General features: G+C 71.1%; 61 protein-coding genes (2 of these 61 cut by a window edge). 33 read left to right on the forward strand and 28 right to left on the reverse strand.

Annotated features, from left to right (window positions below):
* Positions 1-68 carry the beginning of a helix-turn-helix transcriptional regulator gene (locus BM290_RS16735; RefSeq protein ID WP_093614980.1) on the reverse strand. It extends 2,776 nt beyond the left edge of the window, so only the first 68 of its 2,844 coding nucleotides appear in the window; its start codon is at positions 66-68; its stop codon lies off the left edge, out of view.
* Positions 69-188: 120 nt separating this feature from the next.
* On the opposite strand from BM290_RS16735, the gene BM290_RS16740 reads away from it, so the two are divergent.
* The 5 genes from BM290_RS16740 to BM290_RS16760 all read left to right on the forward strand — a co-directional run bounded on the left by BM290_RS16740 (position 189) and on the right by BM290_RS16760 (position 4,331).
* On the forward strand, positions 189-437 hold the full coding sequence (locus tag BM290_RS16740) for an SCO4226 family nickel-binding protein (RefSeq protein WP_093614982.1): 249 nt from the start codon (positions 189-191) through the stop codon (positions 435-437).
* 163 nt (positions 438-600) lie between these two features.
* Positions 601-2,313 carry a phosphatidylglycerol lysyltransferase domain-containing protein gene (locus BM290_RS16745; RefSeq protein WP_093614984.1) on the forward strand — a complete coding sequence of 571 codons (1,713 nt, stop codon included), beginning with the start codon at positions 601-603 and terminating at the stop codon, positions 2,311-2,313.
* Positions 2,310-2,999, forward strand: coding sequence for an SGNH/GDSL hydrolase family protein (locus tag BM290_RS16750; protein ID WP_239143438.1), 690 nt, complete (start codon positions 2,310-2,312; stop codon positions 2,997-2,999). Before BM290_RS16745 ends, BM290_RS16750 begins: the two co-directional genes overlap by 4 nt.
* 94 nt (positions 3,000-3,093) lie before the next feature.
* Positions 3,094-3,720: a ClpP family protease gene (locus BM290_RS16755; protein WP_093614986.1), complete on the forward strand. Its 627-nt coding sequence runs from the start codon at positions 3,094-3,096 to the stop codon at positions 3,718-3,720.
* Positions 3,717-4,331, forward strand: a complete 615-nt coding sequence (locus BM290_RS16760) for a ClpP family protease (RefSeq protein ID WP_093614988.1) — start codon at positions 3,717-3,719, stop codon at positions 4,329-4,331. The genes BM290_RS16755 and BM290_RS16760 overlap by 4 nt, the downstream gene beginning before the upstream one ends.
* A gap of 11 nt (positions 4,332-4,342) precedes the next feature.
* On the opposite strand, the gene BM290_RS16765 is transcribed toward BM290_RS16760, so the two are convergent.
* On the reverse strand, positions 4,343-4,696 hold the full coding sequence (locus BM290_RS16765) for a helix-turn-helix domain-containing protein (RefSeq protein ID WP_093614990.1): 354 nt from the start codon (positions 4,694-4,696) through the stop codon (positions 4,343-4,345).
* A 160-nt stretch (positions 4,697-4,856) separates the two neighbouring features.
* Between BM290_RS16765 and BM290_RS16770 the strand changes: the two genes are divergently transcribed.
* The 3 genes from BM290_RS16770 to BM290_RS16780 all read left to right on the forward strand — a co-directional run bounded on the left by BM290_RS16770 (position 4,857) and on the right by BM290_RS16780 (position 7,336).
* Positions 4,857-5,330 (forward strand): hypothetical protein, encoded by a 474-nt coding sequence (locus tag BM290_RS16770; protein ID WP_143133778.1) that lies wholly within the window; start codon positions 4,857-4,859, stop codon positions 5,328-5,330.
* 66 nt (positions 5,331-5,396) lie between these two features.
* Complete coding sequence (locus BM290_RS16775) at positions 5,397-6,635, forward strand: sensor histidine kinase (protein ID WP_143133779.1); 1,239 nt, start codon at positions 5,397-5,399, stop codon at positions 6,633-6,635.
* The gene (locus BM290_RS16780) at positions 6,632-7,336 is read left to right on the forward strand and encodes a response regulator (protein ID WP_093614996.1); all 705 of its coding nucleotides are present in this window, start codon (positions 6,632-6,634) and stop codon (positions 7,334-7,336) included. Before BM290_RS16775 ends, BM290_RS16780 begins: the two co-directional genes overlap by 4 nt.
* On the opposite strand, the gene BM290_RS16785 is transcribed toward BM290_RS16780, so the two are convergent.
* From BM290_RS16785 to BM290_RS16795, 3 genes are all read right to left on the reverse strand, one after another.
* The gene (locus tag BM290_RS16785) at positions 7,284-8,093 is read right to left on the reverse strand and encodes a CPBP family intramembrane glutamic endopeptidase (RefSeq protein ID WP_177319751.1); all 810 of its coding nucleotides are present in this window, start codon (positions 8,091-8,093) and stop codon (positions 7,284-7,286) included. The two genes, BM290_RS16780 and BM290_RS16785, sit on opposite strands and share 53 nt — an antisense overlap.
* A gap of 173 nt (positions 8,094-8,266) precedes the next feature.
* Complete coding sequence (locus BM290_RS16790) at positions 8,267-8,791, reverse strand: HEAT repeat domain-containing protein (protein ID WP_177319752.1); 525 nt, start codon at positions 8,789-8,791, stop codon at positions 8,267-8,269.
* A gap of 295 nt (positions 8,792-9,086) precedes the next feature.
* Positions 9,087-9,512: a hypothetical protein gene (locus BM290_RS16795; RefSeq protein ID WP_093615002.1), complete on the reverse strand. Its 426-nt coding sequence runs from the start codon at positions 9,510-9,512 to the stop codon at positions 9,087-9,089.
* Between the two features lie 224 nt (positions 9,513-9,736).
* Between BM290_RS16795 and BM290_RS16800 the strand changes: the two genes are divergently transcribed.
* The 3 genes from BM290_RS16800 to BM290_RS16810 all read left to right on the forward strand — a co-directional run bounded on the left by BM290_RS16800 (position 9,737) and on the right by BM290_RS16810 (position 13,332).
* Positions 9,737-10,771, forward strand: a complete 1,035-nt coding sequence (locus tag BM290_RS16800) for a hypothetical protein (RefSeq protein WP_093615004.1) — start codon at positions 9,737-9,739, stop codon at positions 10,769-10,771.
* A 123-nt stretch (positions 10,772-10,894) separates the two neighbouring features.
* Positions 10,895-12,904 (forward strand): hypothetical protein, encoded by a 2,010-nt coding sequence (locus tag BM290_RS16805; protein WP_093615006.1) that lies wholly within the window; start codon positions 10,895-10,897, stop codon positions 12,902-12,904.
* A 32-nt stretch (positions 12,905-12,936) separates the two neighbouring features.
* Positions 12,937-13,332: a hypothetical protein gene (locus tag BM290_RS16810; RefSeq protein WP_093615720.1), complete on the forward strand. Its 396-nt coding sequence runs from the start codon at positions 12,937-12,939 to the stop codon at positions 13,330-13,332.
* A gap of 67 nt (positions 13,333-13,399) precedes the next feature.
* On the opposite strand, the gene BM290_RS16815 is transcribed toward BM290_RS16810, so the two are convergent.
* Both BM290_RS16815 and BM290_RS16820 read right to left on the reverse strand, forming a co-directional pair.
* Positions 13,400-14,113 carry an RICIN domain-containing protein gene (locus BM290_RS16815; RefSeq protein ID WP_093615008.1) on the reverse strand — a complete coding sequence of 238 codons (714 nt, stop codon included), beginning with the start codon at positions 14,111-14,113 and terminating at the stop codon, positions 13,400-13,402.
* 2 nt (positions 14,114-14,115) lie between these two features.
* A complete protein-coding gene (locus BM290_RS16820; RefSeq protein WP_093615010.1) occupies positions 14,116-14,844 on the reverse strand; it encodes an alpha/beta fold hydrolase in 729 nt (242 codons plus the stop codon).
* A gap of 181 nt (positions 14,845-15,025) precedes the next feature.
* Here BM290_RS16820 and BM290_RS16825 point away from each other — a divergent pair, with 181 nt between their 5' ends.
* Positions 15,026-15,466 (forward strand): cupin domain-containing protein, encoded by a 441-nt coding sequence (locus BM290_RS16825; protein WP_239143439.1) that lies wholly within the window; start codon positions 15,026-15,028, stop codon positions 15,464-15,466.
* A 147-nt stretch (positions 15,467-15,613) separates the two neighbouring features.
* Positions 15,614-16,039: a peptidase inhibitor family I36 protein gene (locus BM290_RS16830; protein ID WP_093615014.1), complete on the forward strand. Its 426-nt coding sequence runs from the start codon at positions 15,614-15,616 to the stop codon at positions 16,037-16,039.
* A gap of 167 nt (positions 16,040-16,206) precedes the next feature.
* Here BM290_RS16830 and BM290_RS16835 read toward each other — a convergent pair whose 3' ends face one another.
* Complete coding sequence (locus tag BM290_RS16835) at positions 16,207-16,584, reverse strand: DUF2795 domain-containing protein (RefSeq protein WP_093615016.1); 378 nt, start codon at positions 16,582-16,584, stop codon at positions 16,207-16,209.
* Positions 16,585-16,643: 59 nt separating this feature from the next.
* Complete coding sequence (locus BM290_RS16840) at positions 16,644-17,207, reverse strand: TetR/AcrR family transcriptional regulator (RefSeq protein ID WP_093615018.1); 564 nt, start codon at positions 17,205-17,207, stop codon at positions 16,644-16,646.
* A 122-nt stretch (positions 17,208-17,329) separates the two neighbouring features.
* Here BM290_RS16840 and BM290_RS16845 point away from each other — a divergent pair, with 122 nt between their 5' ends.
* Positions 17,330-18,220 (forward strand): SDR family oxidoreductase, encoded by an 891-nt coding sequence (locus BM290_RS16845; RefSeq protein WP_093615020.1) that lies wholly within the window; start codon positions 17,330-17,332, stop codon positions 18,218-18,220.
* A 51-nt stretch (positions 18,221-18,271) separates the two neighbouring features.
* Positions 18,272-19,642: a diguanylate cyclase domain-containing protein gene (locus BM290_RS16850; RefSeq protein WP_093615022.1), complete on the forward strand. Its 1,371-nt coding sequence runs from the start codon at positions 18,272-18,274 to the stop codon at positions 19,640-19,642.
* 21 nt (positions 19,643-19,663) lie between these two features.
* Here BM290_RS16850 and BM290_RS16855 read toward each other — a convergent pair whose 3' ends face one another.
* On the reverse strand, positions 19,664-20,050 hold the full coding sequence (locus BM290_RS16855; protein WP_143133780.1) for a hypothetical protein: 387 nt from the start codon (positions 20,048-20,050) through the stop codon (positions 19,664-19,666).
* 37 nt (positions 20,051-20,087) lie between these two features.
* Between BM290_RS16855 and BM290_RS16860 the strand changes: the two genes are divergently transcribed.
* A complete protein-coding gene (locus tag BM290_RS16860) occupies positions 20,088-20,369 on the forward strand; it encodes a hypothetical protein (protein ID WP_093615026.1) in 282 nt (93 codons plus the stop codon).
* 178 nt (positions 20,370-20,547) lie between these two features.
* A complete protein-coding gene (locus BM290_RS16865) occupies positions 20,548-21,306 on the forward strand; it encodes a class I SAM-dependent methyltransferase (protein WP_177319753.1) in 759 nt (252 codons plus the stop codon).
* On the opposite strand, the gene BM290_RS16870 is transcribed toward BM290_RS16865, so the two are convergent.
* Positions 21,290-21,838 carry a DUF4262 domain-containing protein gene (locus tag BM290_RS16870; protein ID WP_177319754.1) on the reverse strand — a complete coding sequence of 183 codons (549 nt, stop codon included), beginning with the start codon at positions 21,836-21,838 and terminating at the stop codon, positions 21,290-21,292. The genes BM290_RS16865 and BM290_RS16870 overlap by 17 nt on opposite strands.
* A 173-nt stretch (positions 21,839-22,011) precedes the next feature.
* Here BM290_RS16870 and BM290_RS16875 point away from each other — a divergent pair, with 173 nt between their 5' ends.
* The gene (locus BM290_RS16875) at positions 22,012-22,449 is read left to right on the forward strand and encodes a chemotaxis protein CheW (RefSeq protein ID WP_093615030.1); all 438 of its coding nucleotides are present in this window, start codon (positions 22,012-22,014) and stop codon (positions 22,447-22,449) included.
* 30 nt (positions 22,450-22,479) lie between these two features.
* On the opposite strand, the gene BM290_RS16880 is transcribed toward BM290_RS16875, so the two are convergent.
* Positions 22,480-23,253 carry an SDR family NAD(P)-dependent oxidoreductase gene (locus tag BM290_RS16880; RefSeq protein ID WP_093615032.1) on the reverse strand — a complete coding sequence of 258 codons (774 nt, stop codon included), beginning with the start codon at positions 23,251-23,253 and terminating at the stop codon, positions 22,480-22,482.
* Positions 23,254-23,496: 243 nt separating this feature from the next.
* Between BM290_RS16880 and BM290_RS16885 the strand changes: the two genes are divergently transcribed.
* Together BM290_RS16885 and BM290_RS16890 are read left to right on the forward strand one after the other, a co-directional pair.
* A complete protein-coding gene (locus BM290_RS16885) occupies positions 23,497-23,865 on the forward strand; it encodes a hypothetical protein (protein ID WP_093615034.1) in 369 nt (122 codons plus the stop codon).
* Between the two features lie 24 nt (positions 23,866-23,889).
* Positions 23,890-24,354, forward strand: a complete 465-nt coding sequence (locus BM290_RS16890) for a cupin domain-containing protein (protein WP_093615036.1) — start codon at positions 23,890-23,892, stop codon at positions 24,352-24,354.
* On the opposite strand, the gene BM290_RS16895 is transcribed toward BM290_RS16890, so the two are convergent.
* Both BM290_RS16895 and BM290_RS16900 read right to left on the reverse strand, forming a co-directional pair.
* Positions 24,351-25,136: a hypothetical protein gene (locus tag BM290_RS16895; protein WP_143133781.1), complete on the reverse strand. Its 786-nt coding sequence runs from the start codon at positions 25,134-25,136 to the stop codon at positions 24,351-24,353. The two genes, BM290_RS16890 and BM290_RS16895, sit on opposite strands and share 4 nt — an antisense overlap.
* Before the next feature lie 127 nt (positions 25,137-25,263).
* Positions 25,264-26,364 carry a GNAT family N-acetyltransferase gene (locus tag BM290_RS16900; protein WP_177319755.1) on the reverse strand — a complete coding sequence of 367 codons (1,101 nt, stop codon included), beginning with the start codon at positions 26,362-26,364 and terminating at the stop codon, positions 25,264-25,266.
* Positions 26,365-26,383: 19 nt separating this feature from the next.
* Between BM290_RS16900 and BM290_RS47305 the strand changes: the two genes are divergently transcribed.
* On the forward strand, positions 26,384-26,986 hold the full coding sequence (locus BM290_RS47305) for a hypothetical protein (protein ID WP_177319756.1): 603 nt from the start codon (positions 26,384-26,386) through the stop codon (positions 26,984-26,986).
* Entirely contained in the window at positions 26,971-27,600 is a 630-nt protein-coding gene (locus BM290_RS16905; RefSeq protein ID WP_239143440.1) for a GNAT family N-acetyltransferase, read from the forward strand. Before BM290_RS47305 ends, BM290_RS16905 begins: the two co-directional genes overlap by 16 nt.
* Here BM290_RS16905 and BM290_RS16910 read toward each other — a convergent pair.
* Together BM290_RS16910 and BM290_RS16915 are read right to left on the reverse strand one after the other, a co-directional pair.
* A complete protein-coding gene (locus tag BM290_RS16910) occupies positions 27,591-28,781 on the reverse strand; it encodes a GNAT family N-acetyltransferase (protein WP_177319757.1) in 1,191 nt (396 codons plus the stop codon). The genes BM290_RS16905 and BM290_RS16910 overlap by 10 nt on opposite strands.
* Positions 28,782-28,904: 123 nt before the next feature.
* Complete coding sequence (locus BM290_RS16915; RefSeq protein WP_093615046.1) at positions 28,905-32,441, reverse strand: M4 family metallopeptidase; 3,537 nt, start codon at positions 32,439-32,441, stop codon at positions 28,905-28,907.
* 124 nt (positions 32,442-32,565) lie between these two features.
* On the opposite strand from BM290_RS16915, the gene BM290_RS16920 reads away from it, so the two are divergent.
* The 3 genes from BM290_RS16920 (at position 32,566) to BM290_RS16930 (ending at position 34,523) form a co-directional block, all read left to right on the forward strand.
* Positions 32,566-33,417: a S1 RNA-binding domain-containing protein gene (locus tag BM290_RS16920; protein WP_093615048.1), complete on the forward strand. Its 852-nt coding sequence runs from the start codon at positions 32,566-32,568 to the stop codon at positions 33,415-33,417.
* A 91-nt stretch (positions 33,418-33,508) separates the two neighbouring features.
* Positions 33,509-33,991 (forward strand): ribonuclease E activity regulator RraA, encoded by a 483-nt coding sequence (rraA, locus tag BM290_RS16925; protein WP_093615050.1) that lies wholly within the window; start codon positions 33,509-33,511, stop codon positions 33,989-33,991.
* Positions 33,992-34,127: 136 nt separating this feature from the next.
* Complete coding sequence (locus tag BM290_RS16930) at positions 34,128-34,523, forward strand: ATP-binding protein (protein ID WP_093615052.1); 396 nt, start codon at positions 34,128-34,130, stop codon at positions 34,521-34,523.
* Here BM290_RS16930 and BM290_RS16935 read toward each other — a convergent pair.
* Positions 34,508-35,782 (reverse strand): PP2C family protein-serine/threonine phosphatase, encoded by a 1,275-nt coding sequence (locus BM290_RS16935; RefSeq protein WP_239143441.1) that lies wholly within the window; start codon positions 35,780-35,782, stop codon positions 34,508-34,510. The genes BM290_RS16930 and BM290_RS16935 overlap by 16 nt on opposite strands.
* 213 nt (positions 35,783-35,995) lie before the next feature.
* Between BM290_RS16935 and BM290_RS16940 the strand changes: the two genes are divergently transcribed.
* Complete coding sequence (locus BM290_RS16940) at positions 35,996-36,553, forward strand: GtrA family protein (protein ID WP_093615054.1); 558 nt, start codon at positions 35,996-35,998, stop codon at positions 36,551-36,553.
* A gap of 34 nt (positions 36,554-36,587) precedes the next feature.
* On the opposite strand, the gene BM290_RS16945 is transcribed toward BM290_RS16940, so the two are convergent.
* A complete protein-coding gene (locus BM290_RS16945) occupies positions 36,588-37,151 on the reverse strand; it encodes a uridine kinase family protein (RefSeq protein ID WP_093615056.1) in 564 nt (187 codons plus the stop codon).
* A gap of 59 nt (positions 37,152-37,210) precedes the next feature.
* Positions 37,211-37,732, reverse strand: a complete 522-nt coding sequence (locus BM290_RS16950) for a 2'-5' RNA ligase family protein (RefSeq protein WP_093615058.1) — start codon at positions 37,730-37,732, stop codon at positions 37,211-37,213.
* A 206-nt stretch (positions 37,733-37,938) separates the two neighbouring features.
* Here BM290_RS16950 and BM290_RS16955 point away from each other — a divergent pair, with 206 nt between their 5' ends.
* The 3 genes from BM290_RS16955 (at position 37,939) to BM290_RS16965 (ending at position 39,588) form a co-directional block, all read left to right on the forward strand.
* Positions 37,939-38,481, forward strand: coding sequence for a hypothetical protein (locus BM290_RS16955; RefSeq protein ID WP_093615060.1), 543 nt, complete (start codon positions 37,939-37,941; stop codon positions 38,479-38,481).
* 124 nt (positions 38,482-38,605) lie between these two features.
* Entirely contained in the window at positions 38,606-38,941 is a 336-nt protein-coding gene (locus BM290_RS16960) for a hypothetical protein (protein WP_239143442.1), read from the forward strand.
* The gene (locus tag BM290_RS16965) at positions 38,938-39,588 is read left to right on the forward strand and encodes a nucleotidyl transferase AbiEii/AbiGii toxin family protein (protein ID WP_093615064.1); all 651 of its coding nucleotides are present in this window, start codon (positions 38,938-38,940) and stop codon (positions 39,586-39,588) included. The genes BM290_RS16960 and BM290_RS16965 overlap by 4 nt, the downstream gene beginning before the upstream one ends.
* A gap of 15 nt (positions 39,589-39,603) precedes the next feature.
* Here the strand turns inward: BM290_RS16965 and BM290_RS16970 are convergent, their stop codons facing one another.
* Complete coding sequence (locus BM290_RS16970) at positions 39,604-40,413, reverse strand: metal-dependent hydrolase (RefSeq protein ID WP_093615066.1); 810 nt, start codon at positions 40,411-40,413, stop codon at positions 39,604-39,606.
* Between the two features lie 42 nt (positions 40,414-40,455).
* Positions 40,456-40,641, reverse strand: coding sequence for a hypothetical protein (locus tag BM290_RS16975; RefSeq protein WP_093615068.1), 186 nt, complete (start codon positions 40,639-40,641; stop codon positions 40,456-40,458).
* 158 nt (positions 40,642-40,799) lie between these two features.
* Here BM290_RS16975 and BM290_RS16980 point away from each other — a divergent pair, with 158 nt between their 5' ends.
* A complete protein-coding gene (locus tag BM290_RS16980) occupies positions 40,800-42,260 on the forward strand; it encodes a peptide MFS transporter (RefSeq protein WP_093615070.1) in 1,461 nt (486 codons plus the stop codon).
* A gap of 93 nt (positions 42,261-42,353) precedes the next feature.
* On the opposite strand, the gene BM290_RS16985 is transcribed toward BM290_RS16980, so the two are convergent.
* Positions 42,354-43,403, reverse strand: a complete 1,050-nt coding sequence (locus BM290_RS16985; RefSeq protein WP_093615072.1) for a hypothetical protein — start codon at positions 43,401-43,403, stop codon at positions 42,354-42,356.
* A 423-nt stretch (positions 43,404-43,826) separates the two neighbouring features.
* Between BM290_RS16985 and BM290_RS16995 the strand changes: the two genes are divergently transcribed.
* Complete coding sequence (locus BM290_RS16995) at positions 43,827-44,444, forward strand: TetR/AcrR family transcriptional regulator C-terminal domain-containing protein (protein WP_093615076.1); 618 nt, start codon at positions 43,827-43,829, stop codon at positions 44,442-44,444.
* A gap of 5 nt (positions 44,445-44,449) precedes the next feature.
* Here BM290_RS16995 and BM290_RS17000 read toward each other — a convergent pair whose 3' ends face one another.
* From BM290_RS17000 to BM290_RS17015, 4 genes are all read right to left on the reverse strand, one after another.
* Positions 44,450-45,103, reverse strand: a complete 654-nt coding sequence (locus tag BM290_RS17000; RefSeq protein ID WP_239143443.1) for a nucleoside/nucleotide kinase family protein — start codon at positions 45,101-45,103, stop codon at positions 44,450-44,452.
* 24 nt (positions 45,104-45,127) lie between these two features.
* Positions 45,128-46,165, reverse strand: coding sequence for a hypothetical protein (locus BM290_RS17005; protein WP_093615078.1), 1,038 nt, complete (start codon positions 46,163-46,165; stop codon positions 45,128-45,130).
* 107 nt (positions 46,166-46,272) lie between these two features.
* On the reverse strand, positions 46,273-46,968 hold the full coding sequence (locus BM290_RS17010; RefSeq protein WP_093615080.1) for an SGNH/GDSL hydrolase family protein: 696 nt from the start codon (positions 46,966-46,968) through the stop codon (positions 46,273-46,275).
* 11 nt (positions 46,969-46,979) lie between these two features.
* The gene (locus BM290_RS17015; RefSeq protein ID WP_143133785.1) at positions 46,980-48,554 is read right to left on the reverse strand and encodes an MFS transporter; all 1,575 of its coding nucleotides are present in this window, start codon (positions 48,552-48,554) and stop codon (positions 46,980-46,982) included.
* Between the two features lie 60 nt (positions 48,555-48,614).
* On the opposite strand from BM290_RS17015, the gene BM290_RS17020 reads away from it, so the two are divergent.
* On the forward strand, positions 48,615-51,431 hold the full coding sequence (locus BM290_RS17020) for an AfsR/SARP family transcriptional regulator (protein ID WP_093615084.1): 2,817 nt from the start codon (positions 48,615-48,617) through the stop codon (positions 51,429-51,431).
* 88 nt (positions 51,432-51,519) lie between these two features.
* The gene (locus tag BM290_RS17025; RefSeq protein ID WP_143133786.1) at positions 51,520-51,825 is read left to right on the forward strand and encodes a hypothetical protein; all 306 of its coding nucleotides are present in this window, start codon (positions 51,520-51,522) and stop codon (positions 51,823-51,825) included.
* A 45-nt stretch (positions 51,826-51,870) separates the two neighbouring features.
* Here the strand turns inward: BM290_RS17025 and BM290_RS17030 are convergent, their stop codons facing one another.
* Together BM290_RS17030 and BM290_RS17035 are read right to left on the reverse strand one after the other, a co-directional pair.
* Complete coding sequence (locus BM290_RS17030; RefSeq protein WP_143133787.1) at positions 51,871-52,302, reverse strand: hypothetical protein; 432 nt, start codon at positions 52,300-52,302, stop codon at positions 51,871-51,873.
* Between the two features lie 95 nt (positions 52,303-52,397).
* Positions 52,398-55,173 carry the 3' portion of an ALF repeat-containing protein gene (locus BM290_RS17035; protein ID WP_177319759.1) on the reverse strand. The gene runs 794 nt beyond the window's last position, so only the last 2,776 of its 3,570 coding nucleotides appear in the window; its start codon lies beyond the right edge, outside the window; it ends in the stop codon at positions 52,398-52,400.

Below are 55,173 nucleotides of genomic sequence, written 5' to 3' on the forward strand. Positions count from 1 at the left end.
CGCCGCCCGGCGAGCGCCGTCAGATCGGCCCGTCCGATCAGCACCGGACTGCTCAGTGCGCTGTCCACGCCGGTGACTTTAGGTCACCGGGGAGGCGCTTCCTAGGTGCGATGACCGATGTCCGACTGCGCGGGCTCGGACATTGTTTCCCTGTCAGCAACACCCCACCGCAAGGAGCGAAGTCCCCGATGGCCAAGTTCATGGACGTGCACAGTGGATTCGTCGGTGTCACCCCGGAGCAGCTCGCCGAGGCTCACGACGCCGACCTGAAGATCGAGGCCGAGGAGGGGGTGCACTTCGAGCGCGCCTGGCTGGACCCCGAGTCGGGGAAGGTCTTCTGCCTCAGCACCGGGCCCAGCAAGGAGGCGGTCATGCGGATCCACGAGCGGGCCGGCCACCCGACGACGGAGATCTACGAGTTGACCACCGAGGTCTGAGGCGGGTCACGCAGCCGGCGGCGGCCACGGTGGCCGAGGGGGTCCACCGGGGCCGCCGCCGTGAGGCGTCGCACGCCGCTGAGTCTCATCGTTCTCTCATCACGGCGCTTCTAGGTTCGGGCCGGAACGACGCGGTCCGGCCGCGACGGCGAAGGAGCAAGTGATGTCTGCACGCGTGTGGCGGCCCCGGCCGCCGCTGTCCCGGGCCGCTGTCGCCCGGCTGGTCCAGCTCAACGGCGTGTTCAATGTGATCACCGCGGTGGTGCCGGCGCACCACGGGCGGATGGCCGCGCTGGCGCCCTTCGTGCCGGCCGCCGGGATCCTCTCCGCCCGGGCCGCCACCGCCGCGGCCGGGGCGCTGCTCATCCATCTCGGCGCGGGGCTGCGGCGGGGCCGGCTGCGGGCGTGGCAGCTGGCGGTCGTCGTGGCCGGGGCCGCGATCGGACTGCATCTGGTCAAGGGGCTGGACGTCGCGGCGGCGGTCGTGTCGGCGGCGCTGTTGACGATGCTGGTGGCCGTACGCCAGGAATTCAAAGCCCTTCCCGGGCCGCGCAGCCGGTGGCGCGCGCCGGCCGCGCTGATCGGATTCGCCGGCGCGGGGTTTCTTCTCGGGCTGTTCGAGATCGCCGTCCGGGCCGACCATCTGATCGGCACACCCGGGGTGCGCGCCTGGGCCGAACACGCCGCGCTCGGGCTGATCGGCGTCACCGGGCCGGTGGAGTTCGCCCGGCCGTGGGCCGCCGACACGGTCAGCTACACCACCGGGACGTTCGGGCTGCTCGCGGTGCTCGCGGCGGTCGTGCTGCACCTGCGTCCGGGTGAGCCGCGCACGGTGCGCAGCGACGACGAGGAGCAGCGGCTGCGGCGGCTGCTCGCGCGGTACGGCGGCGGCGACTCGCTCGGCTACTTCGCGTTGCGCTCCGACAAGGCCCTGATCTGGACGCCGTCGGGCAACGCCGCGGTGGCGTACCGCGTGGTCCGCGGTGTCAGTCTCGCGGCCGGTGACCCGATCGGCGCCGAGTCGGCGTGGCCGGAAGCGATCGCCGCGTGGCTGGCCGACGGGGAACGCCACGGCTGGACGCCGGCGGTCCTCGGCTGCGGGCGGGCGGGCGCGGCGGCGTACGCCCGAGCCGGTCTCGATGTCATCGAACTGGGCGACGAGGCGGTCCTCGACGTCGGCACGTTCAGCCTGGACGGCCGGGCCATGCGGTCGGTACGGCAGGCGGTCAACCGCATCCGGCGGGCCGGATACACGTGCACCGCGGTACGCCAGCGGGACCTGTCCGCGACTGATCTCGCCGCCGTGGTGCACGCCGCCGACCGGTTCCGCGACGGCACCGTGGAGCGGGGCTTCTCGATGGCGCTGTCCCGGCTCGGCGACCCCGCCGACGGGGACTGCCTGATGGTGCTCGCCCACGACGAGAGCGGGGAGCTTCGCGGGGTTCTCCAGTTCGTGCCGTGGGGCGCCGACGGGATCTCGCTCGATCTGATGCGCGGCGACCGTACCGCGCCGAACGGTCTGACCGAACTGATGGTCGTCACCGCCGTCGAGGCCGGACCGGCTCTCGGCATCCGCCGCGTGTCGCTGAACTTCGCGGTGCTCCGGTCGGTCTTCGCCCGCGCCGAGCAACTGGGCGCCGGCCCGGTGCTGCGACTGTGGCACCGCTTGTTGCGGCTGTTCTCCCGGGTGTGGCAGATCGAGTCGCTGTACCGGGCGAACGCGAAGTACCTGCCGATGTGGCAACCTCGCTATCTGTGTTTCCCCACCGCCCGCGACCTGCCGCGGATCGCCGTCGCGGCGCTGACCGCGGAGGCGTTCCTGCCCGTCCGCCGGTCCGCCGCCCCGGTCGCCGAGCTCGCTCTCAGCAGCTGTTGAGCCGCTGGCCGCTCGCGGTGGTGGCCCTGCTGACGCTGAACGCGTGCGCCACGCCGGAACCGGAACCCCGGCCGGAGGAGCCGGTGGTGGTCACCCTGGGCGACTCGGTTCCGGCCGGCACCGGTTGCGATTGCCGGCCCTTTCCCGATCTGTACGCACGGCTGCTCTCGTCGCATGCCGCGTCGATCAACCTGGCCCAGCCGGGATTCACCACCGCCGACGTGCGGGAACAGGTCGGCACGAGCGACATCCGCGACGACATCAGATCGGCGAGCCTGGTGGTCGTGATGGCCGGGGCGAACGACATGGCCGAGGCGTTCGAAAACGGCGACGACTATCCGGGGACGGCGCGGGCCGTACAGGACGCGGTGTCGTCGATCGTCGACACGGTGCGCAGCGAACACGGCAGCCCGGTCACCGTCCTGGTGCTGGGCTACTGGAACGTGGTCCGCGACGGCGAGGTGGGTCTGAGCGCGTACGGCGCGGACGGCCTCGAGGAGGCGAGACGCGCCACCCGATACTGCAACGACGCGCTGCGGCAGGCCGCCGAACACAGCGGGGCCGCGTACCTCGACACGTCGGCGGCCTTCACCGGCGACCCGACCGCCTTCCTGACACCGGACGGCGACCACCCGAACGCGGCCGGCCACGAGGCGATCGCCGCCCTGCTCCGCGGCCGTCACTGACGGCTCATCTGCTGACCGCAGATCCGCTTGGCCGGCGGGCGTCGTCGCGTCGAAGGTGGAGACGGCACGCAGGGCCGAGCCGGAGGAGAGAACCATGCATCCATTCACTGCCGCGACACCGGGCGGGACCGGGTCCGTCGACGACCAGTTGTCCGTCCAGTTGCTGCACCAGCGCATCATCGTGCTCGGCGCCGAGGTCGACGACCCGATCGCCAACCGGATCTGCGGGCAGCTGCTGCTGTTGTCCGCGGAGGACCCGCTGAGCACCATCAACCTGTACATCAACTCGCCGGGCGGGTCGGTCACCGCGGGCCTGGCGATCTACGACACCATGCGGCTGATCCCCAACGACGTCAGCACGCTGGCGCTCGGGCTGGCCGGGAGCATGGGGCAGTTCCTGCTCACCGCCGGCACCCCCGGCAAGCGGTACGCGCTGCCGCACGCCCAGATCCTGATGCACCAGGGCTCGGCCGGGTTCGGCGGCACCGCCGCGGACGTGGAGATCTACGCCAACCAGTTGGAGCGGCTCGGGCGTACCCTGCTGCGCCTGACCGCCGAGCACACCGGGCAGCCGATCGACACCGTCGAACGCGACAGCCGCCGCGACCGCTGGTTCACCGCCGACGAAGCCGTCGAGTACGGCCTCATCGACCGTGTCCTCGACAGCGTCGACGACGTACGCCCCGACATGGCCCGCCACCCGATGGGACTGACCGCATGAGCCACTACACCATCCCGACCGTCGTGGAGAAGACGCCGAGCGGGGAACGTGCCTTCGACATCTACTCCCGGCTGCTGTCGGACCGCATCATCTTCCTCGGCACCGAGATCGACGACGGGGTCGCCAACGTCGTGATCGCCCAGCTGATCCACCTGGAATCGGCGGGGGAACAGGAGATCGGGATGTACATCAACTCCCCCGGCGGCTCGTTCAGCGCGCTGACCGCGATCTACGACACCATGAACTTCATCAGGTGCGACATCGCCACCACCTGTGTCGGCCAGGCCTCGCAGGCGGCCGCGGCGCTGCTGGCGGCCGGCACCCCGGGCAAGCGGGCGGTGCTGCGGCACGCGAAGGTCACCCTGCACCAGCCGTCCGGCCAGGCCCGCGGCACCCTGCCGGACCTGGCCGTGGAGGCCAAGGAGGTGGCCAAGGTCCGCGCCGAGATGGATCAGATCCTGGCCGAGCACACCGGTCACTCGGTCGCCAGGATCCGGGAGGACACCGACCGGCGGATGACCCTGACGGCTCCCGAGGCGGTCGCCTACGGGCTCGCCGACCGGGTCATCACCCGCCGCGAGCGGCCCGGTTACCGGCTCAACGCCGCCTGATCGCCGCCTGATCAGGCGGCCAGCAGCACCACATCGCCGGACCGGAAGCCGCGCGGCGCCTGTTCCGCGCGGCGCAGCCGGGCCGTCTCCAGCCGCAGGACCGGGGCGCGACGCACGGTGAGGTCGCGCCCCACCTCGGCGAGCAGGTCGGCCAGCCCGATGCCCAGCGAGTCGCAGACGGCGGCCACGATCTCCGAGCTCGCCTCCTTGCGGCCGCGTTCGACCTCGGACAGGTACTGCACCGAGACGCACGCGTCCCGGGCGACCTCGGCCAGGGTCCGTTCCTGCTCCAGCCGGCGGCGCCGCAGCACCTCACCGAGCAGGGTGCGCAACAGAGGCCGGTGGTGATACGTCACGTCTGCCATGCGCCGACGGTAGTGAGCCGCCGCTGCCGCCGACACCCGATCCGGCCGTGTTCTGCCAGCAGCAGAGCGGCCGTCCGGCCCGAACCGTCACCTGAAGAGTTGTCCGGCCCGGGCCGATTGCCGATGGGCACGTGACCGGCCGGGCGTTACGGTCGGCGCCGTGCCGATCACGACCTCCCCACCAGTCGACCGCGGACTCGTCGCCGCCGCTGTGCGGTTCCAGGCCAGAAGGGTGTTCTGGCTGCTCCGGGGCCTGGGGATCCTGCTGCTGGTGGTCGTCCTGATCGACTCGGTCGCTTCCCGGTCGATCGATGCGGCCGGCTTCGCCGGTGGTTTTCTGGCCGTCTTCGGTGTCCCGTGGCTGCTGGCCAAGCGGGCCAGCGACCGCTGCTGGCGGCTGCTGGGAACGCCCGGCACGTACACCGTCAGCGACTGGGGGATCCAGCGTTCCAGCGCCCTCGCTCAGCACGGCTACGCCTGGTCGGCTCTCCGCCACATCCACGAGATCCCCGGTCAGATGATCTTCACGAGCAGAAGTGCCGGCTTCCTGCCGATGCCCACTGCCGCGTTGCTGCCCGGGGAGCGGGAACACATCCTCGCCACGGCGGCCCGCAACGGCGTGGGTCTCAGGTGACGACCGCGACGACACCGCTGGATCCAGGTGATCGTGCGGCCGTGGACGCTGTCTAGGCTGAGGCCGGTGAGTCCGACACACGGTGGCAGGGCGGTGGAACCGGGTACGGTCCTCGCCGCCCGCGTCGACCGGTGGTCACGCGCGCGTCCCCTGCTGGTGGACGGTCTTCTGGCCGGGGTGATGTGGCTGGTGTTCGGGGTGTCCAGCCTGCTCGGCGGGCTGCCCGGGCTGGTCGTGGGCACTCTGACCGTTCTGCCGCTGGCGCTGCGGCGCCGATGGCCGGCCGCCCTGCTGGTGTGGTCGGCGGCCATCTTCGTGGTCCAGCTCGTCGTGCTGCCCATTCCGCTGCCGGCCAACATCGGCCAGGCCTTCGTGATCTACACGGTCGCCGCGCACGTGCCGTCGCTGCTGGTCCGGTGGAGTGCGCTCGGAGCCGGGCTGGCCGGGAGCCTGGTGGCCGGCTTCCGGTGGAGCACCGAGCCCGACCGCACCCGCAACGCACTGGTCATCGCCGCGTTCCTCGCGCTGTCCGCCGGGCTGATCTGGCTGATCGGGAACATCGTCCGGGGTCGCGAGACCAACCTGAGAGCGCTGAGCGAGGCCTACGCGCGTCTGGACGAGAACACACGGCAACGCGAGCGGTTCCTGGCCCAGCAGGAGCGGGTCGCCGCCGCCCGGGAGATCCACGACATCGTCGCGCACTCGCTCACCGTCGTCATCGTGCAGGCCGACGGGGCCGAGTATGCGGCCGGGCATGCGCAGCCCTGGGACCGTGCGCAGGCCCGGACGGTCCTCGCCACGATCGCCCGGACGGCCCGGACCGCGCTCACCGAGGTGCGTGGCGTGATCGACGTGCTCCGCGACCCCGAGTCGGCCGACGACCCGGACGGGCCGCCGGTGGGCCTCACCGACCTGGGTCAACTCGTCGCCGCGGTCCGGTCCGCCGGTCTGCCGGTCGAGGTTCACGTCGATCCCGCCGCGTTCGACCGTACGCCCGCGGCGGTGGGCTTCGTCGTGCTCCGGGTGGTCCGCGAATCGCTGACCAATGTCCTGAAACACGCCGGAGCGCACGCCGTGGCGCGGGTGGCCGTCGAGCGGACACCGCGGGCCGTGGAGGTGAGCGTCGAGGACGACGGCGTCGGACACCCCGTCTGCGGCCCGGCCGGCACGGCGGGTCACGGGCTCGACGGGATGCGGGAACGACTGCGCGCCGTCGACGGCACCTTGACCGCCGGCCCACGCCCGGACGGCGGATTCGGTGTACGGGCCACCATCCCGCTCGCGGTCCGGGGCGGCCGCCGATGAGCCGGCCCCAGCCGATCCGGGTGTTCCTGGTCGACGATCAGGAACTGGTCCGCGCCGGCTTCGAGATGCTGCTGAGCGCGACCCCGGACCTGCTCGTGGTGGGGTCGGCCGGCGACGGGCAGGCGGCGCTCGACGCCCTCCGCCGACCGGAGCACCGCGCCGACGTCGTGCTGATGGACATCCGGCTCCCCGGCATCGACGGGGTCGAGACGACCAGACAACTGCTCGCCACCGCGGATCCGCCGCGTGTCGTGATGCTGACGACGTTCGACTCCGACGATCTGCTCGTCGCCGCCCTGCGTGCCGGCGCGTGCGGATATCTGGTCAAGGACGCCGGACCGACCGAGTTGCTGGCGGCGATCCGGGCCGCGGCGGCCGGTGAGTCACCCGTCTCGCCGCGGCTCGTCCGTCGCCTGATCGACTCGTTCGTCCTCGTGACACCGGCGATGCCCAGCGAGGACCGGCCGGCCGTCGCACCGTCCACTCTGGCGAGGCTCACCGCCCGTGAGCGCGAGATCCTCGCGGCGATCGGGCTCGGCCTGACCAACGCCGAGATCGCCGTGCGGCTGCACGTGGCCGAGTCCACCGTCAAGACCCACGTCGGCTCGGTGTTGCGCAAACTGGAGCTTCGTGACCGGGTTCAGGCGGTCATACTCGCGCAGACGCTGGAATCGGCCGACGGTTCGCCCGCGCCCGGCTGACACCGATCGCGGCAGCGCACGCGGCGGTGCCGAGCAGCACGAGAAATCCGGTGTCACCACTGAGGTACTCGTTGACCGCCACGGGGTGCTCGGTCACGATCGGAATGGTCAGCGCGGCGAACGTGGCGTTGTGCGCGAAATGGGCCACCACAGCCGGCCAGACGCTGGCGGAAATGATCCGCAGATAGCCGAACAGGAACGAGAATGCGATCACGGAACCACCGAACAGCGTGAGCACCAGGACCCGGTTCCCGTCGTTGTGGTAAAAGGGCGTGAAAAGGATGTACGGCAGATGCCATCCGATCCAGACGAGCCCGATGACCAGCATCGCCGCCCGTTCACCCAGAAAGGCCAGTCTCGGCTGCAGATAGCCGCGCCAGCCGATCTCCTCGGCGAACGCCAGAACCGGGCCGGCGATGCACAACGCCAGCACATCGGGCAGCCACGGCCGTTCCGGGGCGGCGAACCGGGCGAGCCCGAACGCGACCACTCCCACCGTCGCGAGCACGGAAACACCGGCGGTGGTGACGATCGCCAGAGGCCAGTGCCGCAACCCGAGCCGGCCCGTGCCCAGCCGCGCCCATCCGTCCCGCGTGTATCCGGCACGGGTGACGACCAGGAGCATCACCAGCACCACCAGCAGCGGGGACAGGGCAAGGATCAGCCCGCCCGCGACGTCGGCGGTGCCCAGCGAACACCCCAGAACCAGCAGAACGAAGACGATCGACGCGGTGCGATCGGACAGCGTGGCGAACACGGACGGACCCGCTTTCAGTAGGTTGCGCCCAGTGTCGGCCGATGTCCGTGCGCCGCCATCCACCCACGATCGGAACATCGACGGCCCCCATCGGCGGCCTCCACCCACGGTGCTAGCACCACGGTCGTACGGACGACAGCCCTCGCACCGCCGCCGGGTGCTCGCCGTCCCCGCTATGCGGGTTCCTCGGCATCGTTCTCGAAGAATTCCGACAGGAATGCGATGATCTCGCGGCGGCCGGGATCCTCGACCACCTCGAGGGCCGCCCGTAGCCGCTCCTCGAGCGGCAACCAGGTGTCGGTGGACACCACCTCGATCTCGGTGATCAGGTAACCCGCTTCGCGTGCCGCCTCCCACGAGTCGCCGATGACCAGGTCCACCAGCAGCGGCAGGATCGGCGTGCAGTCGAACGGCCGCAAGGCGTACAGGAGGGTCCCGCGGAAGCCGCGGGTACGCTCCTGCCGCAGCAGCTCCACGACGACCTCGAACATCTCCGGAACGCGCATCGCCGACAACGCATACGCGATGCCGTTGCGAACCCTCGCATCGGACGTGGCGCCGAGGATCTCCAGCATCAGCGGGGCGGCACCGTACTCGCGGCGGTCGCCGAGTTCCAGGGCGGCCTCACGCGCCGCCTCCGGGTCCTCTCCGGCGAGCCGCGCCAGCAGGTCCGTCACCGGGTGCCCGATCTCCGTCACCCACCTTCCGATCGCACCGGCTACACGAATGAGCCGCCGGGCGCGCGAACGGAACACACCGCGTCGGGCGCGCCCGGCTCGCCGTGCTCGATCTCGTAACCGCACTCACCGCAGCCGCGGTCAGGATGGTGCTCGCGCCAGTCGTGGCGGCACCGGTCGCACACGCCGTAGAAGGCGGGGGTTGCCGGGTGCCGCACAAGCTCCCGGCAACGCTCCGCCACCCGGTTCATCCACGTCATTCGACCACGTTAACGGGCACTCCGAAGCCGATCGGCGCCATCACACCGAACGCGGCTCAGAGCGGCGGGTCATAGGCGAAACAGCTGAGCCCTGGCGCGGGCTTGTACGGCAGGACCCGGTAGTTGTAATTGCGTGAGGTCCACTGCGTGCCCGTGGTGTAGACCACCACCGGTTCGCCCCAGCTGTCGTTCTCGGCCCAGCGCTTCCACTCCCAGGCGCAATAGCCGGCACCGATGTAGTAGCCCTCCGAGTACTTCCACGTCGGAAAGTAGCTGTTGGTCTTCTGATACTGCGGCAGCAACTGGTCGTAGTTGCCGTGGGTGTACACACCGTCGAGCAGGTGCATGACGCCGAGGTCACCCGCGCCGATGTTCCAGATGTAGTTGTTGCCGTCGGTGGCGTGCGCGGGAGTCGCCGCGAGCGCCACAGCGGTCATCGCGGCGGCCGCGACCGCCGCGACGCGCCTGAGGACTGAAGCCATGCCGTTCTCCTTGATCCAGTGAGAGGAGCTGGACTGTGCCGATCGGTGAGTGACCGCCCGGAACGGCGCTGCCGCGGACGTGCCTGAGCGAACTCGCCGGATCAGCGATGACGAGGACGGTAGGCCGACGAGACTCGCTCCGACCAGGGCGAACTGTCCCCCGCTCGACACCAACTGTCCCCTCGGGACAGATGACTCGACGCTGATTGGCATAATCCGTGTCGATGGATACCGCATCGACGGAGCCTCTGCCGCCGTGGTGGCAAGAGGTCCACGACGCCGCCCGGCTGCTGGCCTCCACGCTCAACGCGGCCGTGGTGCGGGCCGCGCGGGACGGTGTCTACACCCCGCCACCGGGTGCACTGCCGCCGAAGCGACGCCGGCAGCCCGCCTCGCTGCGCCACCTGGCCGAGGTGATCCGAAGCCAACGCCTCGCCCCCGGGCTCTCGGTCGACAAGGACGACGTCGCGGCGGTCCTCGCCGGCGAGCCGCGCCGGATCGCCAATCCCGTCCTGGTGGCCGCCGTCGCCCGCGCCGCGCATCAGATCGCCGGCGTGCCGTTCACCGACGACGACGCCGACCGGCTCACGGCCGGCAGCGCCCACATCGCCGCGCTCCACGAAGCGGCGCGGCAAGCGGACGAGAAGGCGCCGAGTACCGTGCCGGTCCGCGACGAGCCCGCCGAGGCCCCGGTCGTCGACGCGCCCGTCACCGCCCGCCGCCCCCGGAAGCGCTGGCCGCTGGCCGTCGGCGTCGTCGGCTCGGTGGTGCTGGCCGGCGTCGGCGCCTTCTTCGTCGTGGACGGCCGGAAGGACGAGGTCGCCGACGGCCGGAAGGGTGCGCAACTGATCGCCGCCGATGCCGAGTGCGGCCTGGGGGCCACCGGCGACGACGTCATCACCGACACCCCGGCGCTCTTCGACGACGACCAGGCCACCCGGCTCAGCCCCACCCTCGACTTCGACCAGATGAACGGCTCCGCCCGCTACGCGCGACACGACGGCCGCACCTACTACTGGGGACGGGCCGGGTCCGACGACCACGACCCGCACGCCGGCGGTGCCCGCATCCGGTGGAGCACCCCTGACGGCCGCTGGCGCAGCTGCGCCACAGCGCTGGCCAGGACCGAGCGAGGGTACGTGCACACGCCCGCGGTCGCCACCACCATCGGCGGACAGCCGATCACCGTGCAGATCTGCCTCTGGCGCGACGAGCCGCGCCGGGAGAACTGCACCCAGGAGATCTCCAACGGCCGCTGAGCCACGCACACCACCGGCCGAGGGCTTGCGTGTGGGCGACGGCGAACGGGCGTACAACCGGAAATGCGTTTCTCTGATCGTGCCCGCTCCATAGAATCTCCGGGGACCAAGGGGGATGGCACAGTGGCCGATTTTCAGCAGTTCGTGGCAGACGTGGGGACGCGTCTGTCCGCAATGTCAAAGGGTGAGTTGTTCGTTGTCGGCGACGGGCTCGATCGGGACTCGCTCTGGCTCACCTTTCTCGAATCCTTCCCCGCCGGCACCAATCTGCGGTTTCGGGAGCGGTCCGAGTACGACTGCTCGACCTGTCGCGGATTCGTCAAGAACTTCGGCAATGTCGTCGAGATCCAGGACGGACACGTCCGTACCCTCTGGTCGGGGGTTTCCGCCTTTGATCCTGTCTTTTCCGTGGTCGCCGCGGCAATGGACGAATTCGTCGGCACGCTGCCGTTGTCCGGCATTTTCCGGTCCACCGAGGCGCAGTACGGCACGAAGACGACCCGCACGCTGCGTGACGGCCAGGTCGAGGTGTGGCACCACCTGCACGGCCGGGTGGCGGACCGGCACCGGACCACCGACGTCGGCCCGGCACGGGGCGCCTTCGACGCCGCGGTGCAGGTGTTCCAGCGTGGCCTGGCCGAGCTGACCCCGCACGCCCTGGACACCGTGGTCGACCTCATCGACGACAACGCCCTCTACCGCGGGGAGGAGCACCGGCGGGCGGTGACCGAGTTCCGGTCGCTGCGCAACCAGTGGGCGCAGGCGGCCGACGGGCGGGTCTTCGTGTTCGCCAACGCGATGAACCCGGCGGCGCGGTTCCGCAACACGGTGATCGGCACCCTCGTGCAGGACCTGTCCGAGGGCGTCGACCTGGAGCAGGCGGTCCGGTCGTTCGAGACGAAGGTGGCGCCGCAGAACTATCAGCGTCCCACGGCGCTGATCACGCCGGCGATGGTGAAGGCCGCCATGAAGACCATCGGCGAGCTGGGTCTCGAGGAGTCGCTGCAGCGACGGTTCGCGCGGCTGTCCGACGTGTCGGTCAACAACGTGCTGTGGGTCGACAACGACACCCGGTCGCGGATGAAGGACGGCATCGAAGGGCTGCTCATGCAGGCGGCCACCACGCGGCCGTCCGGTGCGGGCGGGCGGGACGCGAAGCCGGAGGAGGTCCCCGTCGTCGCCTTCATGAAGGACATCCTTCCCGGCGCCGCGAGCATCGACCTGTGGGTCGGCAACAGTCACGAGCCGCACTTCGTCAGCCTCACCACCGGCCGGAACCCGGCCGCGCCGCCGTTGTTCACCTGGGACAACGACTTCGCCTGGTCGTACGGCGGCAACGTCACCGACTCGATCAGGGAGAAGGTCAAGCGGGCCGGCGGCAACGTCACCGGCAAGCTGCGGGTGAGCCTGTCCTGGTTCAACCACGACGATCTCGACCTGCACGTGTACGAACCCGACGGCACCCACATCTGGTATCAGGACAAGCGCCACAAGCTGGACGTCGACATGAACGCGAGCAGCCCGCTCTCGGACGAGCCGGTGGAGAACGTCACCTGGGCCGGCAAGATCGCCGACGGTGAGTACCGGATCGAGGTGAACCAGTTCCGCAAGCGGGACAGCAGCCGGGGCGGCTTCGTGATCGAGACGGAGAGCGCGGGGAAGGTCGAGCACTACAGCTACGAGCGGGCGGTCGCCCAGAAGGAGACGGTCGAGGTGGGCCGGATGACGGTCGCCGGCGAGGTGATCACCGCATTCCGGCCGGGGAAGGACATGCGGTCGGGCAGCGCCGGAAAGGACCTGTGGGGCATCACCACCGAACAGTTCGTGCCGGTGTCCACGATCATGTATTCGCCGAACTACTTCGACGACAACGAGGTCGGCAACCGCCACTACTTCTTCATGCTGAAGGACTGCGTGAACGACCAGCCGACCCGCGGCATCTACAACGAGTTCCTCCGCCGCGACCTGCAGCCGCACCGCAAGGTGTTCGAGGTCCTCGGGGACCGTACGAAGTGTGAACCGACCTCCGACCAGTTGTCCGGGCTCGGTTTCAGCTCGACGGTCCGCAACTCGGTGGTCGCCAAGGTGACCATGAACGGCGGCCGGCGCCGCCTCATCAGCATCCAGTTCTGATTTTCCTGTCCCTCATGTACGAGAGAGGCATCGTGACCATTTTCGAGAAGGCCACGCGGGAGAAGTTCCGCTACCCGTCGGCCAAGGGCCTGCTCACCACCGAACAGCTGTGGGAGCTTCCGCTGACCGCCAAGTCCGGCTTCAGCCTCGACGACGTGGCCAAGGCGGTCAACGCCGAGCTCAAGGCTGTCGACACCGAGTCGTTCGTGGCCACCGAGGCGAACCCGGCCAAGGCGACGCTGGAGACCAAGCTGGAGGTCGTCAAGCACGTCATCGCCGTACGCATCGCCGAGGAGCAGGCGGCGAAGGCGGCGGCGGCCAAGAAGCTGGAGAAGGAGAAGCTGATCGCAGTCCTGGGCCGCAAGCAGGACGCGGTCCTGGAGAACCTGACCGAGGCGGAGCTGCTGGCCCGGATCAACAACCTGTGACCCGCCGGGCCGACCACCTACAGCGCCCGGCCGGGATCACCGGCCGGGCGCCACGTCTGGAGGTTCGTCAGCCCACCGGAGGTGGCAGTGTCGCCTTTCCCTTGTCGGGGATGACGAACGGGGTGTCGATGTCGGGGGTGCCCTCCCCGATGCTCACCGCGGCCACCCCGGTTCCGGTCCCGGCGATGTCACCGTTCGGATCCTGGATGATGTACGTGCCGGAGCCGGTCCGGATCGTGTAGGTGGGTTTGCCGTTCGACTCGCCCGTACGCCGGAACCGGAACAGCTGATCCCCGGCCGCCGCGTCGCAGCCGGTCGTCACGACGGCGCCCGGCTTGCCACCGGCCCCGAGTTTCGCCGACACGCACAGCGCCTCACCACCGGCCCGCAGTTTCGCGGTCCGGATCCGGTACCGGTCGCCGCCGGCCGGGGTGAGCACGAACAGCGCGTTGTCGTCGAACGCCTCGGACAGCCCGATCCTGCCGCCGCCCACCACGCCGAGGGTGGCCTCGCTGTTCTCGGGCAGCAGGTAGACCTGCCGGGTGCCGCTGAACACGTCCCCGCCGCCGGAGCCGGAGCCGGTGTCCGGCTGGGACGTCGCGGCCGGCGGGCTCGAGGCCGGACCGGCAGCGGTGGTGGTCGCCGCGGCCGGCGGGGACGCGGCGCTCGGGGACGTGCCCGGCGTCCCGGCCGGTGACGGCTGTGCCTCGCCGCCGCCGGAGCAGGCCGTGTTCAGCAGCAGCCCGGCGACGACCAGCCCGGCGGCGGGCAGACGCGGCATCCTCACTCGCCGACGTGCGTGGCGGCGGCCAGGATCGCCTCGACGGTGACCGACGGCTGCGACACCAGCGACACGTGTGAGGCGGCCACGTCAAGGATCTTGGAGCCGGCCCGCTCCGCCATCGACCGCTGGGTGGCCGCCGGGATCACCAGGTCGTCGGTGCCGACGACGGCCCAGCTCGGCAGGGTCCGCCAGGCCGCGGTGACGGTCGCGCCCGCGTTGGCGCCGAGGGTGATCGGCCGCTGACCGGCGACGATGAGCCAGCCGTCGTCCTCGGACAGGTCCTGGGCGAAGTAGCGGTGCACGGTGCCGGGCTTGAGGAAGGCCTCCGCGTCACCCTCCGGGGCGCCCGGGTAGCCGGCGATGTCGAGCACCGTCGTCGGGTCCGGCACGTCCAGCGCCGACCCGGAGCCGCCGAGGATCTGGAAGATGCTCTCCCCCTCGGCCGGGATGAACGCGTTCACGTACACCAGTGCCCGCACGTCACCACCGTTGCCGGCGGCGTTGCTGATCACCACACCGCCGTACGAGTGGCCGACGAGCACCACCGGCCCGCTGGTGCGCTGCGCGACGAACGACGACAGGTACGCGGCGTCCGACTCCACCCCACGCAGCGGGTTCGGCGGCGCCAGCACGGTGAAGCCCTGGCCGCGCAGCTGCGTCGCGACGGCGTTCCAGCTGGACGCGTCGGCCCAGGCGCCGTGGACGAGGACGATCGTGGGCTTGGTCATTGTCGAAACTCCGATCACCGATGGGAAACGTTCGGTGCTCACCCTGACAGGCCCCACTGGATAGTTTGTGAACGCGCTCCGGAGTCGAGCGTACGGTCAACAAATCGTCCACTGATAGACAAGTGGGCGTCTCTACCGTGATCGTGGACGACACCGGAGAAGACCGAAAAGGGAGAAATCCGTGACACGGAGACTGATGCTCGCCGGTGGGCTGGCGGCCACCGCCACCGCGGCGGCGCTCACCGTCGGGGCGCCGGCGCAGGCGACCCCGCCCGGCCCGGGCGTGAGCGGCACCATCATCTCGCAGAAGACAGTCGGCGACACCGACTACATCCTGCGTGAGATCACCATCCCGGCCGGTCAGGCGACCGGCTGGCACTGGCACAAGGGCGAGCTGTACGGCTGGGTCAAGCAGGGCACACTCAGCCACTTCGCCTCGACGTGCGAGTCCGACGGCGTGTACCGGCGCGGCAGCTTCATCCAGGAGCCCAGCGGCGACGGCAACGTGCACATCGGCGTCAACCGCGGCACGGTGCCGGTGATCCTCGAGGTCCTGTACGTCCTGCCGACAGGTTCACCGCTGTCGGTCGACGCCCCCAACCCGGGCTGCGACTTCCAGTAGGACGTGCCGACGCGGCGCCCGGCAACGACGCCGGGCGCCGTGATCACCCGCCGGATCGTTGCGTCAAGTGACGATGAACAGTTTCTCAAGTGCGTCCTCCTAGGCTTTTCGCGGCACACCACAGTGCTTCAAGGAGGATCAGTGAAAATGTTCAACAGGCGTATCGCGGCTGCCGGGGCGGGAATCGCCATGGCCGTGCCGGGCTCGATTCTGGCGATTTCCTCGCCCGCTTCCGCCGACTACGCCTGCCCGGCCCGGCAGGTGTGCTTCTACCAGGACCTCAACCTGGCGGGCAGCCCGGCGACGCTGGCCGGCCTGGCCCAGGGCGGCGCCGGCGTCAAGGTGTTCTCGCAGCACAAGTTCCACAACGGAGTGAACCTCAACGACCAGGCGTCGTCGGTGCACAACAACACCGACCAGTATCTGATCGTCTTCGAGAACACCAATTACGGCGGCCGTCACCAGGTCATCGAGCCATGGGCCAAGGTCAATTTCGGTGGCCAGGTCCGCAACGACAAGGCCTCCTCGGCCTACCTCGACTCCTGCGACCCGGGCGAGCCCTGGTGCGTCTGAGTGTGAAATAGGCGCGGGGGTCGCGTCGCCGCGGCCCCCGCAGTTCCACGGGCTTCTTCCGGATCCACCGGCCGCCGACGCTGACTCTGTAGGGCCGGAACGACTACATTCGTCACGCCGTGCCGATCGCCGCGGACGCCGTACCGCGGGAAGGTCTTTGAATCTGATCAGTCCGGACGCCGGTCGGCTGAACCGCGGCCCAGCGCCGCCCAGATCTCGGTGACGGTGTGGAACTGCACGCCGTCGGGCAGGCGGTCCAGGTCGCCGAGGACGTCGTCCGGCGCGCCCAGTGTCTCGGCGCCGCGCCGCAGGGCCTCGCGGTCGCCCGGCATGCTGGACAGTCCGATGTAACGGCCGAAGCGGCTGAGGTCGGCGCCGGCGTCCGCGTTCGGCACCCGGCTGACCTCCGGCTCGTCCTCCCCGGCCGGTTCGGGAACCCGCCACTCCTCGGCCCGGCCGCCGGCGATGCCCTGCTCGTGACCGCGCACCTCGTGCTTCAACTCCTCGTCGAGACGCCGGCCGTGTTTGCTGCTCACTCGCTCCATGCCGGCCGCATACCCTCGCGCGGGCGGACCAATCGGCCCGTCCGGGACACTCCGGTGGCTCAGACGGCGCAGTCGCGGAGGAAGTCGTGGGCCAGGGCCCGGGTGTCGAGCTGCGCCGGGTCGCGGCCGGTCATGATCCAGAAGAAGGTGGGGCCGATCAAGCGGGCCGTGGCGTGGTCCAGGCCGGTCACGCCGGGGGTGATCCGGGTCAGGACGGTTCTCGCGCTGGCACCCAGCACGTCGCGCGAGGTGATCAGCTGGTGGACCGCGGTGTCGTGCTGCGCGGCGGCCAGCAACGCCCGGTAGGCGGCGCCCGCCGGTGAGCGGGTCAGGAAGGCGACGAGGGCGTCCAGGTAGTTGGTGATCTCAGCCGTCGGGGTGTCCGCCGGTGCGATCGTGAGCTCCTCCTCGGCGTCGGTCACGCACGCCTCGAACAGGATCTCCGCCTTCGTGGACCACCAGCGGTAGACGGTCTGCCGGCCGACGCCGGCGCGTTCGGCGATGCCCTTCATGGTCAGGGCCGCGTAGCCGACCTCGAGCAGCAGATCGTCCACGGCGTGCAGGACGGCGTCGCGTGCCTGTTCGCTGCGGGGGCGGCCGCCGCGACCCTTCGGTTCGATCATGCGGACATCGTACGAGACAGCGTGCCTCGTTTCTTCGGCACAAATAACGAGGCACCATGCCTCGTTATCGTCTACAGTTTCGGTACACCGTGAACCGGAACTCTCCGAGGAGGAGAAACCGCATGAATGTCTTCGTCACCGGAGCCACCGGCTGGATCGGCTCGGCCACCACCGACGAGCTGCTCGCCGCCGGTCACCGCGTCGTCGGCCTGGCCCGCTCCGACGAGTCCGCCGCGAAACTGGCGGCCAAGGGCGCCACCGCCCTGCGCGGTGATCTCGACGACCTCGACGCGCTGCGACGCGGCGCCACCGAGGCCGACGCCGTGGTGCACCTGGCCAACAAGCACGACTGGAGTGACCCGGAGGAGAGCGACCGTGCCGAGCGGGCCGCCGTCCACGCGATGGCCGAGGCGCTCACCGGCACCGGCCGCCCGTTCGTCGTCGCCAACGGGCTGTCCGGCGTGGTCGAGGGCCGGGCGGCGCTGGAGACCGACCGCGGGCCGGCGGACTCCCGTGGTGACAGCGAGAACCTCGCCCTGAGCTACGCCGGGCGCGGCGTCCGTACCGTCATCGTGCGTTTCGCCCCGTCGGTGCACGGCGCCGGTGACTGGGGTTTCGTCACGTTCCTGGTCGAGGCCGCCCGCCGCAGCGGTGTCTCCGCCTATCTCGGCGACGGGTCCACCGCCTGGTCGGCCGTCCACCGTTCCGACGCGGCGCGCCTCATCCGGCTCGGCATCGAGCGGGCCCCGGCCGGCGTACGCCTGCATGCCGTCGCCGAGGAGTCGATCAGCACCCGGGCCATCGCCGAGGCGCTCGGCAAGGCGCTGCAACTGCCGGTGACCTCGGTCGACCCCGCCCGCGCCGAGGAGCACTTCGGGGTCGTGGGCTTCTTCTTCGGCCTGGGCATGGCGGCGTCGAGTGCCCGGACGCGCGCGTTGCTGGGCTGGCATCCGACCGGCCCGGCCCTGGAGGAGGAGATCCTGGCCGGCGTCTACGGGCAACCGCTCCGGTAAGGCAACCCGCGCCTGCCTCAACGGCGGCCCCGTGGCACCGAAGAAGGCCGTATGCCCCAGCTGCTCCGCCGGTTCCGCCTGATCGAGGCACTCTTCGGTGTCGCCTCGCTGACGGCGCTGCACGCGTTCGGCCTCGCCGTGCCGGGCAACATCTGGCACTTCAACGCGTTCCTGATCATCGGTACGGTCGTGGTGACGGCTCTGGCGACGGCCCGGCCCGGGCTGGCGACCACGGCACTGCAACTGGCGCTGACCGCGGCGGTGCTGTATCTGACCGGCTGGGGCCCGGTGATGACGTTCGACTTCGTGATCGTCGGCTGGCTGGTCTGCGACGACTTCGCCCGGCGCTGGCGTGCGGTGGTGGCCCTGGTGATCGTGGCGATCGCGGCCGGGCAGGCGGCCGTGTGGGCCGGGCTCGCGCCGTCGTATCTGGACAACCGGTCGGCGCAGCTTGCCGGGCTGGTCGGCGGTGCCGCGGTGCTGACCGCGATGGTGCTGATCGGGCGGGAGTCGCAGGCGCGCGCCGCCGCCGAACAGGACCGGACCAGCAGCGAGGAGCGGTTCCGCGCGGTGCTGCAGGACTCGCACGACGTCACGGTCATCACCGACGCGAAGGGCACGCCGGTCTTCGTGAGCTCGGCCGTCGAACGGGTCATGGGCACCACCGTCGAGGAGCACCTGGCCCGGCAGGCGGAGCTGATCCACCCCGACGACGCCGAGGTCACCGAGACGATGTTCAAGAAGCTGCTCGGCGGCGACGGGGAGCACGTGGTCGAGGCGCGGCTGCGGCACGCCGACGGCACCTGGCGCTGGCACGAGATCTCCGCCCGCAACCTGCTGGACAACCCGGCCGTCCGCGGTCTGGTCTTCAACCACCGCGACATCACCGCCCGCAAGACCTACCAGGAGAAGCTCGCCTACGAGGCGACCCACGACGCGCTCACCGGACTGGCCAACCCGGCCGCGCTGCGTACCGGGCTGACCTCGTGGTGTTCCGGCGAGAGCCGCTCGGCGCTGGGCGCGGTGCTCTACTTCGACCTGGACGGTTTCAAACAGGTCAACGACGAGCTGGGCCACGCGGCCGGCGACGAGCTGCTGGTGTTCACCGCCCGCACGTTGCGCGCCAGCGTGCTGGGCCGGGACCTGGTGGCCCGGCTCGGCGGTGACGAGTTCGCGGTGCTGCTCACCGAGATCGGCGACCCGCACGACGCGATCACCGTGGCCGAGCGGATCATCGCCCGCCTCGCCGAGCCGGAGCCGCTGGCCGGGCACATGCTGCGGATCCGGGCGAGCGTGGGCATCGCGGTCGCCCGGCCCGGCGAGCACGGCGCGGCCGAGCTGCTGCGCCGCGCCGACACCGCCATGTACGAGGCCAAGCGGGCCGGCTCGCACGGCTGGCGCCTGCACTCCGCGGTCAGCTGATCTGCCGCCGGGTCTGCTGGATCACGTCGTCACCTCGCCCTCCGACATACGAAGCGTGACGGTCCGGCCGCCGAAGCCGAGGTCGAGACCGACCACCTCGCCGACCTCGTCACGCACCGGCTCCAGGGCGGCGAGTCTCTCGGCGATCACCGCCGCGAACGGCGCCTCGCCGGACGCGTCCCGTAACACCCACCGGGACCCGTGCCAGTCGTAGTCGTAGGCGGTCAGCCACGCCGAATCCCCCGGCGCGGTCTCGACCACCTCGAGCGACCAGTCACTTCGCCCGCTGACAAAGAGGCCACGGCCCCCGTCGAACACGAGATGCACCGGCCCGACGGCGCGCTCGGCCAACGCGCCGCTCTCGCACCAGCCCAGCCGTTCCACCTTCACCAGCCCGCGCCCGATCAACGCGCTCCCCCACTCCCGGTTGGCTAGCCTCTGACGCGTGGAGGATAACGACCTGGCCGGCGTACGCACCGTGGTCAGCGCCCTGGGGGAGGCGTTCGGCCGCTGCGCCGACTCCATGAGCCGCCCCACCACGACCGACCTCGACCGCTGCCGTGCGCTCTGCGAGAAGCTGCGCGCGATGCCGATCGCCGATGACCGTGTCGTTTCCCTGGTGGGACAACTGGAGACCTGCCTCCACGGCCAGGACCCGGCCTGGAGCACCGTGAGCGCGATCGCCCTGCTGCTCGGCGACCTCGACGCCACCCTCCGGCCCACCTGACGACCGGCTGCCCTTGAGCCGAAACCCGCCGACGACAGCCTGCGTAATGATCAGCGGCGCAAGATCCTGCCGGCGGCATCTGCGTGGGGCGAGACCGTCTGTGCTGTCCGCGTCCATGTCGGCACCGTACATCTATATCGGTGGACATCATTGTCTTGTCGGGTCGATGATCCGGCTCATGACGGATGCCTGGATCGAAGTGTTCGATCGTGTCGCGGAGTCCTACGACACCGTCGTCCCGTTCTTCAGCTCCTTCGGCCGGCTCATGATCGCCGCATTGCCGCCACCGGCGGAGGGCGCACGGCTGCTCGACGTGGGAGCGGGAGCCGGGGCGGTGGCTCTGGCCGCCCGGCAGCACGGGTACGAGGTGTCGGCCGTCGACGGATCCACCGCGATGGTGGCCCGTCTCGCCGCCACGCTCCCGGCCGTCCAGGTGGCCGACGCGGCGGCCCTGCCGTTCGACGACGCCACGTTCGACGTGGTCACCGCCGGGTTCGTGGTCCATCTACTGACCGACTCGCACGCCGCGCTGCGTGAGATCAAGCGGGTCCTCACCCCGGGAGGTCTCCTGGCGTTCACCGTGCCGGGGCCGCTGTCCGAGGGCTCGGAGCCCGGCGATCGCAGCCAAGAGCTCTTCAACGAGTTCTTTCGCCACCTGCCCGCCGAGAACACCGTCGTCCCGCCGTTCGATGCGGACGCCGCCCTCGCCGGCGTGGGCTTCCGCGACGTGACCCGGAGACATCTGGAGGTGGAACTCGAACTGGAGGATCCCGAGGCGTTGTGGCGGTGGTACGCCACGCACGGCGCCCGGCGGTTCTTCGACGCGCTCGACGAACAGCGCCGCAAGGAGTTCCACGACCGTCTGGTCGCCGGCCTCGCCGACCGGCCCGGGGTGGTGCTGCGCCGGGCGGCGTGGCTGTTCACGGCTCGCGCGTGATCAGCTCCCCGGGCACATCCTGGGTCCAGACGCCCGGCGCGTGCTCGGCGGGCGGGAGCCAGAGGTGTGGCTGGGTCAGGCTGCCGGTCTCCCACGGAAAGGCCCCGTCCCGATCCGGCCAGACGACCTCCAGGAAGGGAATGGGCGGCTGCCGGTAGAACCAGATCGCCTGACCGAAGAAGGCCTTGAACCACCCCGGCTCGACGGTCCGCAGTTGCAGCGGGTAGCCCTTGACGACATCATCCTGGGACTGCCCGTCGGCGAGGCCCTCCCGTTGGCCGAGAGTGTTCAGGCACGACTGCATGACACGCAGATCGAGGCCGAACATGGCCAGCTCCGGCTCGCCCCGGCTGTGCCAACGGCCGATGGTGTACGACCAGCCGGGCCCCTGCTCGTCCGCGGCGACGCCGGTGACGCTCCACCCGAACTCGTTGACGTTGCCGATCACGCCCTGGTCGGCAGCGTCGTAGTCGTCGCGATCGCCGTGGTCGTGACAGATGACGCAGCGGCAGATCCGCGAAGCCTCGTACACACCGCAGAGCCTAAGCGATCACCCCTGCCGGCTGCGGCGACGCCCTCCGCCGAGTGATGTCGGACTCGGTCGGCGCATCTTCGGCGGATTGACCCGCCGGACTCCTTGTCTGGGGTGCCCGACCTACCGACATTCCTGGTGAACCGACGCGCACGTCACCCCGGGAGCAGCACATGTCGAGTCGCCAGTTCGTCACCTTCGAGGTCGCCGGCCAGTTCTTCGGCGTGGACGTGGACGCCGTCCAGGAGGTGTTGTCGTACAGCGAGTACACCCCGGTGCCGATGGCGCCGAACGCGGTCGGTGGCCTGTTCAACCTGCGCGGGCAGGTGATCGCCGCGGTCGACCTGCGCGTCCAGTTCGGGCTGCCCCGCCGCGACATGTCCGGTCTGGTGATGAACGTGATCGTCCGGTACGCCGGTGAGCCGGTGAGCCTCCTGGTGGACCGGATCGGCCAGGTCGCGTACCTCGATGCGCAGATGTTCGAGGAGCCGCCGGCGACCCTGACCGGCCCGTCCCGTGCGCTGGTCACCGGCGCGTACAAGACCGAAGGCCGGCTCCTGCTGGTGCTGGACGTCGCCGAGTGCGTGAACACCTCCCGCGTGCCGGCCTGACCACCCGTTCGGCGGGCCGTCGCTCAGCGACTAGGCCGGAAGCTTGACACCCGTGAGATCCGCACAGAGGGCCAGCAGCTGCTCCTGCAGGCTCTCGTCGTACGCCTGCGGGTTGGCCCGCAGCGACGCGCGTCGCTTGAAGTAGTGGCCGGTCACCACGGCCGCCGGCTCATCCGAGGTGGCGAGCCACACCTGGGTGTCGGCGCCCTCCGGCAGGTCGTCGGTGGCGTCCGGCCCGCCCAGCCGGGTGCGGATCCAGCCCGGGTCGACCGCGTTGCTCAGGGTTCCGGGCCGAAGCCGCGCCACCGCGAAAGCGAGCATCACGTCGTACAGCTTGGAGTCGCTGTAGGCCTGCATCCCGTCCCACGGCCGGCCCCGCCACTGCGGATCGTCGAGGCGTGCCCGGCCGTCCGCCTCCAGCCCCGAGGTCAGATAGATCAGCCGGCCCGGCGACGGCATCAGAGCGGTCAACAGGTACGGCGCGAGCGTGTTGACCTGGAAAATGCGCTCCAGCCCGTCCTCGGTGACCGCCGGGGCGGCTTGCCCACCACCGACGCCGGCGTTGTGGATCACCACGTCGAACGGCCCGGCCCCGACCGCCTGGGCGGCCAGCTCCCGCGTCTGCGCCAGGGACGCCAGGTCACCGACGATCACACCGCGCGCCTGCGGCACGGCCCGCCGGGCGTCCTCGGCACGGCGCTCACTGCGAGCGTGCAACGTCACCTGATGCCCGTCCGCCGCCAGGACCTCCGCCGTGTGCCGCCCGATGCCGTCGCTGGAGCCGGTAACCAGAATCGTCGCCATGCCACCATCCTGCCGGACGGCGATCCGGCTGCCGGATCAGACCACCTCCTCCCGGACCGATCGGGCAGGAGCAGCAGTCACTACTGTGCGGTGGTGCGCATATCACTCCTCGGAATCACCGCCGTCACCGTCGCCCTCGCTGCCGGCTGCTCAAACGGCACTGCCCCAGCCGGCGCCCCACCGGCGCCGGCAACCTCCGCGGCTGTCGCTGCCACAGCGCCGTCACCGACCCCGGCGGAGGCGGTGGATGCGGCTGCCACCATCGACAGGCTGAAGGCGGCGGATCTCGGCCTCACCAGGTTCGCCGTGCAGGACGAGGACACCGACCCGAACAAACTGTTCGGCCGGCCCAACGGCTACACCAGCCGCGCATCCGCGGACCTGCCCGGAGGCGACACCGGCGCCGAGCCGTACACCATCGCCCGCGGCCTCGTCGTCGAGGGATTCCCGGACGCCGACAGCCTGCAGCGCCGCTCGAAATACATTCTCGGCCTGCTCAAGGACAGCCCGGCGCTGGGCACCGAATGGCACTACACGACCGGAACCACCCTGGTCCGGGTCTCCGGCAACGTGAAGCCGTCCCTGGCGAAGAAGATCGAGGCCGCACTGTAGAAACCACTTTGGCAGACTCGCGGCATGACTGATGAACCGTCGGTGCCGGCCGTGGTGGTGCGGGCCGCGGATGGTGAGCCGATTTCGGCGGCCGGGGTCCGGCACCTTTTCAAGCTCACCGGTGAGCACACCGGCGGCCGTTTCGGCCTGGAGGAGTTCACCGTGCCGCCGGCCACGCTGGGGGCGCGGCCGCATGTCCACCGCGCCCACGACGAGTATTTCTACGTCCTGTCGGGTGAACTCACGGTGGCGACCGAGAACGGTGAGATCGTCCTCGGCCCCTCCGATCTGGTGGCGGCATGCCGTGGCTCGGTGCACGGCTTCCGCAACGCCAGTGACGACACGCCGGTCCGGGCGCTCTGCATGTACACCCCGCCGGGCTACGAACAATACTTCCGTGACGTTCACGCCGCGGTCGCCGCCGGCACCGAACTCACCGTCGATCTGCTTTCGGAGCTGCGCGGCCGATATGAGACCGACAGTCTCTAGAAACGGGGACGGAGCCGGGCCACGGAAACCGTTCTCGTCACGGTGAAGCCGCTGGCGCCGATCAGCAGATAGACCGCCGCGACCAGCCAGAAGGCGGCGAACAGGAAGCCCTGCTCGACCACTGCCGCGACCATGACCGCCGCGCCGGCGAATGCGGTCAGGGCGTAGCCCACCCGCATGCCCCACACGCACAGTGCCGCCAGAGCGATTGGCGCCACAACCCAGAGCACCACCGCGATCCAGACGATCCCGGAATCGTCGCTGAAAATCGCAGACCCGGCCGGCAGAGCCGGCAGCACAAGGAATGCCGCGGCGACGAGACGCCAGACGAGGGCGGCACTACGGCCAATGCCACGATCAAGCACGAGGGGTACGATCGTGGCCGCCCAGAGCAGCATCGCAACCGGAAAGTAGTACAGACCGAGGTTGCCCGCGCTGACGGCGAAAACGGTCAGCACCGCCGCGCTACCGGCGCCAGCCCAGCCCTGTGCCCGGGCCGGGAATGTCATCGGAATCGCTGCGACGAGCGCCGGCAGCAGGCTCAGCAACGCGAAGAACGGCCCGAACCGCTGCACAACGCTCTGACCCTCGGGATCGATCGGGCTCACGTCCGTGGGCACATAGCCGACCGGCATCCAGAAACTCACGTACACGGCGATCGCCACGCCGACCGCAACGGTGATGATCCGCAGCGTCCGGCCCGCCGGCAGGCCAGGACGCAGCGTTGTGTCAGGCGTACTCGCCTGGGCATCCGCCGCCCCGGAAAGGTCCCCGTTGATCATGATTGCGCTCGGCCTCCGCATGGTCGTGAGCCGGTCAGCGTAGTGATCATGTATCACCGTCGGTGATCAGCCGGGGCGACAGTTCGCTTCACTGAACGGGTGACCGAAGTATCGCCGTCTCTCCTGATCAGAGTGGCTGTGCGGCGCGGACGCGGGCGGCGAGGTCCGTCGCCGGTGTCTCGACGACGATGGCCGTCCGTACCGGCTCGAAACCGACGCGCTGGTTCATCCGGCGTGCCGGGGCCTGTTCGGCGTCGGTCGAGGTCACCAATCGCCGGGTCGCGGGCCTTTCCGCGCTGATCAACCGCAGCATCGCCGCTTTGACGACGGCGCCCAGCCCCAGCCCCCGGTGTCCGGCCAGCACCGCGGTGTCGTGCTGATAGCCGAGCGGCGCGTCCGGGCTGTAGAACTGCAATGCGGTCAGGCCGGCCACCCGGTTGCTCTGCTCATGGACGGCCACGACGACATGCTGCTCGACGTTGCGGTCGCGGAGGACGGCCTCCTCACGTCGGACGCGGTCCACGGTCCATTGTGGGATCTGGAGGGTCAGGTCACCTATCGGCGTGTCGTTGATGGCGTTACGTGCCGCCGCGAACGATTCGACGAGGTGTTCCGGTGCGCTGTCACGCCAATGCGCCAGCCGATATCCGGCCGGAGCCGGAAGCTCCCAGAGACCGCGGTCGACCGTTTCCAGGTCCAACGCCTGCACCACCACACGCTTGGTCACCCGGAAACCGAGATGCCGCGCCCAATGGGCCGCGGGAGTGTCCTCGATCGTTGTCCAGCTCGCCACGGTGACCCGGCCGGGCGTCGTGATCGTGGGCATCATCCGCTGCAGCAGACCCGTACCGATTCCTCGCCGCCGGTGCTCCGGATGGACCTGTACGTCGATCAGCGACAGGTCGGTGTTCTCGTCGGCGGGAAGGCTGACGATTCCCTTTCCCACCAGATGTTCGCCCCGATGGGCGGTCCAGACGTTCGGTCTTCCGCGGCCGCTCATTCCGGTGGACAGGGAGACCACAACGCTGTCGTACGTGGGCGCGGGTTCCGAGGGACGGTCGGCCGCCGCACACGCACGCGCCAAGTTCACATGGGCCGCGATCTCGCTGCTGGTCGCACCGGCCGGGTCGAACAGCTGGAAACGGAAAGACACAGCTGACTCCTGCCCCGTGGGATTCGCGGCGATCATCATAAGGGGAGGCGCATCGGGGTCGCGGTAGTTGATCACGGGGCGGCATACTCTCCCGGTGCGCCGCTCGACGAATCTTGCCGTCTCCGCCGGTGTCGCGGTCGCCTGCGGGCTGGCTGCCGTCGCCGCCACCTCCACCATGGGTTCCGGCGAGCCCGTGGCCGGCGCGGCAGTGGTCGCCGCCACCACCACCAGCGCGCCCGCCCGTACCAGTCCCCCGGTCCGGCCGGCCCTCTGCGACGCCGAGCGGCCGGCCTCGCTGGACCCGTTCCCGTTCAACCGGGACGCCGCCGCCCGCGACCGGCTGCTCTCCTTCATCGACTTTCTCGGCAACGGCGAGACCTTCACCGGCGGCGCCGGATTCTTCGGCCCGGTGGACGCCGCCGAGCTGGCCACGCTGTTCGACGGGAAGTGGCTGGACCCGGACGACCGGCAGAACGCGGCCCCGCCGGCCTGGGAGATCTTCCAGTTCGTCTGCGACCACCCGGGCACCTACGCGCAGGGTTACGCGGTCACCCCGGACCGGGAGGACTATCGGGTGTCGCTGGAAACCGTCTGGGCGCCGGAGATCGACGACAAGCTGCGGGCCGATGCCCTCGCATTCTGCGTCGAGGCGGACGCGGTCGAGACGTCCGATCACCTGGAATGCTTCTGGGACTGACCGCGCCGGGCGGTTCGACGCCGGACCGGCAGCGGGCGAGAATAGCCGGAATGTTGCCGCGTATCGATGCGATCCGGACCGCCCGGCTGGTGCTGCGGCCCTTCGACGCCGACGACGTCGAGGACGTCTGGGATTACCAGCGCGAGGCGGTGGTCGCGCGTTACATGCCGTGGCGGGAGCGCGATCGCGACGAGGTGGCCGCGGCGGTACGGCAGATGGTCACCGAGGACGCCCTGTCCGGCGAGGGTGACTGCTTGAGCCTCGCGGTGACCGACCCGGGCAGCGGCACCGTCATCGGCCAGGTGGAACTCGTATGGCTCAGCGAAACCGGCGGCCTGGGCGAGATCGGATTCGTGTTCAGTCCTCGGTTCCAGGGACAGGGAATGGCAACCGAGGCGGTACGCGAACTGTTGCGCCTCGCGTTCGAGCGGCTCGGCCTGCACCGTGTCGTCGGTCGCTGCGTCGCCGGAAACAGCGCGTCAGCGGCACTGCTCCGGCGGGTGGGCATGCGTCAGGAGGCCCATTTCGTCGAAGGTTGCCTCCTGAAAGGCCGCCGGGAGGACGAACTCGTCTTCGCCGTCCTCCGCAGCGAATGGCGCCGGCCTCAGAAGTAGTCGTGCAGCGTCGGCACGGGACCGGCGGTGGCGGTGCGCAGCAAGTCGTCGGTGCCGGTGTCCCCGCCGCTCAGGAAACCGCTGCGACGTAGCTGCTGCGGGGTGGCGGCGCCCGCATACCAGGAGGCCAGACCGCGTGGTGTCAGCCGTACGGTGCCCGCGCCGCCCGGCTCCAGCCGGCCGTACCCCTGGGAAAGCTTCAACCGGTAGCGGCCCTGATGCCAGGGGCAGACGTCGTCGGTGAGTTCCAGATCCACCTCGCCGGTGAGGTGCCGCGGCCAGCCGCGGGCGGCGACCGCGGCGGGAGCGTCGACGACGCGCAGCATCCACGGGTGCGTGGATTCGGGTGTGGCGTCGCCCCGGGCCAGCAGCGACCAGACCGGGTCGGCCGTGCCCAGCCGGATCAGCACGGTCGGCGCAACGCTGGCCCAGCCGCCGAGCATGGCCAGCAACGTACGCGTCGCCTCGGGCGTCAGCCCGATCAGATCGTCCACGGTGAGTTTGCCGCTCGCGTCGTAGCCGGGACCGCGATCCCACGTGGCGTACCCGACGACGGCGCCGGCCTCGTCGACGGCGACGGTGAAGCCGTCGTGCCCGGCCAGCAACTCCGCGGGCGGCGTGACGAAAGCGGGCCCGGAACGGTCCATCATGGCGGTGCTCGTCCGCGCCACCTCGCGGTACACGTCGCCGACGGCGGGGATGTCGGCCTCGGTCGCCGGCCGCAGCGTGATCCCGGCGCCGGGGCGGATCTCGGCCAGCACCCGGGTCCGCACCGTGTAGTGGACCAGCGCGCCGACCTCCTCCCAGCCGAGTGCCCGGTACGGTCCCGGCGTGGTGTCGAACAGGGTGCTGATCACGGCGCCGCGCTCCCGGGCGCCCCGCAGCAGCTCGGTCAGCACGAGCCGGCCCAGGCCACGCCCGCGCAGCTCGGCCGCGGTCGCCACGCCGGCGATGCCGCTGGTCGGCACGATCCGGCCGCCGAACCACTGGCCCTGCTCGCGGTCCACCGCCTTGGCGACCATCCGCCCGGCCGGGTCGAAGACACCGAGCGTCCGGCGGCCGGCCCCATCGGAGGCCCAGCCCTCCGGCATGGGCCGCTCGTGATAGCCGAACGTGAGGCTCCCGAGATCCCATGCGAGCTGCTGATCCCCCGGCCCCAGCGGCCGCACCTGATACGTCACGCCGACCATCCTGCCAGTTGACGCCACTCCCCCACGGTCACGAGCGGCCGGTCGACCCGGACGCCGTCGCACCGGGGTGGTGTGCCCGGTCTCGCCGGCACACCACCCGGAGCTGAGCTGCAGTTATCTGCGGTACCAGGTGCGGGTGCCGGTGTAGGTGACGTTGCCGAGCCTGTCGTACGCGCGGACCCGTACCTTCATGGTCCTCAGCCGTGCGGTGTTGACGCGCAGCACATAGCCGGCGCTGGTGTCCGTCGCGACGACCTTGCCGTTCACGAGCAGCTCGACCCGCGCGACGCCGGAGGCGTCGGACGCCTTCACCGACACCTTCACGGTGCCCTTGACCTTCGCCTTGTTGCCCGGCGCGGCGGTGATCGAGAGCGAGGGCGCCTTGTTGTCGGCGACCACGGTCCGGGTGTGGCTGCGGGTGTTGCCGAGTTTGTCGGTCAGCTTCCAGACGAGCGTGACGTTGCCGCTGCTCTTACCGGTCGCGACCTTCTTGGTGTATCCGGCGCCCAGATACTTCCCGTTCGCCCACAGCTCCGCCTTGGCCACGCCGGAAGCGTCCGCCACGGCGGTGACCGAGGTGGTGAAGGTGCCGCGGACGCGGGTGTTCTGCTTCGGGTTCACGGTCGCGGCCGGGCCGTCGTTGTCGACCACCACGGTCTGGGTGAACCGGCTGCGGTAGCCGTCGCTGTCGGCGGCTTCGACCACGAGCCGGCCGCCGCTCGGTTCGACTGTCGCCGACCAATCGTTGCCCGCCCGCTTCATCGCCACGCCGTTGACCTCGGCGGAGGCGACATCGAACCCACCACGGAAGACGACCTTGACCGAGCCCCTGACACGCGCGCCGGGCGCCGGGGACACGATGCTGCCCGCCGGACCGGCCGTGCCGACCCGGACGGTCGTGGTCGTGCTGGTGGCCGGCCACCAGCCGATCAGGCCTGCCGGGTACGACACGCGGTAGGCCGTCGTCACGGTGGGGTTCACCGTGAGGCTCCACGCCCCCGCCGCATCCGCGGTGAGCGCGGAGACCCGCGTCCAGGTGCCCACCGCGGGGGCCTGCTGCTCCAGGAAGAGCCGGCCGAGGGTGGGCGGACCCGTGACCGTTCCGGTCAGGGTGACCGGGCCGCCGGGGTCGACGGTCGCCGACGACGGCGACAGCGTCAGCTGGGCCGGTTTCATCGTCCCGACCTTCTCGGCGCTGTCGATCGCGGTGCGGCGGGCACGAACCCCGATCTCGTACGCCCGCGCCGGGTCGAGACCGGTCAGGGTGACCGATCGGGTCGTCGCCGGCACCACCCGCTCCGAGCCGGGCGTGACTCTGACGACGTAGCCGGTGACCTGAGGGCTTCCGGTGGCCGGCTCGCTCCAGTTCACGATCGCGGTGCCGGCGGCGTCGCCGGAGCGCACGGACGCGGACGCGGGCGCCGGCGGCGGTCCAACCGTATACGGCAGGTCGAACGTCGCCGTCTCACCGTCGGGATCGGTCGCGGTGAACCGGATCGTCCCGGTGCCCGCCGTGGTGGGGGTGCCCGCCACGGTCACCTTGGTCATCCACGTGAGGTCGGGGTCGGCGACGGCGGTGGCGGTCAGGCCGTCGGGCAGCCCGCTGGTCTCCACGGTCACCAACGTCGTCTGGCCGAGGACGCGGAAGTCCGGGTAGTCCTCGAAGCGCACCCGCAACGAGGCCGGGACACCGACGTTGAAGGTCGGCGGCGTGGGCATCAGCCCTGGCACGGTCGGCGGCCCGGTGACGTACCACATCGTGTTCGTCGCGTTGGCCCAGTTGCCGTCCGGATCGGTGGCGTGGATCCGTACCGTCCATCCGCCCTTGTCCGTCGGCACGCCGCTGATCAGGCCGTCCGGCGCGATCGTCAGGCCGGGCGGCAGATCCTCCGCCGCCCAGAGAAGGGGCTGCCCCTGCGGGTCGCGGCCGGTCAGCTGATGCCGCACCGGTGTGCCGAGGTGCGCCGGGGTGAACGTCACGGGGTCGACAACGGGCGCGGCGTCCGACGGCGGCACGGTGCCCGACCCGTCCACGCCCACCGCGAGCCACGCGGCCTGCACCGCGGATCGCTCGGCGCTGGTCGAGCCGTACAGGTCGGTCGCCGCCTGCAGCGTGGCCTGCCGCGCCCCGATGAAGTCGGTGCTCGAAACCATGTAGGTGGTCAGGGCGCGGTACCAGATGGCGCCGGCCGCGTCGTTGCCGATGCCGGTCACCGGGGCCGCGCCACCGCACGGGGTGCTGGTGCCCCACCGCGTCGTGCCGCTGCCCACGGCCAGGGTGTAGAAGAACTTGTTGGCCACACCGGACGAGCGGTGCACGTCGAGGTTCCGGACCGCCGGGGTCCAGCACGATGCCGACTTGCGGTCGCGGGTGGGCTCGTCCATCCAGCGCAGCGGCTGCGGGCCGGTCCTCTCACTGATCAGGTAGTCGGGCTCGTCGCTCGGGTTGCCCGCCGCGAACTCGACCAGGGTGGCGAAGATGTCGCTGGTGGCCTCGTTGAGCGCCCCGGACTCGCCCTCGTAGACGAGGTCGGCGGTGCGGAAGGTGAGCCCGTGCGTCATCTCGTGCGCGACGTCGTCGATCGACGTGAACGCTTGCCGGGCGGCGTCACCGTCGCCGAACGACATGCAGAGGCAGGCGTCGCTCCAGGACGCGTTCGCCCAGTCGACGTCGCGATGAACGTACGCGGTGACGCCCTTGCCGTCGCCGTTGATGCCCGCCCGACCGAAGGTGTCCTTGAAGTAGTCCCAGGTCCGGGCCACTCCGTAGTGCACGTCGACGGCCGCGGTGACCCGATCGGCCGTCGTGCCGTCGCCCCACACGTCGTCGGCGTCGACGAACGCCCGGGAGCTGGCCTCGGTCGGCCGGTCGGGGATGTTCAGCGCGTCGCGGGTGGCGTTGCCGCCCCGGTCCGCGTCGATCAGGGTGAAGGAGCCGTCCGCGGTACGGGTGGTGGACAGCTTCACCTCGCCGTTGTAATGCCCGTGCCCGCTCGCGGTGTCAGCAGCCTTGATCAGGTCGTACGAGCGCCGCGCGCGGCCCGTGGTGGCGTCCACGATCACGACGAGGTGGCCCGCGATCGTCACCTTCCACGCCAGCGCCGGCTTGCCCTGGTGGGCGTCGACGACCAGTCGCGCCTCCGCCGGCCCGGTCAGCTGCTTCCCGGCCGTCGCGATCGCGTCGCGCTCGGCCACCGCGGGTGTGCGGGACACGTCGACGGCGGCGTCCTGGGCCACCGTGGCGCCGGCGAATCTGCCCGTGCCGGTGGTGTGCACCACGAAGTCGCCGCCGAGCACCTCGAGCCCGTTCCAGGTGCGGCCGAAGCGCACGTGCCGAGCGCCGCCGCTGTCGACGACGATGCCCTTGGGCTGGTACTTCTCGCCGGCGACGGCGTGCACGGCCCTGCTGTTGTCCCGGACCGCGTCACGTGCCGCCGCGACCAGGGCGGGCTTCTCGGCCGGCCGGACGGACCGGCCGACCTGGACGGGACGCCGGACATGCAGGTCGTCCTGATCCGCGTCGGGCTCGCGTGCCGCCGGCGACGTGGGCGCCTCGGACCCGGGCCCGGCCACGACCGTCCCGGAGGCTCCGGGCGGCGAGGACGCCGCGGCATGGGCGCCCGCTCCGATCAGAGCTGACGCGGCAACCATCGCGATGAACTTCCGGGCATGGCTTCGCCTGACCCTCACTGTCCCTGTCCCCCGTTGTCATTGACGAAGGCGAATAGTAGCGACCGGATGGCGCGGGCGGGGAACGCCCGGGGATGATCGACTGATGCGCCTACGTATGGAGCTGTTCGTCGATGACCTGGAGGTGAGCGTCGCCTTCTACACCGGGATGCTGGGCTTCCAGGTGGATCGGCGTTCGGACGGGTATGCCGCCCTCCGGAGAGGGGAGGTCGTCCTGGGTTTCGGGCCGGCCGCGGACCACCCGGCCCGGCAGCCGCCCGGCCAGGCCAAGGGCGCGGGCGTGGAGATCGTCCTCGAACTCGACACCGCCGAGGAGGTGTCGGTCCTGTACGACCACTGCCGCTCCCGGCTGTCCACCGTCGAGGCGTTACAGCTGCGCCCGTGGGGTCTGCACGACTTCCGCCTGTTCGACCCGGACGGCTACTACTGGCGCGTGACTCACGCGGGCCCGCCGCCGCGCGGCGCCGTGGTCCGGGGCACCGTCTCGGAGGTCCACAATTTCGGGGTCTTCGTCCGCCTCGACGGGGATCTCCCGTCCGACTCCACCGGCACCGGTTTCATCCGGGTCCCGGAGGTGACCTGGGATCACATCGACAACGTGGCCGACGTGGTGCACGCGGGTCAGCGGATCTCCGCCGAGGTGCTCGACTTCGACGCCGATCGCGGGCAGGTCCAGCTGTCGTTGAAGGCGTTGCAGCCGGACCCGCTCGTCGCGTTCGCCGAACGGGTCGGTGAGGTGCTGCGCGGACCCGTCGTCAAGGTGGCGCCCTTCGGTGTCTTCGTCCGCGTCATGCCGGGCATCGCGGGTCTGGTGCACGGGTCGGTCCTGCCCCGGATGCCGGCGATGGGTGAGGTCGTCACCGTCCGGATCGCCGAGGTCGACCGGACCCGTCGCCAGGTCCGGCTGGAGCCGGCCGGCGAGCCCGGCGACGAGTAGCCGGACGTCCGGGCCACGGGGTGGCGTATCGTTCCCCGGCCGGTCCGGCCGAGACTGTCGGCGGACTCCACCGACCCGGAAGGAACCAGGAATGGCCGCCACCACCGCCGACCTGTACGACGAGCACGGCGAGAACCTGCAGTCCTGCGACACCCAGCTACGGCAGTACGGCGGTGTGGCCCAGTTCAGCGGCCCCGCCGTCACCGTCTCCTGCTTCCAGGACAACGCGCTGCTCAAGTCGGTCCTCAGCGAACCCGGCGACGGCCGTGTCCTGGTCGTCGACGGCGGCGGCTCGCTGCACACCGCGCTGATGGGCGACCTCATCGCCGGTCTGGCCGTCGGCAACGGCTGGTCGGGCGTCATCATCAACGGCGCCGTCCGCGACGTCGCCGCCCTGCGCGAGCTGCCGGTCGGCATCAAGGCCCTCGGCTCCAACCCGCGCAAGAGCGGCAAGACCGGAGCCGGTGACCGTGACGTCGTCGTCGAGTTCGGAGGCTGCCGTTTCACCCCGGGCGCCCGCGTGGTCAGCGACGACGACGGCATCGTCGTGCTGCCGGCCACCGGCGAGGACTGATCCGCCGGACACCACCACGGCGCTGGTCCGGGCCGCCGCAGCAGGCGATCGCTGTCACTCGTACCCCCTGGTCGGATTGATCCTGGGGTGTGGGGGTATAGGTGATCGCTGTCACGGGGACAACGGGGAAGCCGATGTGGTCAGCGAATTGAATGCCGAGATCGAACTGCCGGACGGCCACGGCGCGGCGTCGGCGGCACGTCGCGCGTTGCGGACGCTGCTGGCCGGTTGGGGCCTCACCGATGAGGATTGGTTGTACGACGCCACGCTGATCGTCAGCGAGCTGGTCACCAACGCCGTCCGGCACGGCGGTGGCTGCCCGGCGCTGCGGGTGCACGCCGAGGACGGGCGGGTCCGGCTGTCGGTCGCGGACCGTTCCAGCCGGGTCCCGCACCGCCGGGACATCGACGAGCACAGCGCCGGTGGCCGGGGGCTGGTGTTCGTCGACGCGTTCGCGCACACCTGGGGCGTGCGCCGGGAGGGCGAGGGCAAACAGGTCTGGGTACGGCTCGCGCCCTACCCCGCCGGATAGGTGTCCAGCAGGGCGCCGGCCGGTGGGACCACCAGCTCGGCGGCCGAGTCCGGGGGCGCCGGGCTGCGATACTCCACGAGCAGCACGGTGGCGTCGTCCTGCAGTTCGTCGCCCTGGTGGTCGAGGATCGCGTGGACCAGGCGGCGGGTGGTCTCCGGGGCGGACAGCTGGTCGGCCATCGCCCGGATCGTGAAGTCGGTGAGCCGGTCCAGGCCGAACTGCTCCCCCGCGGCCGAGCGTGCCTCGACGATCCCGTCGGTGTACAGCAGCAGCCGGTCACCGGGCTCCAGGGCCTCCTGCACCACGACCGGCGGCCGTTGATCACCCAGCGGCACCGGCAGCGCCGTCGGGGTCGGCATGATCTTGACGACCTTGCCGCCCCGCACCACGATGCCGCCCGGATGCCCGGCGGAGATGACCCGGAGCATGCCGGTGCGCTGATCGATCTCGGCCAGCACCGCGGTGATCAGGCCCGGCCGGTCGTAGGCACGGACCGCGGCGTTGATGTGGTGGTAGGTGGCGACCAGGTCCAGCCCGGCCCGACGGGCGTTGCGGTAGCCGGCCAGCGCCAGGCTCGCCAGGATGACCGCCCGCATCCCGCCGGCCGAGCCGTGCCCGACCGCGTCGAAGAGCGCCAGGTGCGCGATGTCGCCGTTGACCGCGTAGTCGAACGCGTCGCCGCCGACGTCGTAACACGGCTCCAGCACACCGCTGATCATCAGGTGGCCGGTGGAGAACGTCAGCGGGGGCAGTTGCGCGCGCAGCATCTCGGCCGCCAGCCGCATCGGCTCGCGACGGCGCACCCGCTCGACGACGTCGCTGTACAGCCCGCGGGTCACCAGCAGCTCGGCCAGCAGCGAGGACACCGCCACGCAGTGGTCGAACCCCGGCTCGTCCAGCTCGGCGGCCGCCGCGACCTCGAGGACCCCGAGCCGCTCCGCGCCGTCGAGCAGGGGCAGCCACAGCCGTACGCCACCGCCGTCGCCCTCGCCGGTGCAGGGGTGCACCTGGGTGAACGCCCGGCCGGGCAGGGTCCCGTCGACCGCGATCGGCTCGCGGTGCGGCACGTCGGGGCCGCTCAGCGGCAGCAGCACCCGCTGCTGGTGGTCGACGACGAAGATGACCATCGCCGTGACGCCGAGACGCTCGGCGGCCCGCATCGCCATGTACGGCAGATCGTCGGGGCGTGCGTGGTGCGACACCCGTAACAGGTGCAGCAGCGGCTCGACCGGTGGTGTCGGCGCCGCGATGCCGCTCAACTGAACCCACCTTCCGCGAGTCACGCCCTCGCCAGCAACCTACCCCCTGATCGGGCGTTCCACCCGGTGGTCGCCGGTTACCGGGCCCTGACGAGCGTCGCCGGCGCCGGACCTCGCCAGCGCCGGGCGCCGCTCCTCCGGGCACGACGCGGCCGTCCGTCCACATGGACCGGGCCGGGCGGCCGCTGGCGCACCCGGACTAGGCTCGGCGGGATGCGGCTTCCGAAGATCGTGCGCAGACACCACGAAGCAGTGAAGTTCCTGCTGGTCGGTGGGGTCTGCTTCCTCGTCACGACAGTCATCAACTACGCGCTGAAGCTGACCGTCCTCAGCGACAAGCCGGTGACCGCGCTCGCGCTCGCGACGATCATCGCCACGATCCTGTCCTATGTGCTCAACCGGGAGTGGTCCTTCCGTACCCGCGGCGGCCGCGAACGCCATCACGAGGCGGCGCTGTTCTTCTCGGTCAGCGCGGTCGGCGTGGTCCTCAACTCGGTGCCGCTCTACGTCTCCCGCTACGTGTTCCTGCTCCAGGAGCCCGACGTGAGCCGGCCGGTACAGGAGATCGCCGACTTCGTCAGCGGCATCGTCATCGGCACGCTGATCGCCATGTGCTTCCGGTTGTGGGCCTTCAAGCGGTTCGTCTTCCCGCACTCGGACGCCCGCCCGCACCGCCGCCGCAGCCGGGGGCGAACCGGTCCGCGCCGCGCCGTCGTCCAGCACGAGCCGCCGGCCCGCGACCGCGAGGCCCCGTCCCGCGACCTTTCCTGACCCCCGCGCCTCCGCCCCGCGGCCCGATCCGGTGTCAACCGTGCTCGGAGGTGTCGATGACGAGGTCGGCGCGGTCGCGGGCGCCGTCGGCGGCGAAGAAGTCCGCTTCTTGAGCCATCCATCTCCGCCAGAGCTGCTCGGCGCCGGCGAGGGAGCCGTCACGGGCGAGGCCGCGTGCCAGCCGTAGCGGCGCCGGCGCGTCGACCCAGATGGCGTAGGTGAGGCGGCCGATCGTCTCCCGGCGGGTGCAGGTGACGCCTTCGAGGACGACGGTGGGCGCCCACGGCTGGGTCCGCCACTCACCGATGGTGCTGCCGTACCAGTCCGTCCAGTCCCTGGCCTGGTAGTGGGCATCCTCGCCGCGAAGCAGCGGCGCGAGCACCTGGGTGTCGAACCGCGGCCACCATCCGGCGAAGTCGTCCCACGAGACGAAGTCGTCGATCTCGATGATCGGCGCTCGCAGCGCCGCGGCGAGACCGCGGGCGAGGTGGCTCTTGCCCGAGCCGCTCGGCCCGTCGACGCCGACGATGCGGATCCCGTTGACCGGCTCCCGAGCGGTGACGGCGGCGGCCACCTCACCCACGACGTCGACACCCATGGGCGCAGCTTAGTCAGCACCTCACCAGGGCACGGTCGTCGGCGGAGTCGTCGCCCTGACTATTCCCGGAGCTGCGGGAATGTCCCGAACGGGCCGACCGGACCGCTGGCCATCGTCAGGTCGACCACTCCCCCGGGCACCAGCGACAGCGGCGGCCGCGACGGTGGCGCAGCGGTCATACCCAGGGTGATGTGGGGCCGGTAGTCCTCGCCCACCAAGCCCAGCGGCGGGTGCCCGAGCCGGAGGAACTCCTGGTGGAGGGCATCCAGCGTGGGGTTGCGGACCACCTCCAGGCCGAAGTAGTAACCGCCCGTCGGCACGTAATAGTCGCCGGGCGGGACGACCGAGTACAGCAAGCCGATGATCCGCGCCGGAAAGACCCTGCCACGGTACGGCTCCGTCGCCGCGACGATGCCGGCCACCTGTTCCTCGGCGCAGTCGACGTGCAGGACGGACACATGCGGCGGCGCCTTCTCACCGAGCGCCATGAGCGGCTCGTGACCATCCGCGATGGCGTACGACAGCTCGACCAGCGAGCGTGACGTCTCCGCGTCCGGCCGCAGCACCACTCCGTAGGCCATCGGGATCCCGCCCTTTCCGGCGTCGTGTGTGCCGACCAGTGTGCCAGCCGGCGCCGGCCAGACCGGCGTCGATGATCAGTGTCGGCCGCTGTCCATGTGGTTTACCTCTATCCGGGGATCGACGCTAAGAGGCATAACTGCGACGCTTCTTTCCGCCGCACAGAAGCCGCAAGGCGCACCTTCGATCCGAAAAGTGAGAAAACCACATGAGCCTGCACGTGTCCGACGCTGCCGTCACCGCCCAAGCCAAGCAGATGGCCAAGAAGCGGTCCCGCAAGTACGTGGTGGCCGCCGCCGGCCTCGCCACCGTTCTCGCCGCGGGCGGCGCCTGGGCTGCCATGCAGGTCACCGGCGACGGCACCGCTTCCGCGACCGCCTACCAGGAGCAGCAGCTCACCATCACGGACGCCGCGTTCTCGGGGCCGCTGTTCCCGGGCGGGAAGATCGATCTCACCTTCAAGGTGACCAACCCGAACCCGTTCAAGGTCAAGGTCAGGACCATCGGCCTCAAGCAGGGCTCCCCGCCCGCCATCACCTGCAAGCAGGGTGAGGACAAGTACCTGTCCGGACCGATCGGCGCCGCGGGTACGTCGTTCACGATCCCGGCCGCGGACCAGACGGTCATCGACGCCAACGGCGCCACCGGCACGGTCACGATCAAGAACGCGGTGCAGTTGTCGAACGACGCCACGAAGGGCTGCGCCCTGACGCTGCCGTTCACGATCACCGGTGAGTCGCTGCCGAGCTGACCGGCGAACCGAGGGGGCGGGAGCCGCCGGCCTTCCCGGGCCGGCGGCTCGTTCCCGCTCCGGACGGCCAGGTGCTTCGAGGTCACCGCCGACGTAAGCTGACTTTGTGAGTGCCCGTGCAGCAGTGACGCGATCCGACCGGCTGAGCCGGCCGGGTCGCCGTGCGCTCGTCGTCGCCGACCTGGGCACGCTGCGCGGCCCGACGACGGGTGTCGTCACGTTGCCGCACCGGCTGGTGTGGGCGCCGCCGCCGGCGGGCCGGTTCGACCTGGCCGACGCCTACGACCGTGCGCGGCTGTATGAGATCGTGCTGCGCGAGGCGGTCCGGGCCGCCGAACTGCAGACGTGGCTCAGCGGTGACCTGCTGGTCGAGCTGTGGCCCCGGCTGTATCTGCCTCGCGGCGTGCGCCAGGCGTGGGAAGAGGTTCATCAGCGTCTCGCGGCGGTGCCGGTCGTTTGACGGGCGCCATCGACGAGTTCCACCTGCAGGTCGCGAAGATCGCGTTGTCCGTCGCCGACCGGTTCGGATTCGTTCTCGGCGGTGGTCTGGCGCTGATCCTGCACGGCATCGTCGACCGGCCCACCGAGGACGTCGACGTGTTCGGTGACGAGGGCGCCAGCGTCGCCTCCGCCTCCCACGCGGTGATCGAGGCGCTGGCGGCCGCGGGCATCCCGGTCGAGCAGGTGGACACCGGCTCCGACGTGGTCGACGGCCTCGACTACCTGATGGCCGAGCTGGTGGCCTTCCGCCCGGCCGGCGGGGCGGTCCGGTTGAGCCTGGGCCACCTGCAGCGGACCAGGGAGCCGGTGGTGCTCGACATCGGCCGCGTGATGGCTCTCGACGACCTGATCGCGTGGAAGGTCGCCGCCCTGGTGAATCGGGCGGAGGTCCGTGACTTCGTGGACGTGGCGGCGTTCCTCGCCGAGCACACCCCGGCCGCTCTGGTCGGCCTGGCGAGGGTGGTCGATCCGGGCCTGTTCAGCGAGGACGTCGCCGCGGCGGGACGCCGGCTCGACCAGACACCGGACCGCGCGTTCGCAGCCTACGGTCTCGACACCGGCCAGGTGGCCCAGTTGCGCGACCGATTCCGGGCCTGGCCCCGCTGATCCGCTGCCGGAGCCTCACCACACGGCGCCGAGCAGCAGCACCGAACCGGCCCCGGCCGCGGCCATCAGCCACACCACCACCGTCTCGGCCGGCGAACCGGTCCGGAACCGCATCCACCGCGGCGTGCCGACCGGCGTCCACCGGCAGCCCCTGATCCGGGCCGGCCACAGCAACGGCACCGCGGAGAAGGTGAGCGCGTCGCCGAGCGAATGGGCCAGGCAGCCCCAGAACACCGCAAGTCCCAGCCACCACCAGGAGCCCGCCCTGTCCTGGATGGCGGCGACGAACACCACCGCGACCAGCACCGCGCCGACCGCGGCCGCGAACCGGTGAGCGCCCTTGCCGAGACGACGGAACCGGCCCGGCAGCAGCATGTCCCCGATCCGGGCGCGGGTACGTGACGACAGGGCGGCGTGGGCGGCCAGCCACACGGACAGCCCGACCACCCACAGCCCCACCGACGGCACGGTCAGCGCGCACAGGACACCGACGGCCAGCCCGAGAACGACGGCGCCGACGGCGGTGTGGGTGATGCCGCGGTGCCCGCCCCGGCCGCGGCCGGTGAGGCAGTGGCGGCAGGAGGCCGACCGCAGGGACGCGGCGCCGATCGACACCGCGCCGGCCAGGATCCGGGTGAGCGGTCCCAGGGTGCGGGCGACGGTGGATTCCGGATGGTCCAGGTCGGGAAGCAGAGCCATCCCGGTGGACACCGCCGCACCGGCGACGACAGCGACGGCGGGCGGGGCATGTCCGGCGGCGGCCGCCAGAGCTGATCCGGCCAGCCAGCCGACCCCGCCGGACAGGGCGTGAGACTTACCGAGCATCGATGGTCACCACTTCATGCTCGCCCTTGGACGCAACCCCGATCACTTCAGGAACTGCTGGCCCACCCCGGCGGTCGCGATGGCCGCGGTGATTCCCGCGAAGACACCCTCGGCCCGATATCCAAGTACGCCCACGAGCGCCGCGGCGAACACGACGACGAGCCAGTGCCACGACGCCGTACCGTCGTGGTGCTCGTGCTCCTCACACCTGCCATCCGGTTTCGTCACAGCGCACCTCTCTCGCAGGAGTGGGATCAAGGCGCCGAAGGCATTCCGACCTGTCTCCACGATGCGCGTCCGGGCCGCCGACGCGACATGGGCACCAGTTGGAATCCGGAAAGGAATCGGTCACCGTTTGCCGTGGCGGCAGCCGGGAACACGGGGGCATGGACGTCAATACTTCCGCGCCGGAGCGGGATCGGTCGTTCTTCGGCCAGCCGCGCCCGCTGGCCACCCTGTTCGGCGTCGAGCTGTGGGAACGGTTCTCGTTCTACGGCATGCAGGGCATCCTGCTGATCTACCTGTACTACTCGGCCGCCGACGGTGGCCTGGGCATCAGTGAGAGCACCGCCGCCGGCATCGTCGGCGCGTACGGTGGCGCCGTCTATCTGTCCACGATTCTCGGCGCGTGGACCGCCGACCGGCTGCTCGGCCCGGAACGGGTGCTGTTCTTCAGCGCGGTCCTGGTGATGTGCGGGCACATCGCCCTCGCGCTCCTGCCGGGCCTGCTCGGCGTGACCGTCGGCCTGATCCTGATCGCGATCGGCAGCGGCGGGGTCAAGGCGAACGCCACCTCGCTGGTCGGATCCCTGTACGACGAGCACGACGAACGCCGCGACGCCGGCTTCTCCCTCTTCTATCTGGGCATCAACCTGGGCGCTCTGGCCGGGCCGCTGCTGACCGGCCTGCTGCAGAAGAACGCCGGATTCCATTTCGGGTTCGCCCTGGCCGCGATCGGTATGGCCGTCGGGCTGGTGCAGTACTCGGTCGGCCGACGCCGCCTGCCGCCGTCCGCGCGCGAGGTGCCCAATCCCCTGCCGGCCCGGTCCCGTCCGCCGGTGGCCGCGGCCGCCGCGGCCGTCGTCGTGCTGCTGGCCGTGCTCGCGGTCACCGGGGTGCTGGCCGCCGACCGTCTCGACACCATCGTGGTGATCGTCAGCGCGGCCGCCGCGGTCTGCTACTTCGTGGTCATCCTGGCCAGCCGCCGGATCACCGGCATCGAGCGGCGCCGGGTGCTCGCGTTCATCCCGATGTTCCTGGCCAGCGCCGCGTTCTGGTCGCTGTACCAGCAGCAGTTCACGGTCGTGACGATCTACTCCGACCAGCGCCTGGACCGTACCCTGTTCGGCTGGGAGATGCCGGTGTCGTGGGTGCAGTCGATCAACCCGGTCTTCATCATCGTGCTGTCCGGGGTCTTCGCCGCCCTGTGGACCCGGCTCGGTGACCGCCAGCCGAGCACACCGATCAAGTTCGCCGCCGGAACCGTCACCATGGGCGTGGCGTTCCTGCTGTTCCTGCCGCTGGCCGGCGGCGGCCCGAACAGTGCGCCGCTGCTGGGCCTGGCCGGGATCCTGCTCGTCTTCACCATCGCGGAGCTGCTGCTGTCACCGGTCGGTCTGTCCCTGTCGACCAAGCTGGCGCCACGGGTCTTCCACACCCAGATGGTGGCCCTGTTCTTCCTGTCGGTCGCCCTGGGCACCGCCCTGTCCGGCACCCTGGCCGGCTATTACAGCCCCGACCGGGAGACCGCCTACTTCGGGATCCTCGGGGCGATCGCGATCGTGCTGGGCCTCGCGCTGGCCGCGGCGGCCAGGCCGATCAGCCGCCTGATGAGCGGAGTCCGGTGACCGACGACCCGGACACGGTGATTCCGGCGATCGTCGCCGGATCGCAGGTGACCGGGGCCGCCGGTGACCGGCTCTCGGGCAGCCCACGTGCCGTCAATGCCGGCTCAGGGCCGCGGCGACGGCGGCCTGGGGAGAGGGCAGGGCGTGCAGGTGGAAGCCCTCCAGGCTCTCCGTGAAGGCGTCCGGGTCGAGGGACGCCTGCCGGAGCACCGCGGCGGCGGCCGCACTGCCGGCGCAGTCCGGGGCGAGAGCGGCACAGACGCGAACCGCGAAAGCCGGGTCCGTGAGCCACTCAGCCGTCGGGGCGCCCAGTTCGCCGAGGCCGAGCACCATGGCGGCCCGGTATCGCGGTGATCCGCGACGTGCCTCAGCGGCCTGGTAAGTGATCATCTCCTCCCGATGCCGGCTCAGCTCGGGATGCCCGGTCAGGGCCGTGACGGCACCCGCGGCCGCCGACCTCAGCTCCTCCGGGCTATCGGGGGCGAGCAGCGAGAACAGTGGGTCACAGCAGTCGGTGAGCAGGTCGAAGCAGTCGACCTGAGCCGCCGCCAGCAGCACTCGTCCCGGTTCGTCCCGGTCGCCCCATGCGAAGATCGAACGCTCCCGGCTCAGGTGATCATCGAGCCAGGCGGCCACGATCGGCTCGTCCCGGCGGGCCGCCGCCAACCGCATGTCGTCCAGGTCCGCACCGCCGAGAGCGGCCCGGGCGAAAGTGTCCTGGGCGGGGAAGGCGGATGCAAGGGTGTCCTGGGCAAAGGCATCCTGGGCAAAGGAGGCCGGGGCGAAGGTGTCCTGGACAAGGGCGGCCGGGGCGAGGACGGACCCGGCGCGGGCCGGCCGGGCGAGGGCGGCGCGGGCCACATCCCGGATCCACGACACCGCCGACCACCGCAGCGTGGGATCCGCACCACCGAAGTCGTCGGCGGTGACGGTGTCCACGAGATACCGCAGGCCGAGAACCGTTGCCGGAGTGATCCAGCCGCCGCAGTACAGAGCCGACCACAGAAAGGTGTACGGCTGCCAGTTCGCGTCCGGGTGCTCCTCGATGTAGCGCACCTCGTCGCCGGTGCGCAGCGCGTCCAGCAGGTCCTTGCCGTCGCGCGCCGGTCCGTATGCGTGGAAGGCCCGGTCCCATTCGGTCACGACCGGTAGGTTACGTCGCCGGCGCGATCCGGCGGCTCGGCGACGGCTGACCGGCCGACGCCGGCCGACAGGGAAAGGGCGCGGTCAGAGGTGGTCGCGAAGTCACGGCTCCTGGCGGAGGAGTGCCGCGATCCGGCGCTGCCACGCCGGCAGGAACCGCGGCGGACGGGTGGCCGGGTGATGCTGGTGGTTACGCGTGGGATGAGTCCGGGCTCGGTGCCCGGCCGGGTGGTGGTGCCGGTGTTCGCGCGCGGGGTGGAGCCGGACTCGGTGCCCGGCGGGGTGGTCGGTGTGGGCCGGAACACCGGGAATCCGATGGGTCGCCCGGTGCAGCAGACCGCGAAGGGTCATCGCCAAACTCCGTTCTCTATCACTGATAGAGAAACTCTAGCACTGATAGAGTGCTTCGCGGAGGTGTCCGAATTGGCGCTGGATCGACAGCGGATCGTCGCCGAGGCCGTGGCACTGCTCGACGCGGAGGGCCTCGATGGCGTGACGACGCGCAAGCTCGCCGCGCGGCTCGGTGTGCAGTCACCGACCCTCTACTGGCATCTGCCCAACAAGGCGGCCCTGGTCACGGCACTCGCCGACGCGATCCTGGATCAGGAGTTCGGCGACATGTCACCGCCTGCCGCGGATCAGCCGTGGCCGGAGTGGCTCGCCGAGCTGGCCGGGCGCCTGCGCCGGGCCCTGCTCGCTCACCCGGACGGCGCGCGGGTCGTCTCGGCGTCGCAGCTCTCCGTCACCATGGCCGCGATCTCCGAGCTGGCGATGAGCACACTGGTCGCCCGCGGCGTCCCGCTGCGCCGGGCCCGCGTGATCGTGCTGACCGTCGAGCGGTTCACGGTGGGTCATGTCCTGGAGGAGCAGGCGCCGCGCCCGGACGCGGCGGCGCTCAAGGACTTCGACATGGCCGCGTTCACCCAGCGTCACCCGACCGCGATGGCGGCCATCACCGAGTATTTCGCGCCCGGCCGCACCGTGGACGACCTGTTCCGCGAGTGCCTCGACGTGGTGATCGCCGGCGCCGCGCCACGGTAAGGCCGTCACCCGGCCCGCATGATCCGCGGCGCCTCGACGTCCGCGTTGTCGATCAGGATGTCGGCCCGCCGCTGTGGCGAACAGGCCGCGAAGTAGATTTTCTGCGCCTCGACATAGCGTCGCATCGCCGGATGACCGGGGTCAGGATTCGTGCCGTCACGACCGGCCATCCGCCGCGCCGTCACCGCGAACGGCACCTCGAGAAAGACCGACAGATCCCACACGTCCCCGATCTCGTCGCGATGCAGGAACAACCCGTCGACGATCAGGACGCTCCCCGGCGATGCGGTCCGGAACGGCGGATCGAGAACCGCGTCGGTCACCAGATCGTGCGCGGCCGACCGATAACGGCGTCCACCGCCGGGAGCGAACGGTTCCAGAACGTCCTCCCGGAACCGCTGATAGTCGTACGAATCAAGCCAGAAACCCTCCGGCGATTCGCGCCCCCGCCGATAACGCACGGCCCGGACGTGGTGGAAATCGTCCAGCGAAATCCGGACAACCGGCCGGCCGAGCGCACGCACCGCATCGGCGAGCTCGTCGGCGAACGTGGTCTTCCCGGAGCCGTCCGCACCGTCGACGGCAACCCGGAGGCAGAAACCGTCCCGGCGTACGGGAATCCGGCGCGCCACCTGCCCGATGACATCCTGTCGTTGCACAGATCCTGACACCGGGCAAGGCTCTCAGGTCAGCCGTGACCCGACGTGATCGGCGAACCACGCGAAGAACCCGCCAGCCGGATCGGGGCCGTCACGGACGGTGGCACGCCACTCGGGCCGGCCGAGCACGGCGAGGTACTGCCGTACGACGCGGTCCCGTTGCTCGACGGTGCAGCCACTGCGGTCCGGCGGCTGGGCCGTCAGACGGTCCGCGATCATCGCGGCATCGGCATACCGGTTCACCGCCGGCCGCTGCCGGGCGAGGTGCGAGGCATGCGCGCTCAGCACGGCCGGCGCCGGCGGGTACTCCGCCAGGGTCATACCCGTGCCGCCGCAGCCGGTCATGGTCCTCAGCAGCCGGCCGGTGTGATCGATCAGCTCGTCGTCGGCATCGTCCCGGGTGATCGCTTCGTGCAGGTGCACCGCGGTGGCGACCGCGCCGGCGAAGTGGCCGTTGAGGTGATCGCCGTCGCAGGCGTGCCGCAGCAGCCACGCCCGGGAGTCCACCGTGCTCAGCCGGCACAGCGCCTCGACGACGTGCACGCGGCCCCAGCCGGCGACCCGCTCGGCGAGCCAGAGCAGCGCTGCCGTGCCTCCCCGGCGACGTTGCAGCGCCTCCGCGGCGAGCGGCCCGAAGTGATTCGACAGCAGGCCGATGGTCTGGATCAGCGGGATGTCGTCCTCGGCCCGGTCGGCGGCCAGCAACGCGAGCCCGACCGTGGCGGCGTTGCGGTCGGGGCTGTGCCGTACCAGCCATCGGCCGGTCTGCCGCATGAGCTGCCGATCCGCGCGCAGCGCCGCGGCGGCGATGTGGTCGTTGCGCTGGTGCGGGACGTGGACGTCGCGGAGGACGTCCACGAGTTCGCCGGGCTGCGCGCCGGGCCGGCTGAAGTGCCTGTCGAGGAGGACAGCCACGTCGGCTCCGTAGAGGCGCCGGGCGGTCGGCCGGGAGCGGTGACGGGCCTCGTCCGGATACGGCTCGCCGCCGTGCGGCAGCGGACCGTCGGGATGGCGCCGGTGAAGGCGCAGCGCATGGACGAACAGGGTGCTCGGGGCGCTCACCGGCGGGTGGCGGACTCGATTCTCTCGATCATGGCCGCGATCGTGCCATCCCGTGCACGCTTCGGCAAACGGTGGCGGCCGGGTTCCGTACCCGGCCGCCGCCGTTGTCAGAGAGGAATCTCGCCGGCCACCGCAGCGGACCAGCGGCGGTAGCCGAGGGACGACGGGTGGAACCCGTCGGGCGAGAAGTACGCGGGCACGAACGGCAACAGGAGTTTCCCGGGGACCCAGGTCGCGGCCGGGCGTTCGTCGCAGACCCGCTGGGAGACCTCGTCCAGGGCGACGGCCCGGGCGGCCAGGTGGCGGCCCAGGGTGCGGGGCATGCACGGCAGGTGTTCGAACGGCGGGATCCCGGCCACCATCACCCGGCCGGCACGGCGGCTCGACTCGTCGGCCACCGCGGCCAGGTCCTCGCCCCACTCGTGCGGCTGCCGGCCGCCGAGCACGTCGTTGGCGCCGCCGACGATCACCACGATGTCGGCCTTGTCGGGGATCTGCGGCAGCAGGCGGTACCGGATCCGCCGGGCGGTGGCGCCGTACTGCCCGACGGCCGTCCACTCGACCGTCCGGCCGGTGCGTTCGACCAGGTCACGGGCGAGCGAGCCACCGAAGCCCTCGTCGTGGGTGTGGACCCCGTAGCCGGCGGCGAGCGAGTCGCCCAGGATGACGACGCGCAGCGGGTGCCGGGGGGTCATGCCCGGTACGACACCCGTGGCCGGGCCCTCGGCCGACGGGATCGACACCGTGCGGCGGCGTTTCCACATCGCCTGAGCGGCGACGACCGGCAGAAGCAGTGCATTCATGTGTACGCCAATCAACTGTTCAGGTCAGCGGAAATCGATACGGGGACCGGCAGCGGCGCCGGTCGCCGGGTCAGCAGGAGTCCGCAGGCGACGGCGGCGGCGAGGGCGGCTGCTCCGCTGATCAGGAAGACCGTCGACACCGCGTCGTTGGTGGCCGACCTCGCGATCTCGGCGGCTGTCTCCCGTACCCCGGCCGGCAGGTATCGCCCGGTGTGCCGGCCGAGGCCGGCGCCGATCTCGGCGATCAGCCGGTCCTTCGGGAGGGGCTGGCTCACCGTGTCGAGCAGCGGCTGCGCGTTCTGCTTCGCCTGGAACTGCACGACGGCGCCCAGTACGGCCACTCCGGCGGCGGTGCCGATCTGACGCATGGTGTTGACGGTTCCGGTGGCCATTCCGGCGTCGGCCGGCTCGACCGCGGCCAGACCGGCGGACGCGGTGGCGGCGGCCCCGACGCCGAGGCCGGCGCCGGCCAGGACGAAACCGGGGGCCAGCACCGCCATCGATCCGCTCTCGTCGATCAGTGAGGCGGCCAGCAGGCCCGCGCCGGCCAGCACCAGGCCGAGGACCAGCAGCGGGGTGGCGCCGAACCGGCGCAGCAGCGCCGCCGCGACCGGCGCGGCCACCAGCGCCGTCGCGGTCAGCGGCAGCACCCGCAGGCCGGTCTCCAGTGGCGAGTAGCCGGCCACGTTCTGCAGATGCAACGCCAGGTAGTAGGTCGCCGCGACCAGGGTGGCGGCCGTCGCGAACGACTGCAGCGCGACGCCGGCGAAGGCCGGCCGGACGAGCAGCCGCAGCGACAGCATCGGGTCGGCGGTCCGGCGTTCCCACCCGACGAAGGCGACCAGCAGCACGGCGCTCGCGGTGCACAGGCCGAGGATCGGCCCGCTGGCCCAGCCGTCGTCGTTGCCCCGGATCAGCGCGGTCAGCAGCGCCAGCAGGCCGCCGCTGAGCAGGGCCGCGCCGGTCCAGTCGTTGCGGGGCGCCCGGTCCGGCCGGGATTCCCGCAGGCGCAGGCAGCCGGCCACCGCGAGCAGGCCGATCGGCACGTTGATCAGGAAGATCCAGCGCCAGCCGGGCCCGTCGACGAGCACGCCGCCGATGAGCGGCCCGGCGGCGGTCGCGGCCGCGTAGCTGGCGCCGAACACGCCGACCGCCCGGGCCCGCTGGGCCGGCTCGGGGTAGGCCGCGCCGAGCAGCGGCAGCGCGGTGCCGAACAGCAGGGCCGCTCCCCCGCCCTGCACGGCGCGGGCGGCGATGAGCGTGGCGGCCGAGCCGGCCAGGGCGCAGGCGAGCGACGCCGCGGTGAAGACGAACAGCCCGGCGACGAAGACGCGGCGCCGGCCGATCCGGTCACCGAGGACGGCCGCGCTGAGCAGTCCGCAGGCGAGCGGCAGGGTGTAGCCGTCGACGACCCACTGCAGCGACGAGAGGGACGCGGTCAGCTCATCCTGGATCCCGGCGAGCGCGACGGAGACGATCGTGACGTCCAGGGTCAGCATGAAAATGGCGGAACAGACCACGACAAGCGTCCATGGCGCTCTCGACGGTGGCGTCGGCATCAGATCTCCTCGGTAGGGAGTGACCATGATGTGGACCGCCACTTGGCAAAAACTTGGCCTTGCCGGGCTCCCCTAGGCTTCCGCCTCATGTTGAACGTGCGCGTGCTGGGCCCGATCACCGCCGACATCGACGGGCGGCCGGTTGACCTCGGGCGCCGTCACCAGCGGGCGATCGTCGGGATCCTGGTCGCCGCGCGCGGTGACACGGTGTCCGCCGACCGCCTGATCGAGGAGTTGTGGAACGGCCGGCCACCGGCCCGCGCGACCGTGTCGCTGCAGGTCTACGTGTCGAATCTGCGGCGGGCGCTCGAACCCGCGAGGGCCAGCCGTGGCCCGGCGACCACGCTGGTCCGCCGATCGTCGGGTTACGCGTTGTCGCTGCCGGAGAACGCCGTCGACGCGTGGCGTTTCGAGCAGTCGCTGGCCCAGGCCCGCAGCCTGCCCGCCGACCAGGCGCGCCCGCTGCTGCTCGACATCCTGCGGTGGTGGCGGGGGCCGGTGTTCGGCGAGTCCCGCGACCAGACGTGGGCGATCGCGGAGGCATCCCGCCTCGACGAGCTGCGGCTGCTGGCCCGGGAGCAGGCGATCCAGGCCGCTCTGCGGATCGGCGACCCCGCCACGGCGATGCTGGAGGCCCAGCAGCTCGTTCGCGACGAGCCGTTGCGTACCGAGGCCTGCCGGCTGGCCGCGCTCACCCTGTGGGCCGTCGGTCGGGAATCCGACGCTCTGGAGACGCTGCGGCACCACCGCGACGCCGTACGCGACGAGTTCGGTCTCGATCCGACGCCCGCACTGTCCGTTCTGGAACAGGCCATCCTCAACCAGCGCACCGAGGTCCTGCACGCCGAGACCGAACCGGACCGGATCCGACCGGCGCAGCTGCCGTTGCAACTGGCCGCCTTCACCGGCCGGGACGCCGAACTGGCCGAGCTGACCGCGCTGGCTCAGGCGTCGGCCGCGACGGTGCCGGTCGCCGTGATCACCGGGATGGGCGGGGTCGGCAAGACGGCGCTGGCGCTGCGCTGGGCCCACCAGCACCAGGACGAGTATCCGGACGGTCAGCTGTACATCGATCTGCTCGGTTTCGCCCCCGCCGGTGAGCCGCTGCCGGCCGCGGAGGCTCTGCGTAGCTTTCTGACCTCGCTCGGAGTCCCGTACGACGCGGTCCCGGTCTCCGTCCCGGATCGCGCCGCTCTGCTGCGCAGCATGCTGAGCGGGCGGCGGATGCTGTTCGTCCTGGACAACGCCCGGGACGCGGATCAGGTGCGCGACCTGATCCCGGGGTCGGCGGGCTGTGCCGTGCTGATCACCAGCCGTGCCCTGCTGAACGACCTGATCACCATGCATCACGCGCACCCGGTCAGCCTGTCCGCCTTCGTCGCCGAGGACGCCGGCCGCTACCTGACCCGCCGGGTCGGGGCGGCCCGGACGACCGCCGAGCCGGACGCGGTGGGCGAGATCGTCGCGGTCTGCGGCGGCCTGCCCCTCGCCCTGGCGGTCGTCGCCGCCCGGATCGCCACCAACCCCACCTTCACGCTCGCCGCGATCGCCAAGGAACTGCGGGGAAGCGGCGGCTTGGACGGCTTCGCGGCGCCCGGTGTCACCCGTGATCCGCGCAGCGTCTTCTCCTGGTCCTACCGGCACCTGCCGGCCGAGGCCGCGGCGCTCTTCCGCCACCTGGCGCTGCACCCCGGACCGGACGTCACCGTGGCCACCGCCGCCAGTCTCACCGGCGCCGCCCCGGCCACGGTCCGTACCTGGATGAACCATCTCGTCGAGGCGCACCTGATCCGCGAGCACCGGCCCGGCCGGTTCCGGTTCCATGACCTGCTCCGCGCCTACGCCGCCGAACTCGCCGGCAGCGACGACGACGACGCGGCCCGGACGGCCGTCGTGCGCCGCGGCCTCGACCACTACCTGCACTCGGCGATGGCGGCGACCGCTCTGCTGCTGCCCCAGCGATACCCGATCACGGTCCTCCCACCGGCGCCCGGGGTCCGGCCGGAGGCCGTCACGACCGAGGCGGAGGCGCTCGACTGGTTCGACAGCGAGTACCGGAATCTGCTCGCCGCGCTCGCCGTCGCCGAGGAGAACGACGACGGCCCGTACTGCTGGCAGTTCAACTGGGCGATCGCCCACTACGTGCAGGACCGCCGCGCCCGGCTCGACGACTCCATCACCCACCTGCGCCGGGCCCTGGCGCTCGCCGAGAGCCATCAGGACGACTGGTGGATCACGACCCTGACGCTCAACCTCGCCCGCTCCTACTACCGATTCGACCAGCGAGGGGAGAGCCGGGCGTGGTACGAGCGGGGCGTCGAGCTGGCGCGCGGGTCCGGAGACCGGTTCCGGTTGACGCAGGCCCTGCTCGGGATGGCGGGCGTCATCAACGGCGAGCACCGGGTCCCGACGCGGGAGGCGGCCGAGACGGCTCACCCGTACGCCCGCGAAGCCCTGGAGATCTGCCGGGAACTCCCCCTCGACAACGGCCGGGTGCTGAACGAGGCCGTCGCCCTCGGGCACATCGCCTGGTACGAGTCCCACCAACCAGACGGCTATCGGGCCGCCGTCGGCCACTTCGCGACCATCGTCGACACCCTGCTGCGCATCGACTACCGGATCGGCGCGGCCGGCACCCTGCTGGAATGGGGCCACCTGAGCCAGCACGCCGGCGCGACCGGCGACGCGATCGCGGCCTACCACCGCAGCCTGGAACTCGCCGGCGAGGTACGCGAACTCCAGGCGGAGGCCCTCACCGGGCTCGTCTACTGCCACCGTGACCTCGGCGACGACACCGGGGCCGACGAGTTCCGCCAGGCGGCGCTGGCCATCATCGAGCACCGGCGGCACCCGGGGATGCAGCGGATCCGGGCGACCCTGGAGGCCGCGTCACGCCCGGATTGACGTTCGCCCGATCCACGGGCGCCACCACGGGCCACGGTCTCCGCCGATCGGCTGATCGTTCGACCGAACCGCCGTGGACTCCTACCGCATGATCACCGTAGGTTGCGTCGGTGATCGGTTCTTTGCGGCGAGGGGTCCGGCCGGTGGTGGTGGCGGTGCCCCCGCCGACGGCTGGCGATCGGACGGCGAGGATCCGGCGCCCGTACCGTCGGATGCCCTGGTCGTCTCCGGCGCCGCCGCATGTTTCAGCAAGGAGATCGACGGTGCCACCGTTCATCTCGCGGTGTGGTTCCCCAGCGACTTCAACGTCCCCGGCGAGCCCGGACTGCAGTCACCCGCCGACGTCTTCGGCCTGGCGGTGAAAGGCTCCCACGACGGCGCCGCCTGGTGCTGATCTCCCTGCCGTCCCGGCCGATGTGCCCGGGACGGCAGAGAGATCTCACAACCGGTTGAAGCCTGGATCGACGACCTCCGGCGTCGGTGTGGATACGCACACCAACTCGCCGGACGCCGCTACGCCGACCCGCACCGCCGCTGCCCGCAGCAGGCGGGCCGGCTCGGCCGCGCCCAGCCACACCGTGGTCAGACCGGCGTGGTGCGAGATGCCGAGCTCCGCACTGCGGTCCAGGGTCCGCTTGGCCACCTCGCGGTAGTCCGGCGTGACCTTCCACTCCCAGATGTCGCGGTCCACCTCGGCCGCCTGTCCCGAGTCCTCCGGCAGGGCGACCGGCAGGTCACGTCGTACCGTCGGCAGCTCGTCCACCACCACCAGCTCGAAGAGCGCACCGGAGGCTCCGTCGACCCTCAGCTCGACGAGGCCGCCACCGGTCCCGGTGAGGTTGACATACAGCGCGCCGTCCAGCCGGGGCACCTCCCAGCTGACCTTGAGCGGGACCCAGGGATCCGCTTCGGCCGTCGAGGAGCTGCAGGGCAAGGAACCTCGGATGGGTACGGAAATCGGCCCGGTCAACTGGTCGGCTTCCCATGAACGAGAGCGGGCAACTTGTCCGTGTCCCGCTTGCTGAACTTCAACTCCCAGCCACCAACCTTGATCAACTCATTCAACGGCACACCGTTCTTGGTAGCCTCGGCCACCGCAGCCTGCATGCTCGTCAGCATCTGCTGGACGTTCAGATTAACGCGTTCCGGGGACAGGCCCTGACGCTGCCAGCCCTTGATCGCCTCCGCGTAGTGGTCGGTGACGTTCCCGTGTACCCAGATCTGGGTGTTGCCCGCCTTCAGCTCGAAGGACTTCGGCAGGCCGCCCGAGTTGGGCAGCGGCGGCTGGGTGCCCTTGACGCTGTCCCAGACGGTACCGCTGGCCTTCTCGCCCTTGCGGAAGTTCTTCAACTTACGGAAGAGGTCGAGGCCCTTCTTGGCGCCCGGAAGCCAGCCGACGCCCGGAATCATGGCCAGCATGCCGGCCGCCGCTCCGGTCTTGTCCCCCTCGATGAACGAGATCATGGCGTCCAGCGCGTCGCACGGCTCTCCGACCACCGGAATGAACCCGCACACCGTCAGCACGATGTGCATGATCAGGACAGTCTGCTCCGAGTCCCGCTTGAGCTTGTCGAGGTACAGCGGCATGACCTGTTCACAGGCCGCGGCGTCATCCCCGAACGTGAGGGTGCAGAAGTTGGTGTCCTTGTCGATCGCCTCCAGAAGCTCGTCGCCTTCGCAGCGAATCCCCATCATGTACAGGCGGATGTCACCACAGTGCTGCTGGATGGCTTCGCGGGACTCGGCCCGGCGCTTCTCCTCCTCCTGCTGACGCAGCGTGACCGCGATCCGCAAAGCGTCGAGCGCCGCCTTCGCTGCCTCCTCCTTGCTCTTCAGCGCGGCCTCGGCGGACTTCTTGGCGTCCGCGGCCCGTCGCTGCGCGAAGTCGGCGCTGGCCTGCGCCGCCGATGCGGAAGCACGGGCCCGCCGTGCCGAGGCTGTCGCCTCGTTGGCGGCCTGCTGGGCGCGGGCCGCAGCCGCCTTCGCCGTCTGCGCCGACGCGGCAGCCTGCTCGGCGGACTTCTTGGCCGCGTCGGCCGACCGCTGCGCGTTCTCCGCATACGTCTTGGCGTCGGCCGCGGCCTGCTTCGCCATGGCCTCGTAGGTCTTGGCCGCGTCACTGGCGTTACGGGCCTGAGCTGCGGCCTGTGCCGCACTGGCCGCCTGCTGGCGGGCGGTCGCGGCGTTCTTCGCGGCGTCGGAGATCAGTGCTTCGATCTTGGCGACGTGTGCCGCAGCCTCCTCGTCGCGCTGCTGTGCCTTGAACCGCGTGGAGCCCAGGAAGTGCTTGGCGTACGACCGTGGCCCGGAAAGGGCGACCTGCCCGGCTGCCTTGACCTCGGGTCCCCCCGCGGTCATGATCCGGCCGATCTCGATCCGATTGTCCTGATCCGCGGCCACGTACTGGCCGGTGCGCAGGAATGCGGCCAATTCTTGCGGGGTGCCGTTGAGCGCGGCCTGGCCGGCCGCCTGCATGGCCGGCCCTCCAGCGGTCATCAGCTGGCCCACCTGCACGCGGTCGTCGCGTACCTTGTCCGGGTAGTTCTGCGTACGCAGGAACTCCCGCACCTGGTCGATCGAGCCCGCGGCGGCGGTGGCGGCCGCGGCGCGCAGCCCGGGGCGGTCGCCGGTGTCGGCGATGACCCCGACGGTCTCCCGGTCGTCCTGCTCGGTGGCCATCGGCAGGCCCGAGTTCAGGAATTCGAGCACGTCCGCGTCGGTTCCGGCCAGTGCGGTACGCGCGGCGGCGCTGCTCCAGGCGCCGCCCGTGCTGACCAGCCGGACCGCTGCCTGCCTGCCTTTCGTGACAGCCGTCTCCGCCGGCGTGCCCGGTGCGCGGGCGTCGGCCAGCAGCTGCTGCGTCGCCGCGTCCCGCTGCGCGGATTCGGCCGTGTCCCAGCGCTCCTGCGCGAGCTGGGCCTGCTCCTCCTCGCGGGCGTCCTCGGCAGCCAGCATGTTCTGCGTCATCTGGGCGTCGATGCGAGCCTGGTCGGCAACGCGTGCGAGGTCAGCCACCCGGCGAGCCTCGGTCGCCGCCGCGACGGCCACCTCCGAGGCCTTGATCGCATTGCTCGCGTGCTTCTCCGCCTCGGCCGACGCCTTGCTGCTCTTACCCGCGTTGCGGGCCGCCTCCTCGGCAGCGGCCGCCGCCCGCTCTGCGTGGGTGGCGGCGTCGTTGGCGAACTGCTGGGCCTTGCCCGCCGCGTCGGCCGCCTGCCGGGCGAACGACTGGGCCGCGGCCGAGGCCTTCCGGGCCTCCGCCGCCTTACGGCGTGCCTTGGCTGCGGCCTGCTCCGCGATCGTGGCGTCCGCGCCGGCCGCCGCGGCGTGCCCGGCGGCCTCGGTCGCGGCGGCAGCAGCAGCGTCGGAGTTGTTCACCGCGCCGTCCGCGTACCGGGCCGCCTCCGCGGAGGCCTCCGCGGCGATCTTCGCCTGACCGGCGGCGGCAGCGGCCACTCGTGCGCTGGCCGCCACCGCGCGGGCGTTCTGCGCGGCCTGGTTCGCGGCCTCGCCCTTGGTCGCGTCGGTGGCCGCGTCGAAAGCGGCCCGGTCGGCTCGGCTGGCCGCGTCACCGGCGCGAGCCGCCGCGGTCGCCGCGCGAGACGCCGCCGACGATGCCGTACGCGCTGCCGCGTTGGCCGCGTTGGCCGCCCGCACCGCGGTCTGCGCGGCTTCAGCGGCGCGACCGGCCGACTTGGCGGCCCGCTGGGCGGCGCTGGCCGCCTTGATCGCGGAGTCCTTG

The organism is Actinoplanes philippinensis (assembly GCF_900113015.1).
GTDB lineage: Bacteria > Actinomycetota > Actinomycetes > Mycobacteriales > Micromonosporaceae > Actinoplanes > Actinoplanes philippinensis.

Excerpts from the sequence above, each read along its gene's own strand:
- rraA (WP_093615050.1), top strand. The coding sequence starts at position 33,509 with ATGGCCGCCACCACCGCCGACCTGTACGACGAGCACGGCGAGAACCTG.
- BM290_RS17020 (WP_093615084.1), top strand. The coding sequence starts at position 48,615 with ATGTTGAACGTGCGCGTGCTGGGCCCGATCACCGCCGACATCGACGGG.
- BM290_RS16955 (WP_093615060.1), top strand. The coding sequence starts at position 37,939 with ATGAGCCTGCACGTGTCCGACGCTGCCGTCACCGCCCAAGCCAAGCAG.
- BM290_RS16830 (WP_093615014.1), top strand. The coding sequence starts at position 15,614 with ATGTTCAACAGGCGTATCGCGGCTGCCGGGGCGGGAATCGCCATGGCC.
- BM290_RS16980 (WP_093615070.1), top strand. The coding sequence starts at position 40,800 with ATGGACGTCAATACTTCCGCGCCGGAGCGGGATCGGTCGTTCTTCGGC.
- BM290_RS16755 (WP_093614986.1), top strand. The coding sequence starts at position 3,094 with ATGCATCCATTCACTGCCGCGACACCGGGCGGGACCGGGTCCGTCGAC.
- BM290_RS16905 (WP_239143440.1), top strand. The coding sequence starts at position 26,971 with ATGCTTCTGGGACTGACCGCGCCGGGCGGTTCGACGCCGGACCGGCAG.
- BM290_RS16760 (WP_093614988.1), top strand. The coding sequence starts at position 3,717 with ATGAGCCACTACACCATCCCGACCGTCGTGGAGAAGACGCCGAGCGGG.
- BM290_RS16880 (WP_093615032.1), bottom strand. The coding sequence starts at position 23,253 with ATGGCGACGATTCTGGTTACCGGCTCCAGCGACGGCATCGGGCGGCAC.
- BM290_RS16865 (WP_177319753.1), top strand. The coding sequence starts at position 20,548 with ATGACGGATGCCTGGATCGAAGTGTTCGATCGTGTCGCGGAGTCCTAC.
- BM290_RS16820 (WP_093615010.1), bottom strand. The coding sequence starts at position 14,844 with ATGACCAAGCCCACGATCGTCCTCGTCCACGGCGCCTGGGCCGACGCG.
- BM290_RS16765 (WP_093614990.1), bottom strand. The coding sequence starts at position 4,696 with ATGGCAGACGTGACGTATCACCACCGGCCTCTGTTGCGCACCCTGCTC.
- BM290_RS16745 (WP_093614984.1), top strand. The coding sequence starts at position 601 with ATGTCTGCACGCGTGTGGCGGCCCCGGCCGCCGCTGTCCCGGGCCGCT.
- BM290_RS17010 (WP_093615080.1), bottom strand. The coding sequence starts at position 46,968 with ATGAATGCACTGCTTCTGCCGGTCGTCGCCGCTCAGGCGATGTGGAAA.
- BM290_RS17025 (WP_143133786.1), top strand. The coding sequence starts at position 51,520 with ATGATCACCGTAGGTTGCGTCGGTGATCGGTTCTTTGCGGCGAGGGGT.
- BM290_RS16815 (WP_093615008.1), bottom strand. The coding sequence starts at position 14,113 with ATGCCGCGTCTGCCCGCCGCCGGGCTGGTCGTCGCCGGGCTGCTGCTG.
- BM290_RS16940 (WP_093615054.1), top strand. The coding sequence starts at position 35,996 with ATGCGGCTTCCGAAGATCGTGCGCAGACACCACGAAGCAGTGAAGTTC.
- BM290_RS16895 (WP_143133781.1), bottom strand. The coding sequence starts at position 25,136 with ATGATCAACGGGGACCTTTCCGGGGCGGCGGATGCCCAGGCGAGTACG.
- BM290_RS16920 (WP_093615048.1), top strand. The coding sequence starts at position 32,566 with ATGCGCCTACGTATGGAGCTGTTCGTCGATGACCTGGAGGTGAGCGTC.
- BM290_RS16835 (WP_093615016.1), bottom strand. The coding sequence starts at position 16,584 with ATGGAGCGAGTGAGCAGCAAACACGGCCGGCGTCTCGACGAGGAGTTG.
- BM290_RS16945 (WP_093615056.1), bottom strand. The coding sequence starts at position 37,151 with ATGGGTGTCGACGTCGTGGGTGAGGTGGCCGCCGCCGTCACCGCTCGG.
- BM290_RS16740 (WP_093614982.1), top strand. The coding sequence starts at position 189 with ATGGCCAAGTTCATGGACGTGCACAGTGGATTCGTCGGTGTCACCCCG.
- BM290_RS16850 (WP_093615022.1), top strand. The coding sequence starts at position 18,272 with ATGCCCCAGCTGCTCCGCCGGTTCCGCCTGATCGAGGCACTCTTCGGT.
- BM290_RS16840 (WP_093615018.1), bottom strand. The coding sequence starts at position 17,207 with ATGATCGAACCGAAGGGTCGCGGCGGCCGCCCCCGCAGCGAACAGGCA.
- BM290_RS16780 (WP_093614996.1), top strand. The coding sequence starts at position 6,632 with ATGAGCCGGCCCCAGCCGATCCGGGTGTTCCTGGTCGACGATCAGGAA.
- BM290_RS17015 (WP_143133785.1), bottom strand. The coding sequence starts at position 48,554 with ATGGTCACTCCCTACCGAGGAGATCTGATGCCGACGCCACCGTCGAGA.
- BM290_RS16845 (WP_093615020.1), top strand. The coding sequence starts at position 17,330 with ATGAATGTCTTCGTCACCGGAGCCACCGGCTGGATCGGCTCGGCCACC.
- BM290_RS16890 (WP_093615036.1), top strand. The coding sequence starts at position 23,890 with ATGACTGATGAACCGTCGGTGCCGGCCGTGGTGGTGCGGGCCGCGGAT.
- BM290_RS16970 (WP_093615066.1), bottom strand. The coding sequence starts at position 40,413 with ATGCTCGGTAAGTCTCACGCCCTGTCCGGCGGGGTCGGCTGGCTGGCC.
- BM290_RS16795 (WP_093615002.1), bottom strand. The coding sequence starts at position 9,512 with ATGGCTTCAGTCCTCAGGCGCGTCGCGGCGGTCGCGGCCGCCGCGATG.
- BM290_RS16875 (WP_093615030.1), top strand. The coding sequence starts at position 22,012 with ATGTCGAGTCGCCAGTTCGTCACCTTCGAGGTCGCCGGCCAGTTCTTC.
- BM290_RS16800 (WP_093615004.1), top strand. The coding sequence starts at position 9,737 with ATGGATACCGCATCGACGGAGCCTCTGCCGCCGTGGTGGCAAGAGGTC.
- BM290_RS16950 (WP_093615058.1), bottom strand. The coding sequence starts at position 37,732 with ATGGCCTACGGAGTGGTGCTGCGGCCGGACGCGGAGACGTCACGCTCG.
- BM290_RS16915 (WP_093615046.1), bottom strand. The coding sequence starts at position 32,441 with ATGGTTGCCGCGTCAGCTCTGATCGGAGCGGGCGCCCATGCCGCGGCG.